The 57671-nt window shown below is 22.1% G+C and carries 56 protein-coding genes, 3 tRNA genes, 1 other RNA gene and 2 pseudogenes (2 of these 62 cut by a window edge); 24 read left to right on the forward strand and 38 right to left on the reverse strand.

Annotated elements, in window-relative coordinates:
- The 3 genes in view from rpsD to rplQ are tightly spaced (at most 26 nt apart) and all read left to right on the forward strand, a layout consistent with a single transcriptional unit that may run on beyond the window.
- A protein-coding gene (gene rpsD / locus RA161_02030) for a 30S ribosomal protein S4 (GenBank protein WMY97299.1) crosses the window boundary here: on the forward strand, positions 1–199 show its end. The gene continues 422 nt to the left of window position 1, outside the view; 199 of the gene's 621 nt are visible here — the last part of the coding sequence; its start codon lies off the left edge, out of view; the stop codon is at positions 197–199.
- A gap of 26 nt (positions 200–225) precedes the next feature.
- Positions 226–1218: a DNA-directed RNA polymerase subunit alpha gene (rpoA, locus tag RA161_02035; protein ID WMY97300.1), complete on the forward strand. Its 993-nt coding sequence runs from the start codon at positions 226–228 to the stop codon at positions 1216–1218.
- Between the two features lie 18 nt (positions 1219–1236).
- Entirely contained in the window at positions 1237–1617 is a 381-nt protein-coding gene (gene rplQ / locus RA161_02040) for a 50S ribosomal protein L17 (GenBank protein ID WMY97301.1), read from the forward strand.
- Positions 1618–1620: 3 nt separating this feature from the next.
- On the opposite strand, the gene trkA is transcribed toward rplQ, so the two are convergent.
- From trkA to leuS, 7 genes are all read right to left on the reverse strand, one after another.
- On the reverse strand, positions 1621–2997 hold the full coding sequence (trkA, locus tag RA161_02045; protein ID WMY97302.1) for a Trk system potassium transporter TrkA: 1377 nt from the start codon (positions 2995–2997) through the stop codon (positions 1621–1623).
- A gap of 120 nt (positions 2998–3117) precedes the next feature.
- Complete coding sequence (gene fmt / locus RA161_02050; protein ID WMY97303.1) at positions 3118–4059, reverse strand: methionyl-tRNA formyltransferase; 942 nt, start codon at positions 4057–4059, stop codon at positions 3118–3120.
- A gap of 19 nt (positions 4060–4078) precedes the next feature.
- Positions 4079–4594 (reverse strand): peptide deformylase, encoded by a 516-nt coding sequence (def, locus tag RA161_02055; GenBank protein WMY97304.1) that lies wholly within the window; start codon positions 4592–4594, stop codon positions 4079–4081.
- A gap of 70 nt (positions 4595–4664) precedes the next feature.
- Positions 4665–5339, reverse strand: a complete 675-nt coding sequence (nadD, locus tag RA161_02060; GenBank protein ID WMY97305.1) for a nicotinate (nicotinamide) nucleotide adenylyltransferase — start codon at positions 5337–5339, stop codon at positions 4665–4667.
- On the reverse strand, positions 5332–6360 hold the full coding sequence (gene holA, locus RA161_02065) for a DNA polymerase III subunit delta (GenBank protein ID WMY97306.1): 1029 nt from the start codon (positions 6358–6360) through the stop codon (positions 5332–5334). The genes nadD and holA overlap by 8 nt, the downstream gene beginning before the upstream one ends.
- A gap of 38 nt (positions 6361–6398) precedes the next feature.
- The gene (locus tag RA161_02070; GenBank protein WMY97307.1) at positions 6399–6845 is read right to left on the reverse strand and encodes a hypothetical protein; all 447 of its coding nucleotides are present in this window, start codon (positions 6843–6845) and stop codon (positions 6399–6401) included.
- Between the two features lie 74 nt (positions 6846–6919).
- Complete coding sequence (leuS, locus tag RA161_02075; protein ID WMY97308.1) at positions 6920–9511, reverse strand: leucine--tRNA ligase; 2592 nt, start codon at positions 9509–9511, stop codon at positions 6920–6922.
- A gap of 119 nt (positions 9512–9630) precedes the next feature.
- Here leuS and dnaX point away from each other — a divergent pair, with 119 nt between their 5' ends.
- The 4 genes from dnaX (at position 9631) to RA161_02095 (ending at position 14278) form a co-directional block, all read left to right on the forward strand.
- On the forward strand, positions 9631–11193 hold the full coding sequence (gene dnaX, locus RA161_02080; GenBank protein WMY97309.1) for a DNA polymerase III subunit gamma/tau: 1563 nt from the start codon (positions 9631–9633) through the stop codon (positions 11191–11193).
- A gap of 71 nt (positions 11194–11264) precedes the next feature.
- Positions 11265–11594 (forward strand): YbaB/EbfC family nucleoid-associated protein, encoded by a 330-nt coding sequence (locus RA161_02085; GenBank protein WMY97723.1) that lies wholly within the window; start codon positions 11265–11267, stop codon positions 11592–11594.
- A 123-nt stretch (positions 11595–11717) separates the two neighbouring features.
- Entirely contained in the window at positions 11718–13598 is a 1881-nt protein-coding gene (gene htpG, locus RA161_02090; GenBank protein WMY97310.1) for a molecular chaperone HtpG, read from the forward strand.
- A gap of 38 nt (positions 13599–13636) precedes the next feature.
- A complete protein-coding gene (locus tag RA161_02095; GenBank protein ID WMY97311.1) occupies positions 13637–14278 on the forward strand; it encodes a nucleoside monophosphate kinase in 642 nt (213 codons plus the stop codon).
- Here the strand turns inward: RA161_02095 and hemH are convergent, their stop codons facing one another.
- Positions 14279–15247, reverse strand: coding sequence for a ferrochelatase (hemH, locus tag RA161_02100; GenBank protein ID WMY97312.1), 969 nt, complete (start codon positions 15245–15247; stop codon positions 14279–14281). It abuts the gene before it with no gap.
- Between the two features lie 92 nt (positions 15248–15339).
- Here hemH and RA161_02105 point away from each other — a divergent pair.
- Positions 15340–15423, forward strand: a tRNA-Leu gene (locus RA161_02105).
- 13 nt (positions 15424–15436) lie between these two features.
- Here RA161_02105 and RA161_02110 read toward each other — a convergent pair.
- The gene (locus RA161_02110) at positions 15437–15979 is read right to left on the reverse strand and encodes an ABC transporter permease subunit (protein ID WMY97724.1); all 543 of its coding nucleotides are present in this window, start codon (positions 15977–15979) and stop codon (positions 15437–15439) included.
- Positions 15980–15992: 13 nt separating this feature from the next.
- A complete protein-coding gene (locus tag RA161_02115) occupies positions 15993–16133 on the reverse strand; it encodes a hypothetical protein (GenBank protein WMY97313.1) in 141 nt (46 codons plus the stop codon).
- Between the two features lie 174 nt (positions 16134–16307).
- Here RA161_02115 and ybeY point away from each other — a divergent pair, with 174 nt between their 5' ends.
- From ybeY to RA161_02135, 4 genes are all read left to right on the forward strand, one after another.
- Positions 16308–16772 carry an rRNA maturation RNase YbeY gene (gene ybeY, locus RA161_02120; protein ID WMY97314.1) on the forward strand — a complete coding sequence of 155 codons (465 nt, stop codon included), beginning with the start codon at positions 16308–16310 and terminating at the stop codon, positions 16770–16772.
- A gap of 61 nt (positions 16773–16833) precedes the next feature.
- Complete coding sequence (locus RA161_02125; GenBank protein WMY97315.1) at positions 16834–17322, forward strand: CBS domain-containing protein; 489 nt, start codon at positions 16834–16836, stop codon at positions 17320–17322.
- A 21-nt stretch (positions 17323–17343) separates the two neighbouring features.
- Complete coding sequence (lnt, locus tag RA161_02130; GenBank protein WMY97316.1) at positions 17344–18840, forward strand: apolipoprotein N-acyltransferase; 1497 nt, start codon at positions 17344–17346, stop codon at positions 18838–18840.
- Between the two features lie 59 nt (positions 18841–18899).
- Positions 18900–19625, forward strand: a complete 726-nt coding sequence (locus RA161_02135; GenBank protein ID WMY97317.1) for an amino acid ABC transporter ATP-binding protein — start codon at positions 18900–18902, stop codon at positions 19623–19625.
- A 51-nt stretch (positions 19626–19676) separates the two neighbouring features.
- Here the strand turns inward: RA161_02135 and ffs are convergent.
- An RNA gene (gene ffs / locus RA161_02140) (signal recognition particle sRNA small type) lies at positions 19677–19763 on the reverse strand.
- A 129-nt stretch (positions 19764–19892) separates the two neighbouring features.
- Here ffs and rfaD point away from each other — a divergent pair.
- The 4 genes from rfaD to waaA are packed head-to-tail and all read left to right on the forward strand — an operon-like array spanning position 19893 to position 24159.
- Positions 19893–20849 (forward strand): ADP-glyceromanno-heptose 6-epimerase, encoded by a 957-nt coding sequence (rfaD, locus tag RA161_02145; GenBank protein WMY97318.1) that lies wholly within the window; start codon positions 19893–19895, stop codon positions 20847–20849.
- Positions 20830–21855 carry a lipopolysaccharide heptosyltransferase II gene (gene waaF, locus RA161_02150; protein WMY97319.1) on the forward strand — a complete coding sequence of 342 codons (1026 nt, stop codon included), beginning with the start codon at positions 20830–20832 and terminating at the stop codon, positions 21853–21855. The genes rfaD and waaF overlap by 20 nt, the downstream gene beginning before the upstream one ends.
- A gap of 3 nt (positions 21856–21858) precedes the next feature.
- Positions 21859–22842: a lipopolysaccharide heptosyltransferase RfaC gene (gene rfaC / locus RA161_02155; protein WMY97320.1), complete on the forward strand. Its 984-nt coding sequence runs from the start codon at positions 21859–21861 to the stop codon at positions 22840–22842.
- Positions 22843–22887: 45 nt separating this feature from the next.
- Positions 22888–24159 (forward strand): lipid IV(A) 3-deoxy-D-manno-octulosonic acid transferase, encoded by a 1272-nt coding sequence (waaA, locus tag RA161_02160; protein WMY97321.1) that lies wholly within the window; start codon positions 22888–22890, stop codon positions 24157–24159.
- Positions 24160–24183: 24 nt separating this feature from the next.
- On the opposite strand, the gene RA161_02165 is transcribed toward waaA, so the two are convergent.
- From RA161_02165 to cmoA, 12 genes and pseudogenes are all read right to left on the reverse strand, one after another.
- On the reverse strand, positions 24184–25368 hold the full coding sequence (locus RA161_02165; protein ID WMY97322.1) for a hypothetical protein: 1185 nt from the start codon (positions 25366–25368) through the stop codon (positions 24184–24186).
- Positions 25369–25395: 27 nt separating this feature from the next.
- Complete coding sequence (locus RA161_02170; protein ID WMY97323.1) at positions 25396–26565, reverse strand: FAD-dependent monooxygenase; 1170 nt, start codon at positions 26563–26565, stop codon at positions 25396–25398.
- 81 nt (positions 26566–26646) lie between these two features.
- Positions 26647–27867: a beta-ketoacyl-ACP synthase I gene (fabB, locus tag RA161_02175; protein ID WMY97324.1), complete on the reverse strand. Its 1221-nt coding sequence runs from the start codon at positions 27865–27867 to the stop codon at positions 26647–26649.
- Positions 27868–28252: 385 nt separating this feature from the next.
- Positions 28253–29380 carry a 2-iminoacetate synthase ThiH gene (gene thiH / locus RA161_02180; protein WMY97325.1) on the reverse strand — a complete coding sequence of 376 codons (1128 nt, stop codon included), beginning with the start codon at positions 29378–29380 and terminating at the stop codon, positions 28253–28255.
- 12 nt (positions 29381–29392) lie between these two features.
- Positions 29393–30154: a thiazole synthase gene (locus tag RA161_02185; protein WMY97326.1), complete on the reverse strand. Its 762-nt coding sequence runs from the start codon at positions 30152–30154 to the stop codon at positions 29393–29395.
- 9 nt (positions 30155–30163) lie between these two features.
- Positions 30164–30367 (reverse strand): sulfur carrier protein ThiS, encoded by a 204-nt coding sequence (gene thiS / locus RA161_02190; protein ID WMY97327.1) that lies wholly within the window; start codon positions 30365–30367, stop codon positions 30164–30166.
- Positions 30364–31119 carry a HesA/MoeB/ThiF family protein gene (locus RA161_02195; GenBank protein WMY97328.1) on the reverse strand — a complete coding sequence of 252 codons (756 nt, stop codon included), beginning with the start codon at positions 31117–31119 and terminating at the stop codon, positions 30364–30366. Before RA161_02195 ends, thiS begins: the two co-directional genes overlap by 4 nt.
- Before the next feature lie 3 nt (positions 31120–31122).
- A pseudogene (gene thiE, locus RA161_02200) lies at positions 31123–31766 on the reverse strand (thiamine phosphate synthase).
- A 36-nt stretch (positions 31767–31802) separates the two neighbouring features.
- Positions 31803–33653, reverse strand: a pseudogene (thiC, locus tag RA161_02205) (phosphomethylpyrimidine synthase ThiC).
- 260 nt (positions 33654–33913) lie between these two features.
- Positions 33914–35182, reverse strand: a complete 1269-nt coding sequence (purD, locus tag RA161_02210) for a phosphoribosylamine--glycine ligase (GenBank protein WMY97329.1) — start codon at positions 35180–35182, stop codon at positions 33914–33916.
- 47 nt (positions 35183–35229) lie between these two features.
- The gene (gene cmoB, locus RA161_02215; GenBank protein ID WMY97330.1) at positions 35230–36204 is read right to left on the reverse strand and encodes a tRNA 5-methoxyuridine(34)/uridine 5-oxyacetic acid(34) synthase CmoB; all 975 of its coding nucleotides are present in this window, start codon (positions 36202–36204) and stop codon (positions 35230–35232) included.
- Positions 36205–36214: 10 nt separating this feature from the next.
- Positions 36215–36961, reverse strand: a complete 747-nt coding sequence (gene cmoA, locus RA161_02220) for a carboxy-S-adenosyl-L-methionine synthase CmoA (GenBank protein ID WMY97331.1) — start codon at positions 36959–36961, stop codon at positions 36215–36217.
- A 113-nt stretch (positions 36962–37074) separates the two neighbouring features.
- Between cmoA and bioH the strand changes: the two genes are divergently transcribed.
- Entirely contained in the window at positions 37075–37848 is a 774-nt protein-coding gene (gene bioH / locus RA161_02225) for a pimeloyl-ACP methyl ester esterase BioH (protein WMY97332.1), read from the forward strand.
- On the opposite strand, the gene gltX is transcribed toward bioH, so the two are convergent.
- Positions 37830–39233, reverse strand: coding sequence for a glutamate--tRNA ligase (gene gltX, locus RA161_02230; protein ID WMY97333.1), 1404 nt, complete (start codon positions 39231–39233; stop codon positions 37830–37832). The genes bioH and gltX overlap by 19 nt on opposite strands.
- A 165-nt stretch (positions 39234–39398) precedes the next feature.
- On the opposite strand from gltX, the gene RA161_02235 reads away from it, so the two are divergent.
- A tRNA-Val gene (locus tag RA161_02235) sits at positions 39399–39472 on the forward strand.
- A gap of 59 nt (positions 39473–39531) precedes the next feature.
- On the opposite strand, the gene minE is transcribed toward RA161_02235, so the two are convergent.
- From minE to minC, 3 genes are read right to left on the reverse strand one after another with little or no spacing between them, the layout of a single operon-like run.
- A complete protein-coding gene (minE, locus tag RA161_02240) occupies positions 39532–39819 on the reverse strand; it encodes a cell division topological specificity factor MinE (GenBank protein ID WMY97334.1) in 288 nt (95 codons plus the stop codon).
- Between the two features lies 1 nt (position 39820).
- Positions 39821–40633 (reverse strand): septum site-determining protein MinD, encoded by an 813-nt coding sequence (gene minD / locus RA161_02245; GenBank protein ID WMY97335.1) that lies wholly within the window; start codon positions 40631–40633, stop codon positions 39821–39823.
- Positions 40634–40650: 17 nt separating this feature from the next.
- Positions 40651–41343: a septum site-determining protein MinC gene (gene minC / locus RA161_02250; protein ID WMY97336.1), complete on the reverse strand. Its 693-nt coding sequence runs from the start codon at positions 41341–41343 to the stop codon at positions 40651–40653.
- A gap of 150 nt (positions 41344–41493) precedes the next feature.
- Here minC and argS point away from each other — a divergent pair, with 150 nt between their 5' ends.
- Positions 41494–43233: an arginine--tRNA ligase gene (argS, locus tag RA161_02255; protein ID WMY97337.1), complete on the forward strand. Its 1740-nt coding sequence runs from the start codon at positions 41494–41496 to the stop codon at positions 43231–43233.
- 54 nt (positions 43234–43287) lie between these two features.
- Here the strand turns inward: argS and lolE are convergent, their stop codons facing one another.
- From lolE to RA161_02270, 3 genes are read right to left on the reverse strand one after another with little or no spacing between them, the layout of a single operon-like run.
- Entirely contained in the window at positions 43288–44523 is a 1236-nt protein-coding gene (gene lolE / locus RA161_02260) for a lipoprotein-releasing ABC transporter permease subunit LolE (protein ID WMY97338.1), read from the reverse strand.
- 13 nt (positions 44524–44536) lie between these two features.
- Positions 44537–45226, reverse strand: coding sequence for a lipoprotein-releasing ABC transporter ATP-binding protein LolD (gene lolD, locus RA161_02265; protein WMY97339.1), 690 nt, complete (start codon positions 45224–45226; stop codon positions 44537–44539).
- Positions 45219–46421, reverse strand: coding sequence for an ABC transporter permease (locus RA161_02270; GenBank protein ID WMY97340.1), 1203 nt, complete (start codon positions 46419–46421; stop codon positions 45219–45221). The genes lolD and RA161_02270 overlap by 8 nt, the downstream gene beginning before the upstream one ends.
- Before the next feature lie 241 nt (positions 46422–46662).
- On the opposite strand from RA161_02270, the gene mfd reads away from it, so the two are divergent.
- Positions 46663–48729 carry a transcription-repair coupling factor gene (mfd, locus tag RA161_02275; protein ID WMY97341.1) on the forward strand — a complete coding sequence of 689 codons (2067 nt, stop codon included), beginning with the start codon at positions 46663–46665 and terminating at the stop codon, positions 48727–48729.
- Between the two features lie 21 nt (positions 48730–48750).
- Here the strand turns inward: mfd and RA161_02280 are convergent, their stop codons facing one another.
- Positions 48751–50070: an NAD(P)/FAD-dependent oxidoreductase gene (locus RA161_02280; GenBank protein WMY97342.1), complete on the reverse strand. Its 1320-nt coding sequence runs from the start codon at positions 50068–50070 to the stop codon at positions 48751–48753.
- A gap of 209 nt (positions 50071–50279) precedes the next feature.
- Here RA161_02280 and RA161_02285 point away from each other — a divergent pair.
- A tRNA-Asn gene (locus tag RA161_02285) sits at positions 50280–50355 on the forward strand.
- Positions 50356–50394: 39 nt separating this feature from the next.
- On the opposite strand, the gene hspQ is transcribed toward RA161_02285, so the two are convergent.
- Positions 50395–50718, reverse strand: a complete 324-nt coding sequence (gene hspQ, locus RA161_02290; protein WMY97343.1) for a heat shock protein HspQ — start codon at positions 50716–50718, stop codon at positions 50395–50397.
- A 168-nt stretch (positions 50719–50886) separates the two neighbouring features.
- Between hspQ and rpiA the strand changes: the two genes are divergently transcribed.
- Positions 50887–51555, forward strand: coding sequence for a ribose-5-phosphate isomerase RpiA (gene rpiA / locus RA161_02295; protein ID WMY97344.1), 669 nt, complete (start codon positions 50887–50889; stop codon positions 51553–51555).
- 31 nt (positions 51556–51586) lie between these two features.
- Here the strand turns inward: rpiA and rplS are convergent, their stop codons facing one another.
- The 5 genes from rplS to RA161_02320 are packed head-to-tail and all read right to left on the reverse strand — an operon-like array spanning position 51587 to position 54905.
- Entirely contained in the window at positions 51587–51958 is a 372-nt protein-coding gene (rplS, locus tag RA161_02300) for a 50S ribosomal protein L19 (protein WMY97345.1), read from the reverse strand.
- A gap of 27 nt (positions 51959–51985) precedes the next feature.
- Positions 51986–52729 (reverse strand): tRNA (guanosine(37)-N1)-methyltransferase TrmD, encoded by a 744-nt coding sequence (gene trmD / locus RA161_02305; GenBank protein WMY97346.1) that lies wholly within the window; start codon positions 52727–52729, stop codon positions 51986–51988.
- 21 nt (positions 52730–52750) lie between these two features.
- Entirely contained in the window at positions 52751–53275 is a 525-nt protein-coding gene (gene rimM, locus RA161_02310) for a ribosome maturation factor RimM (GenBank protein ID WMY97347.1), read from the reverse strand.
- Between the two features lie 7 nt (positions 53276–53282).
- The gene (gene rpsP / locus RA161_02315; protein ID WMY97348.1) at positions 53283–53522 is read right to left on the reverse strand and encodes a 30S ribosomal protein S16; all 240 of its coding nucleotides are present in this window, start codon (positions 53520–53522) and stop codon (positions 53283–53285) included.
- A 27-nt stretch (positions 53523–53549) separates the two neighbouring features.
- Positions 53550–54905: a signal recognition particle receptor subunit alpha gene (locus tag RA161_02320; GenBank protein WMY97349.1), complete on the reverse strand. Its 1356-nt coding sequence runs from the start codon at positions 54903–54905 to the stop codon at positions 53550–53552.
- 155 nt (positions 54906–55060) lie between these two features.
- Here RA161_02320 and dnaB point away from each other — a divergent pair, with 155 nt between their 5' ends.
- Complete coding sequence (dnaB, locus tag RA161_02325) at positions 55061–56464, forward strand: replicative DNA helicase (GenBank protein ID WMY97350.1); 1404 nt, start codon at positions 55061–55063, stop codon at positions 56462–56464.
- 35 nt (positions 56465–56499) lie between these two features.
- Positions 56500–57585, forward strand: coding sequence for an alanine racemase (alr, locus tag RA161_02330; protein ID WMY97351.1), 1086 nt, complete (start codon positions 56500–56502; stop codon positions 57583–57585).
- 84 nt (positions 57586–57669) lie between these two features.
- Here the strand turns inward: alr and rpoC are convergent, their stop codons facing one another.
- Positions 57670–57671, reverse strand: a 2-nt sliver of a protein-coding gene (rpoC, locus tag RA161_02335; protein WMY97352.1) for a DNA-directed RNA polymerase subunit beta'. Its footprint extends 4243 nt past the window's final position; a 2-nt sliver of its 4245-nt coding sequence is all that appears in the window; the start codon falls outside the window, past its right edge — the gene reads right to left on this strand; its stop codon straddles the right edge of the window (only 2 of its three bases are visible, at positions 57670–57671).

Here is a 57671-nt window from a genome sequence, read left to right on the forward strand (position 1 = left end):
TACAATTTGTATTAGAGAAAAAGCGAAAAAACAATTAAGAATTAAAGCTTCTTTAGAACTCAGTGAACAAATTGAAAAACCAAAATGGATTGAAATAGACATGAAAAAAATGAAAGGTATTTTTAAAAATATTCCAGATCGTAGTGATTTTTCTGCTGATATCAATGAAAATTTAATAATTGAACTTTATTCTAAATAAAAATAATCAGACTAAAGTGGGGAAATATGCAGAATAACATAAAGGAATTTCTTAGACCAAGATTAGTAAACATAGAAAAAATCAATATTAAATATGCTAAAGTTACACTTGAACCATTAGAAAGAGGTTTTGGACATACATTAGGAAATGCATTACGTCGTATTTTACTCTCATCCATGCCAGGATGTGCAGTAACAGAAGTAGAAATTGATGGAATACTTCATGAATATAGTACTAAAGAAGGAATACAAGAAGACATTTTAGAAATTTTGCTTAATCTAAAAAAATTAGCAGTTACAATACACGAAAAAAATGAAGCACTTTTAACTTTAAAAAAAAATGGAATTGGTCCAGTTACTGGATTAGATATCACATTAAATAATGATGTAAAAATTTTTAATCCAAAACATATAATATGTAATTTAACTAATGAAAATGCAGTCATCGATATGAAAATAAAAGTTAAACGTGGTAGAGGATACGTTCCAGCTTCATCACAAATACATTCAGAATTAGATTCTAGGCCAATTGGTAGACTATTATTGGATGCATGTTATAGCCCTGTAAAAAGAATATCTTACAGTGTTGAAGCTACAAGAGTAGAACAAAGAACAGACTTAGATAAATTAATCATAGAAATTGAAACTAATGGAACTATTCTTCCAGAAGAAGCAATTAGAAAAGCAGCAACTATTTTATCAGAACAATTAGAATCTTTTGTTGATCTACGCGATATCAAAAAAGTAGAAATTAAAGAAGAAAAACCTGATTTTTCACCAATTTTATTAAATTCTGTTGATGATTTAGAATTAACAGTCAGATCAGCAAACTGTTTAAAAACAGAATCAATTCATTACATTGGAGACTTAGTACAAAGAAGTGAAATAGAATTACTTAAAACTCCAAATTTAGGAAAAAAATCTTTAACTGAAATTAAAGATGTTTTAGCAACAAAAGGATTATCACTAGGAATGAAAATAAAAAATTGGCCACCAAAAAAACAAATTTTAAATAAATAAAAAATAAGGAAAAATTACATGCGACATCGAAAAAAAGGACGAAGACTAAACAAAAATAATAGTCATAGAAAATCCATGTTTAGAAATATGATTTCTTCATTAATTCAACATGAAATTATAAAAACAACAGTTCCAAAAGCAAAAGAATTAAAACGTATCATAGAACCATTAATTACAAAATCTAAAATAGATAATGTTTCAAATCGTAGATTGATTTTCTCAAAATTAGTAAATAAGATATCTGTATCTAAATTATTTAACTACATATCTCCGAGATTTAAATTACAATCTGGTGGATACACTAGAATTATAAAATGCGGATTTAGAAAAGGAGACAATGCACATATGGCATATATTGAATTGATAAATCGGAAAAAATTAAAATATGACAAAAAATAAAAACTATAAAAAAAATGGACTAGGCTGAAAAATTTTTTCTACTTCATGAACATTTTTTTTATCAGTTAAAAACATAATTACATGATCTCCTTCAGATATAATACAATTTTTATTTGCAATAATAACTTTTTCGTTTCTAACTATTGCACCAATAATGACACCAAACGGTAATTTAATATCTTGAATATTTTTACCAACAACTTTTGAAGTATTAATATCACCATGAGCAATCGCTTCCATTGCTTCAGCAACACCTTTTCTTAATGAAGAAACACTTATTATGTCAGCTTTACGAATATGTCTTAATAATGCCGAAATAGTCTCTTGTTGTGGAGAAATTGCTATATCTATAGCATCACCTTGAACCAAATCTACATAAGCAGAACGTTGAATAAGCACCATCACTTTTTTTGCACCCATTTTTTTTGCAAGCATACCAGACATAATATTTGCTTCATCATCATTTGTTAATGCTATAAATGCATCAATTTGATCAACATGTTCTTCAGATAATAACTCTTGGTCAGATGCATCTCCATAAAACACTATAGTATTATTTAAAAATTTTGCTAATTCTTGAGCTCTTTTTTGATCATGCTCAATTAACTTAACAACATAATTTTTTTCTAATTTTTTAGCTAATCCTGCACCTATGTTCCCACCACCCACAATCATGATTTTTTTATATGGTTTTTCTAGTTGTTGCAATTCACTCATAACAGTACGAATATGTTCTGTTTCGACAATAAAAAAAATTTCATCTCCTACTTCAATAATAGTAGATCCTTCAGGAATAATTGCTCTATCATGACGGAAAATAGCAGCAATTCTTGCGTCTATATGTGGTAAATGTTCTCGTAAATTAGAAATTGAATTACCAACAAGAGAACCACCATAATAAGCATTAGTTGCCACAACACTAACCTTACCATTTGCAAAATTTGCAACTTGAAATGCACCAGGATACTGAATTAATTTATAAATATAGTCAATAACCAATTGTTCCGGAGAAATAAGATAATCAATAGATATATGTGATGGACTAAAAAGTTTTCTATTTTTTTTAATGTATTCCGAAGCGCGTATTCTAGCAATCTTATTAGGAACATTAAATAAAAAAGAAGATATTTGACAAGCAATCATATTTACTTCATCCGAATTAGTAACAGCAATTAACATATCTGCATCGTGTGCTCCGGCTTCTTTTAAAATATTAGGATATGAACCATATCCATTAATAATTTTTAAATCTAATTTATCTTGTAAATAATTTAATCGATTACTATCAATATCAACAACAGTAATATCATTATTTTCATTAATTAAATTTTCAGCAAGACTTTCACCAATTTGTCCAGCACCTAATATAATTATTTTCACTATTTTCAAAATTTAAAATTAACTATTATCAATATAATAAGATAAGTAACATATTTATTATTTAAAACAAAATTTTTTTAAAAAAATAAAATCATTTATTTTTAATAAATGATTTTATATTTATAAAATCATTCCAGGATAAAAAATATCGTAACGAGAATTTAAAAAACTTTTTACAGACATTATTCTTTTTCCGGAAGGTTGTAATTTGATAATTTCTAATATTCCATTTCCAGTTATTATTTGTATTCCATTTTTATCTACTTTTATAACTGTACCAGGAGATAAATCAAAATTACAATTTATAACATTTGCTTGTAAAACTTTAATATTTTCATTATTATAAATGAAATAACTTTTAGGCCATAATATAAACGCTCTAATAGCCCTTTCTATTTGCTTTGCTGAAAAATTCCAATTAATTAATGCTTCTTTTTTTTTAATTTTTTTAGCATATTTAACGAAATTATTATTTTGTTTTTTTTCTATTAAAAAACCTGAATGTAATAAATGAATCGTCTTTAATAATGCATCTTTTCCAATTTTAATAAGTTTTTGAGATAGACTTAAAGTAGTATCATTTGTTTTTATAAAACATTTTTTTTGATATACAATATTTCCGCTATCAACATTACTATTCATTTTAATAATAGTAATTCCTGTTTCTTTATCTCCAGATAAAATAGCACGTTGAATTGGTGCTGCTCCTCTCCAACGAGGTAATAATGACGCATGTAGATTTAAACAACCTATTTTAGGAATATTTAAAATATTTTTTGGAAAAATTAATCCATATGCTACTACAATAATTAAATCTATATCAAAAGAATGTATCCAAGAAACAAAATAATGATCATTTAATGAAATTGGTTGTATTAACTGAATATTTGCTTTTTTAGCTATTATTTTTACAGGATTAAATATTTTTCTTTTTTTACGACTTAAAAAATTATCTGGCTGTGTTATAATTCCAATAATTTTATATTTTTTTAATAAAAATTCTAAACAACTAGCAGAAAAAAAAGTAGTTCCAGCAAAAACTATGTTTAAATATTTTTTCATAAAAATAAAATATTTTTAACTAAAATATATTTTTTTCTTTTAATTTTTTTAATCGAAGCATTTTTTTATAAATTTGATTTTTATAAAACTTTGAAAGATAATCAATAAATAAAATACCATTTAAGTGATCAACTTCATGCTGAAAACAAATTGATAATAATCCATCAGTTGAAATTTCCACTTTTTCTCCTTTAATGTTTAATCCAACAATTTTAATATTTTTTGAACGAGGTACAAAAATCTGTTCTCCAGGAATAGATAAACAACCTTCTTGAATACCAGTTTTTCCATTTTTTTTTAATATCATTGGATTAATAATAACTATACCTTCTGTACGAGTAGCAGATATATCTACAACAATTATTCTTAAATTAATATTAACTTGAGTAGCTGCTAATCCGATACCTTCTTTTTCATACATAGTATCTAACATATCATGTACATTTTTTTTTATTGTAGAATCTATTCTTTTTACAATTTTAGCTTTCAAACGAAGATTATTATCCGGATACATTAATATATTGAGTATAGACATAAATTATTATCTGTTAATAATATTTTTTTTTACATATAAATTTATCACAAAAAAATAAAGTATTCCTCAATTATTTTTTTATAAATAATTCATTTTTTCTAATATAACAAAAAATTGAATATGGGATTTTATAATAATAATTTTGATTTTGAATTTTTAAATTTCTAATTTCTGTACTGGAAATATTACATAACGTTTTTTTGTCATATAAATATATTTTTCCAAAAGGAAGAAAATAAAATATATTAATGTCAAAAATTTGATTTTTTTTGATCCAACATTTAATTTCTTGATTAAAATCATATTTTTTTTTATATCTTGGAAATACGAATAAATGACAAAAATTTAAAATACATTCCCATTCTATCCATTTATTAATAGACTCAAGTGAATCAGATCCAAGTATAAAAATTAATGATTGATTAAAACCATATTTTTTACGATAAAAAAATAATGTTTCTATAATAGAATAATGTTTATGAAAAACAATTTTAAAAAAATTTTTATCAACATATGGATTAAAATTTTTAATTCCAAGTTGAATCATTTTTATTCTATGTTCTATATTTTCTATAATATTAATACAGCGATACCAAGGTTTATAATTAGGAAGAAATATAATTTGTTTAAATCTTATCATTTTTATTACTTTATTAATAATATTTAAATGCCCATAATGTATAGGGTTAAAAGTACCTCCAAAAATACCAAAAACATCAAAAACTTTAATTTTATTTTTAATCATAAATAAAAAATGCAGGTATTTTTTTTTTATTTGAAAACAGTAATGATAATATTTCTAATTTTCTCCAGACCATATTAGAATCAAAATATATGTTTAATTCAGATTGAATTAATATTTTTAATATTAAATTTAATTTCTCTAAAGACAATCTTTTTATTGAATGAATAATTAATGATTCAGATATTAAATAATAATCATATTCTGTTAATATTTTTTTTAATTTCAAAAAATTATTTGTATTTTTAAAATCAATAATTAATATTATTATATTTTGAATAATTCTTAATAAACTTTTTAAAGAAGTTTTATTTTTCTGAATTTTTTTTAAAATTAACCAACTACCTTTCATGTCACCTAACAATAATGCACGAATCCAATGAAAAGGAGTAAAACAAAAAAAATTAATTTCTAAATCTTTTTTTATTCGAGATAATTTTATTATTCCATCTGGATAAACTATTTTAAAATAGTATAAAAACTGTTGTAATTTAAATAAATTTCTTTGATATAAATAAAAAAATAATCTATCTACATTTTGTTCTAATTTCAATGACATATCTTCAACTTTTTTAACTAACCATTGTGAAAATCGAAAATAATTTTCAAAATAATTACACACTATATATATCATATTATTCGAATTATTTTTTAATAAATCACTATCTTTTTTTAATTTAAAACCATAAATTATTAAAAAAATATTTTTATTAATATGATTCATTAAAAATAACAATTCCTTTTCTACTAATTTGTTTAAATCACCATTGGTAATTTTTAAAATTATAATTTTATTAGAATAAAATAGATCTCGATTTGTCATTAAAGAAAAAATTTTAGGCCAATTAGTATCATCTTGTATATCGAATTTAAAAATTTGTTTAATTCCAAATAATTGAAGTTTTTTAACAATTTTTTTAATAGAATCATGTATTAAAAAAATATCATTACCAAATAAAAAATAAATTAAACAATTATCTCTATTTAATCGTATATCAAAAGTTTCTGGATAAAAATATATCATATATTAATCATATTTTTAAAAATATACTTGTGAAAAAATTATGAATTTTCATGTATTAACAATAACTTACGAAATAAATGATGACCAACATTTTTACATAATTCTTTTTTTAATAATTCTTCTTTAATATCCTTTTTAAAGCTGTCAAATTCATCATTAAAAAGGTTAGATGTTTCAAATATTTTTAATAAATAATTTATTTTATTTGGAAATATAAGATTAATAATAACAGTTAATGTTAATTCTTTTTCTATTCCATTTCCATAATAATCATTTGATATTATTTTATCATCATAAAAAATATTAATAATCTTAATTACAGGTATATTATCTTTATATTTTTGATAATCATGGAAATTAACTACATCTATATTATATAAATATAATATTTCTTTAATTGTCATTTCCAATAAACCATAAGGATCATCACTTATTAATTTAATTTTCTTTATATTTAAAGGAATATTTTTTTGAAAATCAATCACATTGATATGACAATTTGAGATAAAAAAGATGCCAAAAAAATAAAAAATTTTTAAAAAATATTGAATCACAATATTTAACCTTCATTACTTTTCACTAAAAAATTTAACAATTTATTTTTTATATAAATTAATCTATAAATCTTAAAATTTTTTAAATATTTTTTGATAATATATTCATTAATAGCTATAGAAACTAACTTATCTTTTTTTAAATCGATTGGCACTTCTATACATTTTCGAAACTTTCCATTAACTTGTAATATAATTTTCGTAGTCATTTTTTTAAACAATTTTTTTTTATCAAGAACTGGCCATTGAGTATAATCAATATCTTGCTTATTTCCTAACTTTTTCCAAATTATAAAACAAACATGTGGAATTATTGGAAATAACATTTTAATTATTATATTAAAACATTCTTCTATAATTGCTTTCTCTTCTTGAATTTCAAATGAAAATATTTTCATTTTATTCATTAATTTAAATACACTAGATACTGCACTATTAAATGCATATCTACGATTCATATTATCTGTAACTTTTGATATTGTTTCGTACAAAAAATGTCTAAATTCATTAATTTTATATTTATCAACATTTTTTTTAAAGGATACTATATTTTTTTTAAAATGAATTAATTTAAAAGCAAAATCCCATAATCGACAAATGAATTTATTAGCACCAATTAAACCAGATTGATTCCATTCAATATTAATATTAGGAGGAGCTGCAGAAACAATAAATAAACGTACAGTATCAGCACCATATTTTTCAATCATTTCTTCAGGATCAACACCATTTTTTTTTGATTTTGACATTTTAGTCATTTTTTTAATAAAAACTTTTCTTCCTAATTGATCTGTTACTGAAACAGTATTACCCTTTAAATCTTTATTAATAATAACCTCTTTATATGATATCCAAGTTTTTTGTTTTTTTTTGTTTAAATAATAAAAAGCATCAGATAACACCATTCCTTGACATAATAATTTCTTTACTGGTTCATCAGAATTAACTAATCCAAAATCACGCATTAATTTATGAAAAAAACGAAAATATAATAAATGCATGATAGCATGTTCAATACCACCAACATATTGATCCACAGGTAACCAATAATTAGCCAAATCAGGATCTACCATACCTTTATCATAATTTGGAGACGTATAACGAGCATAGTACCAAGAAGATTCAATAAAAGTGTCAAATGTATCCTTTTCTTGTATAAAAGAAAATTTATTATCTTTTTTTAAAATTTCTGAAAAATTCTTTTTTTCTTTTATATTTCTCAAATATTTTTTTGATAAAACTACTGGTAAATACGATTCCTCAACAGGATTATATTGGCCATTTCTATTTATTATCATTGGAATTGGTGCACCCCAATAACGTTGTCTGGAAATACACCAATCTTTTAATTTAAAATATATCTTTTTCTTTGCTAATCCTTTATTTATTAACTTTTGAATAATAGTATCAAATGCAATATCATGATTCATATTATTAAATATACCTGAATTAACTAATTTATTTTTTTTTAATATTGGTTTATTTAAAATATTAATAATTTCATTTTTAGTAGAATCAATAACAATCTTAATTGGTAAATTATATTTTTTTGCAAAATTCCAATCAGACAAATTATGTGCAGGAACACCCATAATAGCTCCAGATGCATATTCTGAAGATACATAATTTGCTATCCAAATAGGAACTTTCTCTTTAGTAAAAGGATGCAAAACATAACAATTAGTATTAAGACCAACATTTTTATTATGTTTTTCATTATCTAACAATGTGTTGGCTCTTTTAAATTGATTAATAAAAAACTTAACATTTTTATTTAATTTAGATAAATAAATAGAAAATTTATGAAAAGGCGAAATAGCAATATATGTTATACCCATAAAAAGATCTGGTCTTGTAGTATAAATTACTATTTTTTTATTAGAATTAATGATTTCAAATTGAATCTCAAAACCTTTTGATCGACCAATCCAATTACGTTGCATAGCCTTAACATCTTCTGGCCATTCATGAAGTTGATCTAACCCATCTAACAATTCATCAGCATACTTAGTAATTTTTATAAACCATTGAGGAATTTTCTTATAAACTACAGGAGTATTACAACGCCAACAATTACCATTTATAACTTGTTCGTTCGCTAAAACAGTAGCATCATTTGAACACCAATTAACTAAAGATTTTTTTCTATATACTAATCCTTTTTTATACAATTGAATAAAAAACCATTGTTCCCAACGATAATAATTTGGGTTACACGTAATAATTTCTCTTTTCCAATCATAACTTAAACCCAAATTTTCTAATTGTTTTTTCATATATTGAATATTTAAATAAGTCCAGGAATCTGGCGAAATATTAGATTCAATTGCAGCATTTTCTGCTGGTAAACCAAAAGCATCCCATCCCATAGGATGTAAAACATTTTTTCCTAACATACGTTGATAACGAGCAATCACGTCAGTAATAACATAATTACGTACATGTCCCATGTGTAAATGTCCAGAAGGATAGGGTAACATTGATAAACAATAATATTTTTTTTTGTGACTATTTTCTGATACTTCAAAAGTTTTTTTATTTTTCCAATATAATTGAACATATTTTTCTATTTTTTTTGCTTGATATTTTTTATCCATAATATTAATTATTTCCAAAAAAAAATTTTAATTTTAATTAAATATTAATAACAATTTTTTATCATATTATTCAATATCAAATTAGATTTTTATAATAAAAATAATTTAAATAGATTAATATGTCTAAATTAGATAAAATATTATCTAAAAATAAAACATTATTTAAATTAAATTTTTTTAATAATATGACATATGAAATTTTAGCACGTAAATGGAGACCTAAAAAATTTGATGATATAATTGGACAAAATCAAATTTTAAACGCATTAAAGAATAGTTTAGATAGAAAAAGATTACATCATGCATACTTATTTTCTGGAACAAGAGGTGTAGGAAAAACTACAATCACAAGAATATTTGCAAAAGCATTAAATTGTACAACAGGAATTACTAAAAATCCTTGCAATCAATGTATTAATTGTATTGAAATTCAAGAATGTAAATCTATGGATGTGATTGAAATTGATGGTGCATCACGCAGTAAAGTTGAAGATATTAGAGAGTTGTTAGATAACGCCCAGTATAAAACAAACACAAGTAGATTTAAAATTTATTTAATTGATGAAGTACATATGCTTTCAAGATATAGTTTTAATGCACTACTAAAAATCTTAGAAGAACCTCCAAAACATATCAAATTTTTATTAGCAACTACAGAACCAGAAAAAATTCCTGAAACAATATTGTCTCGTTGTTTACAATTGCATTTAAATGTTATAAATACAAAACAAATAACAGAACAAATCAAATACATCACAAATAAAGAAAAAATTATTATAGATGAATTATCCTGTGAAACAATTTCATACCATGCAAAAGGTAGTTTAAGAGATGCACTAACACTACTAGAACAATGTATTATGGTATCTAAAGATAATACTATATCCTATGAAATTATAAGTAATATTTTAGGTATTTTAAAAGATGAAGAAGTACTTACAATAATTGAATCTATTGTAAAAAATAATGGAAATAAAATGATGGAATTAATTGAAAAATTATATTTAAAAAATTTTAATTTAGAAAATATATTAATTTCAATATCTTCAATACTACATCGTATAGCAATAATGCAAATAATTCCCATAATCATAAAGAAAAATACATCAAAAATAGAACAAAAATTACATCAATTAACAAAAATTATTGACCCTCACGATTTACAAAAATATTATCAAATAATGCTTATGGGAAGAAAAGAATTACCATTTGCTCCAGAAGAAAAAATAGGAATAGAAATGGTTTTACTACGTGCGTTGCAACATAGTACTAATATCAAAAAACAAACAATTACAAAAAAAGATGTTTATGAAACAACATTAAAAATTTCAAAACCAAAAACATACAATAAAAAAAAAATTAATGAAAAAATTGATGAACTAGAAAAACAAATTAAAATTAAAAATCAAATAAAACAAGACAAATATAATTTTAAAAAAAAAACATTTATAATAAAATCTGATTTAAAAAATACAAATAATTTTTTTAAAAAACATTTAATTAATTCTAATCAATCAAGTAATAAAAAAATTTTAAACGAAAAAAAACAAAATTTAATAACATCAGAATTTTCATTAAGATTACAAAATATTCAAAAAATACAAGAAATCATAAAAAAAAATTTAGAAATAAAAATGATTTGTGATTTTTTTGATATAAACATTGAAAATATTCGTATTTAAACCATTAAAAATATTTAATTTTAAATTTAAATATGATAAAAATTGATAATTTAATTAATAGAGAAAAAATCATGTTTAACAAAAATACTTTATCAAGTTTTATAGAACGTGCTCAAGAAATGCAAGAAAAAATAAAAAAAACACAAGAAGAAATGTCAAAAATAAAAGTTACAGGAGAATCTGGTGCAGGATTAGTTAAAATTACAATCAATGGAACTCATTATTGCCAAAAAATTAATATTGATCCTAGTTTACTTTTAGATGAAAAAGAAATATTAGAAGATTTAATTGTTGCGGCATTTAATGATGCTGTACGTCGTATAGATCAAATACAAAAAGAAAAAATGAAAAATATATCAACAAATATTCCATTTATTCCTGGATTAAAAATTCCTTTTTAATTTAATCAGTTATATATTAAATTATTTAAATAATTTATATTAAAATATAATTAATCTTGAAATCTCTTTAAAAAACCCAATATAAATTTCAGATATTTAATTTTAAAAGGCTAATTGACTAATATGAATAAAAAAGAAATTTATAATTTCCAATCTGAAGTAAAACAATTACTACATTTAATGATTCATTCTTTATATTCTAATAAAGAAATATTTTTAAGAGAATTAATTTCTAATGCATCTGATGCATTAGATAAATTAAGATTCAAAGCAATATCCAATCCTAAATTATATGAAAATAATTCTAAATTAGAAATTAATATTGAAGTTGATAAGAAAATGAAAACAATTTGTATTTCTGATAATGGAATTGGAATGACTAAAGATGAAATAATTAAAAATTTAGGAACAATTGCAAAATCAGGAACAAAAGAATTTTTAAAATCTCTAGATCAAAAACAATCCAAAAATCAACAATTAATTGGACAATTTGGTGTTGGATTTTATTCCTCTTTTATTGTATCTAAAAAGGTAATTGTAAAAACAAAAGCAGCTGGAAATCCTTCTAATCAAGGAGTATATTGGGAATCTGATGGACAAGGAGAGTATTTTATTTCAAATGAAGTTAAAGATAATCGAGGAACAGATGTAATTTTATATTTAAAAGATCAAGAAAAAGATTTCTTAGAAGATACAAAAATACGGTTAATTATACAAAAATATTCTGATCATATTGCTTTTCCAATTAAAATTAAAAATATAGATAAAAAGAATAAAAATAATATCAGTTGGGATCAAATAAATAAAGCACAAACATTGTGGGATCAAAATCCAAAAAAAATTAGTGAAAAAGAATACATAGAATTTTATAAAAATTTAACAAATGATTATAATGATCCTTTGCTATGGTTACATAATAAAGTTGAAAGTACGCAACATCAATATATTAGTTTAATTTACATACCAAAAAAATCACTTTTTGATTTATGGAACCGTGATCACAAATACGGTTTGAAATTATATATCAATCGAGTATTAATAATGGAAGAAGCAGAGCAATTTATTCCTGGATATTTAAGATTTATTCGAGGCTTAATTGATTCAAAAGATCTACCATTAAATATTTCAAGAGAAATTATACAAAATAATCCAATCGTAAATTCAATACGCAACTCTTTAACTAAAAAAATATTGAAAATATTAAAAAAATTATCCGAAAATCAACCTGACAAATATCAAAAATTTTGGAAAGAATTTGGATTAATACTCAAAGAAGGTCCAGCTGAAGATCTTGCAAATAAAGATGAAATATTAAAATTATTAAGATTTTCTTCTACTTACAATAATAATGAAATCCAAAATGTTTCTCTTGAGAATTATATTCAAAGAATGAATCATAATCAAAAAAAAATTTACTATATTACAGCAGATAATTATCTTTCAGCAAAAAATAGTCCACATTTAGAATTTTTTAAAAAAAACAATATTGAAGTACTTTTACTTTTTGATAGAATTGATGAATGGTTAATTAGTTATTTACCAAAATTTAAAGATAAAGAATTACAATCTGTTACAAAAAATAATATTTCTTTAGAATCAATCAATCAAAAAGAAATAGAAAAAAATAAAATTTCTAATAACGAAACAGAAAATTTCATAAAAAAAGTAAAAAAAATTTTAGAAAAAAAAGTAAAAGATGTAAAAATCACAAATCGATTAACTGAAACTCCAGTAATTTTAACTACAGATCATGATGATATGAGTACACAAATGGCTAAGTTGTTATCAACAGTCGGACAATCAACAAAAAAAATTTTATACAACTTCGAAATAAATTTTAATCATCCATTAATACAAAAAATAAATAATATTAAAAATGACTCATTATTTAATGAATATATTTCAATGTTATTTGAACAAGCATTGTTAATAGAACAAAATAGTTTAGATGATATTAACTCATTTATAAAAAAAGTTAATAAATTATTATTAAATAATAATTAATTTTTATTTAAATGACATAATTTTTTAAGAGAAAATATATGCATATTATTATTTTAGGACCACCTGGATCTGGAAAAGGAACTCATGCAAATTTTATATTTAAAAAATACCATTTTCCACATATTTCAACTGGGGATATGTTAAGAACAATATCAAATGAAAGAAACAAAAAAATAATTTCTAAAGGTCAATTAGTAGAAGATCAATTTATTTGTGACTTAATAAAAAAAAGATTAAAAAAACAAGATTGTAAAAATGGATTTATTTTAGATGGATTTCCAAGAACAATAATACAAGCTAAATATTTAGAAGATCTCAATATTAATCTTAATTATATTATTGAATTATATATTTCAGAAAAAAACATCTTTGACCGCATTAATGGTAGACTAATACATCAATCATCTGGAAGAACATATCATAAAACGTTAAATCCACCTATAAAAAAAAATAAAGATGATATTACTGGAGAAGATTTAATCTTACGTACAGATGACAAAATATCTTCTATAAAAGATAGAATAGAACAATATAAAAAATTTACAAAACCATTAATTAAAATTTATAGAAAAAAATACTTATTTTATAAGTATTTTTATCATATCATTAATGCTAATAATTCTATTATTAATATTCAAAAATCTTTAAAAAATGTTTTAAAAAAAATCGACAAAACATAATTATTTTTCTTGAATGTAAGGTTTAATGATTTCTTTTATTAAAGAAATACTATCCTTCGAAAAATTTAATGCAGGTATGTATCGATAATCTTTTCCTCCAAGAGATAAAAAGATTTTTTTATTTCTCATTGATATTTCTTCTAATGTTTCTAAACAATCTACAGAAAAACCTGGGCATATTACCTGTACCTTTTTAACACCCTTTTTTGCTAATTTTTTTAAAATATTTTCTGTATAAGGTTTTAACCAAGAATAAAATTTAAAATTTGATTGATAACTAATGATAATATCTTCTTTCGATAAAGAAATAGATTGAATTAATAAATTAGAAGTTAATTGACATTCTTTTAAATAAATATCTCCTTTTTTTACATATGAAATTGGAATACTATGATATGATATAATTAGTTTTTCAGGTATTCCATATTTTAAAAAGCTTTTTTCTATTGTTTTTTTTAATGCATAAATATAATGTGGATTAGAAGCATAACTACGAATAAAATGAATTTCTGGAATTGTATAATATTTATTCATAATTTCAGATATTTTTTTAAATACTGAACCTGTAGTTGTAGAAGAATATTGAGGATACAAAGGTAAGATGATTAATTTTTCTATTGTATTATCTTTTAAAATTTTCTTTAAAATTTCAGATAAAAACGGCTTTCCATAACTCATCCCTATTCTTACAGATGTATTTTTAAAATAATTTAATAAAAATTCTTTTTGCTTCAAACTATTCATCATTAAAGGTGATCCAAATTTTGTCCAAATAGATTTATAAAATTTACAAATTTTAAATACACGAAAAGGCAGTATAAAAAAATACAATAATGGAATCCATACAAATTTAGATATTTTAATCACTTTAGGATCAATTAAAAAATTTCTTAAATAATTGAAAACATCTCTTTTTTTAAAAGAAGAAGGAGAACCATGATTGACTAATACAACAACATTTTTTTTCATTTTTTTAGGAAAGTTTTAAAAAAAAATTTAAAAATATTATTTTTTTATATATAATATTAAAAAGTAAAATAGTGATTTAATTTTTATTTTATGCCGAAGTGGCGAAATTGGTAAACGCAGTTGATTCAAAATCAACCACCTTTTAAGGTATATCGGTTCGATTCCGATCTTCGGCATAAAATAAAAATATCATTTTTTAAAATTTATTATTTTAAATTTTGGAAAAATAATAAATTTTAAAATTTTTTCTGTAAAAAAACAAAAAATAAAATATATAAAAGAAACAAATAAAAAAATTTCTACAGGATAAACCATTTCTCTATTATTTACTTGATTTGCTACAAAAGATAACTCTTCTACTCCAATAATATATGATAAAGAAGTATCCTTAATTAAAGCAATCCATTGATTAATAAAAGAAGGAAACATCATTTTAAAGACTTGAGGGAAAATAATATATAATAAAATATCAGTATATTTTAAACCTAAAGCTAAACTTTCATTCCATTGTGATCTTCCAATCGATGAAATACCTGTTTGGATAATTTTACCAAAATACGCACCAAACACCAAAGATAATACAAAAATAATGCTAAATATTCCTGAAATGTTAATTTTAAATATTAATGGAAATAAAAAATAAATCCAAAATATTAACATAATTATTGGAACAGAACGAAAAAAAAATAAAATAATATTTAAAAAACTTCTTAAAAATCCTTTTAAAAATATTAAACCGATTCCATTAATAATACCTAAAAAAAAAAGAAAACAATCCAGACAAAATACTAATAATTAATGTTAATGATGCACCTTTTAAAACACCATGAGGAAAATTACCGAAAAATAAATAATAATAATTGTCAAAAATAATTTGCATATTCATAAAATATTTCCTATCACATAATAACAAATTTTTTAAAAAAAATAATTCAGAAAAAAAATTTTATTTTTTTTATTTTTAATATATGATTATATAGGAAGAAAATATTGAAATAAATATATATAAAAAAATAAATACTATTGATTATTAAATAAATTCTGATATTAAATTTATCAATTGAAAAAAAAACTAAACATACAATATATATGTAAAAAATATCAAAACTTACCTAAAAAAAAACAAATAAATAATTGGGTAAAAACAATTTTTAATTTTTTTAAAAAAAGCATTGAATTAACAATTCGTATCGTTGAAATTAAAGAAATAAAAGATTTAAATATTAAATATAAAAAAAAAAATAAACCAACTAACATATTATCTTTTTATTTAGGACCAATCAATGATAATTTTTTGATTAAAAATCATATTGGTGATCTAGTTTTATGTCATAAAATTATAGAAAAAGAAGCATTTATACAAAAAAAAAAAATTAATGCACATTATGCACATATGATTATACATGGATGTTTACATATTTTCGGTTATCATCATTTAACTCAATACGAATACAAAAAAATGAAAAATCTTGAAATAAAAATTATGAAAAAAATAAATTATCATAATCCATATCAATTAAAATAATACTTTAAAAAAAAATATAAAATATTTAAAATAAAAATAATATATTTTGTAAATTTCAAACATGAACACTATTGAAAAAATTAAACAAAAATATATAAATTATAAAAAATATATAGAATATCAAGATATTATTGACTTAGATACTAGAAAAATTATCAAGGGAATAATAAAAATATCTCATAAAAAATTAAAAAACATTATAAATACTAAAAAAAAAATCATTTTATTAAATACCAATCAAACTTTTGATGAATATTTAAATATTATTATTAAAAATAAATATTCATATTTTCCAGTAATTCATCAAAATTATATTAAAGGAATAATCAAAGCAAAAGATCTTTTAAAATATGTATATACAAAAAAAAAATTTTTTTTATATAAAATATTAAAACCAGTTATTATTATACCAGAAAATAAACGAGTTGATTTATTATTTCAAAAATTTGGAACTGAAAAACATAATAACATAGCTATTCTTATTAATAAAAATGCAAAAATATCAGGAATAATCACTATAAATGATATTTTAAAATCAATATTTGATTAAATTAATTAAATTTACTTTTATATGTATCATATATATAAAAAAAATTTTTTCAAATTCTTTTATGCAATATTATTTGGCATAATCGGTATCAAATCATTTGCACCTTACAATATCTGGTTTTGTAGTATTTTTTCTTTATGTGGATTACAATTAATACTTTTATATTCTAATTCTTTAAAAGAATCAACATTAATAGGTTTTTTTTGGGGAATAGGTTTTTTTGGATATGGTATTTCTTGGATTTATATCAGTATATCAAATTTTAGTGATAATTTATTTATTGTTAATATTATTTTAATCTCTATTTTAATTATTTATTTATCACTTTATCCTGCTATATTTTCGTTTTTAATAAATTTTTTTTTTAAAAATACTAAAATTACACGTTTTATATTTGCATCCCCTAGTATATGGCAAATTATTGAATATATTAGAAGTTCATTATTTACAGGATTTTCTTGGTTGCAATTTGGATATACACAAATTGATGGACCATTAAAATACATTGCACCAATATTTGGTGTAGAAATGATTACATTTTTACTAATGATAATTAGTGGATTAATAATATTTTCACTTATAAAAAAAAGATTTTTTGTATTTTTTATCAGTTTAATACTTCTATTTTCATCTAAATTTTTTAAAGAATATAAATGGTATATTGAAAATCCAAAAAAAAAAGCTACAATTGCATTAGTTCAAGGTAATATACCTCAAAAATTAAAATGGAACCATGATTTTATAAAAAAAATAAAAGAAAAATATTTAAATCTATCAAAATATTACTTATCTAAAGTAGATATTATTATCTGGCCAGAATCTGCAATTCCATCTAATGAATTAGAAAATAATGAATTTTTAACTAATTTAGATTTAATTTTAAGAAATAAAAAAACCAGCTTAATTACTGGAATTATAGAATCAAATAAAAATCAATATTTTAATAGTATTATTGTACTAGGAGATGAAACACCATATCATTATCCTACTAAAAATCGTTATAAAAAATACCATCTTGTACCTTTTGGAGAATTTATTCCAATTAAAAATAAAATTTCATTTGTTAAAATACCACAATCAAATTTTATTCCAGGTAAATATAAACAAAATCAACTAATTGTAAAAAATATTTATTTTTCTTCTAGTATATGTTACGAAATAATTTTTTCTAAACAAATAAGAGACAACTTTAAAAAAAATACAGATATATTATTAACTTTATCAAACGATAGTTGGTTTGGAAATTCTATTGGACCACATCAACATTTTCAAATGGCAAGAATGCGTGCATTAGAATTAGGAAGACCTCTTATTAGAGTTTCAAATAATGGTATTACAGGAATTATTAATGCAAATGGACAAATAAAAAATATTTTACCTCAATTCATTTCTGGAATATTATATTCTGATATTGTAGGAACCATTGGAGAAACACCATATTTTTATTTCGGATCACTACCAATATGGTTAATTACTTTGTTTTTTTTAATTATTTCTATTTTAATAAATAAAAAATGACTAAAATAATATAAAAAAAAGTTATTATACAATAACTTATTTATAAAAAAAAATTAAAGATGATTCATATAAAAAATATTTCTAAATGGTATAATAAATTTCAAGTATTAAATGATTGCTCGATACATTTAAAAAAAGGAGAAATAATTGTTATTTGTGGACCTTCTGGTTCAGGAAAATCTACATTAATTAAAACTGTAAATGGATTAGAAAATATTCAAAAAGGGGAAATATATATTAATGATATATCCATTCATGATAAAAAAACAAACTTAACAAAAATACGTTCCATGGTTGGGATGGTACTACAAAATTCAGAATTATTTCCTCATCTATCTATTATAGATAATCTTATATTAGGACCAATGAAAGTTTTAAAAAAAAATAAAATTTCTGCAAAAAAAATGGCAACAGAACTTTTAAATCGTGTTGGTTTAATAAACCAAATATATAAATTTCCTTCACAATTATCTGGAGGACAAAAACAAAGAATTGCAATTGTAAGAGCATTATGTATGCAACCTCATGTTATGTTATTTGATGAACCAACATCAGCATTAGACCCTGAAATGATTAAAAAAATATTAGATATGATAGAAGAATTAGCTAAACAAGGCATGACTATGATCATAGTCACACATGAAATGAATTTCGCGAAAAAAATAGCCGATCGAATAATTTTTATGGATAAAGGAAAAATTTTAGAAGATACTAATAAAAAAGACTTTTTTATTTCTCCAAAAACAAAAAAAGCAAAAAAATTTCTATTAAAAATTATTTATTAATTTTTAATAAAAAAAAATTTTATGGAAAATAAAAAATAAGGGAGATATATAAATATTTTTATATACCTGTACTAATCATACTATGGCTGCTTCTTTCCAGACCTGACCGTTTTAATATATTATACAGCATATAGTGCTATTTATAAATATCTCCCAACTAATAAAAAAATTGCTTGATATTTATACCATAAATATATTAAATACACAAATAAAAATACTTATTTATAAGAATATAGAAACTACATTAATTTATATAAGAGGAATATAATGATTTTAGTTACTGGTGGAGCAGGATTTATAGGTAATAATTTAATAAAAAAATTAAATCAAAAAGGATATGATAATATCCTTGTTATTGATAACTTAAAAAAAAGCTATAAATTTCATAATTTAATTAACTGTAAAATTATGGATTTCTTAGATAAAAAAAAATTTTTATTTAATATTTTAGAAAAAAAATATTTACCTAATATAAAAGTAATTTTTCATCAAGGAGCATGTACAATAACAACAAAATCTAATGGAACATATATGATGAATAATAATTATGAATATTCAAAAATATTATTAACATATGCAGTTGAAAATAATATTCCTTTTTTATATGCATCTTCAGCAGCTGTTTATGGTAATTCTAAAAAAAAATTGATTGAAGATAATCAAAACGAAAAACCATTAAATATTTATGGATATTCAAAATTATTATTTGATCAATATGTCATAAAAACTATTCCAAAAAGTAAATCACAAATTTGTGGATTGAGATATTTTAATGTTTATGGTCCTTATGAAAACCATAAAAAAAATATGGCAAGTATTATATTTCAAATTAACCAATCTATTAATTATGAAAATAAAATAAAATTGTTTAAAAATAGTCATATTTTTAAACGTGATTTCATATATATAGATGACGTAATATCAGTAAATTTATGGTGTTGGAAAAAAAAAATTTCTGGAATATTTAATTGTGGAACAGGTAAGGCACAATCTATAGAAAACATTGCAAAAATAATAAAAAAAATATACAATAAAAAAAATATATCAATAGAATATTTTCCAATTCCTAAAAATTTAAAAAAAACATATCAAATTTTTACGAAAGCAAATTTAAATAAATTAAGACATATAGGCTACTCAAAACCTTTTAAAAAAATTGAACAAGGTATAATTGAATATATTCAATGGCTAAATAAAAAAAAACATGAAAATATTAGTTATTAGTCCATCATGGATAGGTGATACAATGATGTCACAAAGCTTCTATAGAACTTTTAAAAAAAATAATCCTAATTCAGAAATTCATGTAATTACCATTCCATACTGTGCAGAACTGTTAAACTATTTTCCTGAAATAAATAAAATTATTATAGTTAACTTGAAACATGGAAAATTAGAAATAACTAAAAGATACAAAATAGGAAAATTATTAAGAAATAATATTTATAATCAAGCATTTATATTACCAAATTCTTTTAAATCTGCCATAATACCCATGTTTGCTAAAATATCGATTAGAACTGGATGGATAGGAGAAATGAGATACGGTATATTAAACGATATTAGAACTTACAAAAAAAAATTTACATTTAAAACAGCAGAAAAATATGGAACACTAGCGTACAAAAAAAAAACAATTAATTGTGCTGAAGATATTCCAAAACCAATATTATGGCCATCAATTAAAATTAAAAAAAGTAATAAAAAAATAAAAGAAAAATTTAAAATTTTTACAAAAAAAAATATTATTGGTTTTTGTCCACATTCTGCATCAGGAATAAATAGATGTTGGCCATTTTATCATTTTGCTACATTAGCAAAACTTTTGTTAGACACTAATTTATATCAAATTATTTTATTTGGATGTAAAAAAGATATACTTTTATCCAAAAAAATTTGTTCTTTGATTCCATATCATAATCAAAAAAATTGTATAGATTTAACTGGAAAAACTTCATTAAAAGAAGTCATAATTTTATTAAATATTTGTAATATAGTTGTTACAAATGATTCTGGATTAATGCATATCTCAGCTGCATTAAACAAATCTATAGTCGCAATATATGGTACAACTAATCCTGAAAAAAATCCACCATTATCAAAAAAAATTAGAATTATTACATCGAAAAATAAATTTGACAATATAGTACAAAACAAAAAAAAATATCACAAAAATTTTATTAATATCAAACCTGAAGAAGTATTTAAAAATATTCAACTCTTTGGTTAAAAAATGAAAATTTTAATAGTTAAAATTTCTTCTATGGGAGATATACTACATACTTTACCATCCTTAACAGATGCATCTTCAATAATTTCAAATATTTCGTTTGATTGGGTTATTGAAGAAGATTTTGTCTTAATACCAAAATGGCATTCTTCTGTAAATAAAGTAATACCTGTTTCTATTCGTCGTTGGAAAAAAAAATGGTTTTCAAAAAAAGTCATTAAAGAACGTCATATATTTTATTCCCAATTAAAACAAATACAATATGATAGCATCATTGATGCACAAGGATTATTAAAAAGTACTTTATTAATTACTCGTCATGCGAATGGAATCAAGCATGGATACGATTGGAAAAGTTCAAAAGAATTATTTGTAAGCTTATTTTATAACTTTTCTTATTTTATTGATAAAAATCAACATGCTATTGAACGTACAAGATTATTATTTGCTAAAAGTTTAAAATATAAAAAACCAAATTCAAATCCAAAATTTAACATTATGAAACATTTTTTAAATTTATTTAAATTCAATTACCATGCATGTTCAAAAAAATCCTATATCATAATATTTCATGCTACAACAAGTATTGACAAACATTGGCCTGTAAAACATTGGAATAAATTAATCTATTTATTATCTAATTATAATTTAGATGTTAAAATTCCTTGGTATTCTCAAGAAGAATATCAACAAGCGAAAAAAATATCTTTTGGTTTAAATAATACAGAAATACTTTCTAAATTATCATTAAATGATATTGCCAAATATATTATTGAATCAAAAGCTGTTGTTTCTGTAGATACAGGACTCAGTCATTTAACATCTGCCTTAAAAAAATTAAATATTATTTTATATGGTCCAACTGATCCAAAATTAATAGGTTGTTTTGGAAAAAATCAAATTAGAATTGTCTCAAAAAACAATCAAATGAGTTCTATAAAACCAGAAAAAGTATTTAATAAATTATTGAAAAATTTAATAATATAATATAAAACAATCCATTTATTTAATTCTTAAAAATATAAAAATATTATGATATTTTTTGTATATCAATTTCTAATATATTTAATACAGCCTTTTTTTTTATTACATTTATTTTTTAATGGAATAAAATTTCCTATTTATTTTAAAAGAATTAATGAAAGATATGGATTTTATTTCAAAAAAAAATTTTATCAAAATGGTATAGTCATACATTGTGTATCTTTAGGTGAAACATTATCAGTAATACCATTGATTAAAAAAATTAATTATCTTTATCCATCAATTTCAATAATTATTACTACTACTACACCAAGTAGTTCAAATTATATAACAGCTATTTTTAAAAAAAAAAATAATATTGATCATATTTATTTACCTTATGATCTAAAAGGTGCTGTATATCGCTTTTTGAATAAAACAAATCCAAAATTAATCATTATTATGGAAAGAGAGTTATGGCCTAATTTAATTTATCAAATTAATAAAAAAAATATTCCTTTAATCTTAGCAAATGCACGTCTATCTAATAAAACAACAAAAAAATATAAAAAATTAGCTAATTTTTTTAAAAAAATTATTAAAAAAATTACTTTTATTAGTGCACAAAGCATGGAAGATAAAAAAAATTTTATTGAACTTGGATATCCAAAAAAAAAAATATGTATCCATGGGAATATAAAATTTGACATTTCTATAAATAAAGATTTATTAAAAAAAGCAAAAAAAATAAAAAAAATATGGGGTATAAATAGATTTATATGGATAGCAGGAAGTACACATGAAAACGAAGAAAAAATTATTCTTAAAATACATCAAAATTTATTAAAATATTATCCTAAATTATTATTAATTTTAGTACCACGTCATCCTCAAAGATTTAAAAAAGTTAAAGAATTAATTCAAAAAAAATTTAAATTAATTTGTAGAAGTGAACAAAAACATCCAAGTTCTAACACTCAAGTAGTTTTAGGAGATTCAATTGGAGAATTAACTTTATTGTATGGTATTGCTGATTTAGCATTTATAGGAGGAAGTCTAGTAAATATTGGAGGACATAATCCTTTAGAAGCTGCAGTACATAAATTACCCATACTAATAGGACCGTACAATTATAATTTTAAAGAAATTTGTAAAAAATTAAAAAAAAACAATGGATTATTTATTACTTATGACAAATATAAATTAATGGAAAAAATTAAATTTTTCATATCCAATAAAAAAGCAAGAATTTATTATGGAAAACAAGCTTTTAATACATTGCATAATAATAAAGGAACGTTAAAAAAATTACTTTTTCTTATTAAGAATTATATTAAATAACATAATTTTTAATAAATTAAGAACTTAAATTTTAATTAAAAAATTTAGAAATTTTATTTTATTTTTTATCTTTAAATTGAAAAAAAAATTAATTATTTCTAAATTTTTTTGATTAAAAATTAAATTAGATAAAAGAATTTTATTGAATATTTTATGCTTAATAACATTCATTATTGATTGATATCTTATTTCTTTAGAATATTCTCTGTAATAAAAAAAATGTCCTATATCTTTATTTTCTGTTTTTAATTGAATTAATTTATTTCTTAACATTTTTATTTCATTTAGTCTAAAATTTATATCAAACATTTCTGTATAGCCAATTTGATAAGATGAATTACCTAATAATATCAAACGATTTGAAATAAACTTTTTTGAATATTGCAATACATAAGGAATATTAGATATACCATTAATTAACTTGCAATATCCCAATTGCATATCATTTAAAATACTAATTTTTTTTTCAAAAAATGATTGTTTTATATTTTTATATTTCAATGCTTTTAATTTAGGCAAAACCCATATTAATAAAGATTTATTTTGATGACTTAATGGAAAAAAATAAAGTATTCTATTTTTATTCTCAATAATTTTATATAAAGTATCTTTATGTTTAATTTCATGATTAATTATTGTAGTTAATATACTAGAATCCTTTCTATAGAAAAAAGAAGGTATATTTTCAAAATTTTTTATTTTTGATTCATAACCATCCGCAGCAATGATTAATTTTGTCTTTATTACATTACCTTTATTTAAATAAATAGATACCATTTCTTTTTTCCATACTATTGTATTTATAAAATCATAAAAAATAGAAATTTTAGAATCTTTTTTAATTAAACTAAATAAAGAATTTGTCAATTTTTCTTTATTAAAAACGAAACCAAAATGTGATATATTATACAAACTGCAATCGAAAATAACATTATTAAAATTTTTTGTTTTTAAAATTTTTATAAGTCTATATTTACCTTCAAATTGATTGTTAATAAAATTCCATATTCCTAATTTATTTAGGATAGATTTATCTAAAATATTAATATTAATTAAGTTAAAAAACTCATTATTTTCGATCAATTTAGAAGATAATAAACACGATTCACATATTAAACCTATTTTAAAAATGTTAGATTTTATTAATGAATAAGTTAAAATTAATCCACTGATATCATTACCTACAATAACTAAATCAAATAAACACATAAATTTACTATTAATTTTTTATAAATACTATATTTTCCATCCTAACCCAAAATAAACAAAAAAATCTTGAACAATTGATGAATTTTGAATAGAAAAAAATAATAATTTCTTATATATAGAAGAAAAAAAATTTTTATTTATTAATAAAGAAACTAATTGATCTATTAAGAATAAGACTTTCATTCTATCACAATGTCTTTGTTCTTGATATTGATTTAAAAATATATATTCTCCAATATCTTTTCCGTTTTTACTTGCATTCGATATTATATTCGAAAGTAATACAATATCCTGCATACTAAGATTAAATCCTTGTGCTCCAATTGGATGTAAAGTTTGTGCAGCATTACCAATTAAAACTAAACGATGACTAATAATTTTTTTTGCATACATGTAAAATAATGGAACAAAATGAATATTTTCTATTAATTTAATTTTACCTAATTTTTTTTCTAAATATTTTTCTAAATTAGTTAAAAAAAAATTATTTTTTTTAACTAAAAAATCATTTTTGTTCATTGAATGTGACCAAATTAAAGAATAAAATTGATTTTTCATAGGAAATAAAGAAATAAGATCATTTTTTATAAAGATTTCGAATGCTTTTTTTGAAAAATATTTCTGAGTTAAAATATTTGCAATAATAGCATATTGCCTATATTTTTTTTTTATATAGATAATATCTCTATTTATATTCTGAATTAAATCACTTCCATGAGCTGATATTAATAAATTTCCAGATAAAGAAATACCAGAATCTAATTTTATATAAACATAGTTAAGATCATATTTTATGTCTACTACTTTAGATGAATAATATAAACTAACATTTTTTTTATTTTTTAAAATATTAAAGATACAAAAATTCATATCTCTCAATTTTATTGTATAACCAAAAGCTGGAATTAAATAATCATCAGATTTAATATTTAAATCAAAAAAACTTTCATATTCAGAAAAATTAAAATCAATAATTGGATGAACATATTTTTTTAATTGAAACCATAATCCTATTTCATTTAGTTTCTTATATGTAGTATAAGAAAAAATAATTGTTCGAGATTCAATAATATTAAATAATTGATCTTTTGTTTTTTGCTCAATTAATTCAATTTCTATTAAATTTTTACTAAAATTTGAAATAGCAATTGCTAATGAAGCACCAACTATTCCTCCACCAATGATAACTATTTTCATTATATTATTATACCATCTAATAATTTTATTATAAATTTTTATTCTTAAAACTAAAACACATTTATATTACAGTCACTCAACTCATGAATATTTTTTGATTACTAATGAAACATTTGTTCCTCCAAAACCAAAACTATTAGACATGATAGTATTTAACGAATAATTAATTGGTTTTTTTATTATATTAATACCTCTAGCTTTTTTATCTAAAATTTCAATATTAATGCTAGGAGCAATAAATCCATATTCTAACATTAATAGGCTATATATTATTTCATGAACCCCTGCAGCTCCTAAAGCATGGCCTGTCATTGATTTTGTTGAAGAAATAACCGGAATATTATTTATTCCAAAAACTTTAATAATAGCTTCTAACTCTTTCGTATCTCCAATTGGAGTAGAAGTACCATGAGTATTGATATAATCAATTTTTTCTGCATTAATTAATGCAATTTTCATACATCTTACTGCTCCATCTCCTGATGGAGTAACCATATCATATCCATCGGATGTTGCTCCATAACCAATAATTTCTGCATAAATATGAGCGTTTCTATTTAAAGCATGTTCTAATTCTTCAACTACTATTATTCCTGCACCCCCAGCTATAACAAAACCATCTCTATTTTGATCATAAGTACGAGAAGATTTCTCTGGAAAATCATTATATTTTGTAGATAACGCACCCATTGCATCAAACTCACAAGTCAATTCCCATGTTACTTCTTCTCCACCTCCAGCAAAGATAATATCTTGCTTTTTTAATTGAATTAATTCTAATGCATGACCTATACAATGAGCTGAAGTAGAACAAGCTGAACTAATTGAATAGTTTACTCCTTTAATTTTAAAAGGAGTAGCTAAACATGCAGAAATACCTGAAGCCATTGCTTTAGTAACCATATAAGGACCTACTCCACGTAATCCTTTTTTTCTCATTCCATCAGAACCAGCTACTTGATTTCTCGGTGATCCCCCACCTGATCCTACAATAATTCCAGTACGAATATTAGATATGTCTTTTTTATTTAATTTTGAATCTTTGATTGCTTCTTTCATTGCTAAATATGCATAAATAGAACAATCACTCATAAAACGCAATATTTTTCTATCTATTTGAGACTTAATTTCATTCTTCTCTAATTGAATATTACCCCAAACATGACTTCTTAATCCCATTTCTTTAAATTCTTTAGAAAATCTAATTCCAGAACATCCTTTTTTTAAGGAATTTAAAACTTCCTTTTTATTATTTCCAATACTAGATATTATACCTAAACCTGTTATAACAGCACGCTTCATTTTATATTATCACCTTATATTTTATAGTATTTACCAATTTTTTAATTTTTAGCGTACATCTTTAATATAAATAATATTTTTTTAAAGAAATATTATGATTTTTACTTATATAATTTACAATATTTTTTATATTTAATAAAAGTATTTTACTTTTGAAAGGAATCGTTTAAGAATTTTTTAGAAAAAAATCAACAAAAAAATTAATAAAATATATTAAAATTGTATTTGAATTAAATACATAATAACATATACAAGTGTTAACAAAATTATTTTATAAAAAAATTTTCTATATTTTATAGAAATATATATTTATATTAATAAAATATATTATTATTAATTTAATAATAATAAATAAAAAAATTGTAAATTATATTCAATAAACATACTAATCATTACCTAAATAATTATCCCAATCTTTCCAAACTGGTTGTAATCCAGAATTTTGAATTACTTCAATCATTTCATTTGGACTTCGATGATCATTAAGTTCAAATTGTTGTAATTCATTTTTTTCTTTGGAATATCCTCCAGGTTGTGTAGAAGATCCAGCACTAATATTATTAACCATAATAGGTAAAATATTATCTCTAAAATAAGGTGATTCTCTTGTAGATAAATTAATTTCTACCTCAGGAAAAAATAATCTAAAGGCACACATTAATTGTACTAATTCATGATTTGTAATATTATTAATTTTATCTTGACTGATTCCTCCAAGACAAGTTTGAATTCTAGGAAAACTAACAGAATAATTAGATTTCCAATATTTTTTTTGTAAATATAATAAATGATTAGCTAAAATATAATAATCTACTCTCCAATCACTTGACAATCCTATAAGTATTCCTAAACCTATTTTTGATATTCCAGATTCCCCTACTCTTTCTGGAGTATCTAACCTCCAATAAAAATCTTTTTTTCTACCTCTAAGGTGATATTTTTTATAAGACTCTTTTTGATAAGTTTCTTGATATACAATAACTCCATTTAATCCTATTTTTTTTAACTTTTTATATTCTTTTATAGTTAATGGTTGAATTTCTACAGAAATTTGACTAAAATACTGTTTAATTAAGTAAATACATTTATAAAAATAATCTACTCCTACTTTTTTATCATGTTCTCCAGAAACTAATAAAACATTTCTATATCCCATAGAATATATTTTATTACATTCAGATATAATTTCATCTTCATTTAATACTTTTCTTTTAACAGAATTTTTAATAGAAAACCCACAATAAGTACATTCATTACTACATAAATTAGAAAGATATAAAGGAATAAAAAGATTAATAATATTTCCAAATCTCTTTCTCGTCATTTTTTTTGCTTTTTGTATAATACTTTTTAAATAAAAAGTAGCCGATGGAGATATCAATGCCATAAAATCTTCTAATGAAATCTTATCTTTATTAATAGCTTGATTTACATTATCAACAGTTTTATTTTTAATTTTTAAACTAATATCTTTCCAATTAAATTGATCAAAAATTTTGCTAAAAGAACACATAATTTAAATTTCCTAAAAAAAATTAGTTAAAGGACTAGTAGAATAAGCTTGATAAGTACTTAAATCATTATCTAATATAGGTTGCACGATATTTCCTGAATCTAAAGCTATTTTAAATGATTTTGCCATATTTATTGGATCTTTAGAAGTAGCAATTGCTGTATTAACTAAAATACCGTCTGCACCTAACTCCATCGCAGTTAATGCATGGCTAGGTAATCCTAAACCTGCATCTATAATTACTGGTATATTTGATTGTTCGATAATAATTTTTAAAAAATGATAAGATAATAACCCTTTACAACTCCCAATAGGCGCACCTAATGGCATAACAGCTGCACATCCTATGTCTTCTAAATTTTTACATAATACTGGATCTGGATTACAATAGGGTAAAACAATAAATTTCTCTTTTACAAGAATTTTAGCAGCTTTTAATGTTTCATAAGAATCTGAAAATAAGTATTTTGTATCAGGATGTATTTCAAGTTTAATCCAATTTGTTTCTAATGCATTGGAAGCTAAATGCGCAGCAAAAACAGCTTCTTCTGCATTTTTTGCACCTGAAGTATTTGGTAATAAATGAATACCCATTTTTTTTAAAGGTGTTATAATACTATCCTGTTTTTCATTTAAATCAATTCTTTTTATTGAAACTGTTACCATTTCTGTTTTTGTAATTTGAATCACTTTAGACATAATTAGAGAATTAGAAAATTTTCCAGTACCTAAAAGTAAATTTGAATTAAATGTTTTATTAGCAATAGTTAGCATTATGATTATTTACCCTCCAACAATAATTTTAAATAATAAAATATTATCATTATTATGAATTAAATGTTTATCCCAAGATTCTCTTGGAATGATAGATTTATTTATAGCTAAAGCTATACCTAAAGTATTGATTTCATATTTTTTTAGTAACTGTTCAATAGTAATTACAGATTCTTGGATTACTTTTGTTTTATTATTAATAATAATATTCATTTAATTAATTTATCTCCGCAAATAACACATTTTTTATTCTTTTTTCTTTTTAATATTTTACAAGAATATTTTTTAGCATCAAATATTAATAATTCTTTATCTAAAAAAGATGGAATATTTAATAATACCTTTAATGATTCTAGTGCTTGTATCATTCCAATAATTCCAGCTACAGGTCCTAAAATACCAGAATTTTGACAATTTAAATTGATATCCGCATAGTTTGGATACAAACAAAAATAACAACCTTGTTTATAAGGAGGTTTGAATAATGTTACTTGTCCATTGAATCCGATAGAACTTGCAGTAACAAAAATTTTATTTTTAGCAATACAAACTTGGTTAATTATATAACGAGAAGAAATATTATCTGTACAATCTAGTATAAGATCAACAGGCTCAACTATTTCTTCTAAGGATTTTATATTTTCTTCTCGAAAAAATGTTAATATTTTAATATTATGATTTAATTTTTTAAGATATTTAGATGCAGAAAATACTTTTGGATGATTAATATCTTTTTCTGAATATAATATTTGTCTTTGTAAATTAGAAAGATCTACTCTATCTTTATCACTTAACCATAATTCTCCAATTCCTGATCCAGCTAAATACATAGAAACAGGAGATCCTAATCCACCTAATCCAATTATTAAAATTTTTTTTCTTAGCAGTTCTTTTTGTCCATCAATGCCAATCTCTTTTAATAAAATTTGCTGATTGTAACGTATAAATAATGAATCACGTAACATGTTTTATAACCTTTGATAATTATTATCTTTAATAATAGACAAAAATTTATATATTGCCTCTTTCCAATTTTTTTCTTTTGTAATAGCACTAATAACAGAAATTCCCCCTACTCCTGTTAATAAAACATCATGAAGATTATTTAATGTTATTCCTCCTATTGCAACTGTAGGAATATCTTTAATACTTCTCACTTGTTTTTTTAAATTTAATAAACCTTGAGGTATAGAAAACATACGTTTTGTTTTTGTTGGAAAAATATGACCTAATGCAATATAGGAAGGTTTTATTTTTTTTACATATTCTACTTCTTTCTTATTATGTGTAGATATTCCTAAGCGTAATCCTGATGATTTTATACGATCTAAATCAGCATTTAACAAATCTTCTTGTCCTAAATGTACACCATAAGCACGATACTTAATAGCTATTTTCCAATAATCATTAATAAATAAACGAGCACCATAATAATTAGATATTAATATTGCATTCTTTATATTTTTCTCTTCAGAAAAATTGATTTTTTTTTTATTCTTAATTGAATAGTTTTAATTCCAATTCTTAATAAAGATCTAACCCAATTAATATTGTCAACTATAGGGTATAGTCCTAATCTGTATGGAACACTAGGAAAATTATCATTATTTATTTTCATAATATAAACTCTTTATTCTTTATTTTTTTTTGAATATTTCAATATATTTTTTGATATGTTCATAGAACAAAATTTAGGACCACACATTGAACAAAAATGAAATTTACTATCTGATTTTTGTTTTTCATTTTTTAAATTCATAGAAGCATAATAATAACTTTTTGCTAATTCTGGATCAAGAGAAAGATTAAATTGATCATTCCAACGAAAATCAAATCTAGCTTTTGATAAAGCATTATCACGTATTTGAGAAACAGGATGACCTTTTGCTAAATCTGCAGCATGAGCTGCAATTTTATAAGCAATTAATCCCTGTTTAACATCTTCTTTATTAGGTAATCCTAAATGTTCTTTAGGTGTAACATAACAAAGCATCGCGCAACCAAACCAACCAATCAATGCTGCACCAATAGATGAAGTAATGTGATCATATCCTGGTGCTATATCAGTAGTTAAAGGACCTAAAGTATAAAAAGGAGCCTCATTACAACATAATAATTGCTTATCCATATTTTCTTTAATTAAATGCATGGGAACATGTCCAGGACCTTCAATCATAACTTGAACATTATATTTTTTAGTAATTTTAATTAATTTACCTAACGTATATAACTCAGAAAACTGTGCCTCATCATTAGCATCTTGTATAGAACCAGGACGGAATCCATCACCTAATGATAAAGATATATCATATAATGCACAAATTTCACAAATTTCTTCAAAATGTGTATACAAAAAATTTTCTTTTTTATTTAGTAAACACCATTGTGCAATAATAGAACCTCCTCTCGAAACAATTCCAGTTAATCTATTTCTTGTTAAAGAAATATTTTTAAACAAAATGCCAGAATGTATCGTAAAATAATCTACTCCTTGTTCGGCTTGTTCTATTAATGTATCTTTAAAAACATCCCAATTTAATTTATTAATATTTCCATGAACTTTTTCCAAAGATTGGTATATTGGGACAGTTCCAATAGGAACAGGACTATTACGTATTATCCATTCTCTTGTTTGACTAATATATTTTCCGGTTGATAAATCCATTACTGTATCTGCACCCCATTTAATAGCCCATATCATTTTTTCTATTTCTTCTTCTATAGAAGAAGAAATAGCAGAATTCCCTATATTGGCATTTATTTTTACTAAAAAATTACGACCTATAATCATAGGTTCTAATTCTGGATGATTTATATTAGATGGAATAATCGCTCTTCCTAAAGCTACTTCATTTCTAACAAATTCAGCAGTAATATTCAAAGGTAAATTAGCACCAAAATTTTTTCCGCTATGTTGTTTTTTAATAACTTCATCATTAATTAATTGACGTCCCATATTTTCACGAATCGCAATAAATTCCATTTCTGTTGTAATAATTCCCTTTTTTGCATAATATAATTGCGTAAGTTTTTTACCTTTTTTCGCTATTAAAGGTTTCAATGAATTTTGAAATTGAATATAATTGTTGTTATTATTTTCTATATATATTCTTTTTTTAAAATTTTTTTTTAAAGTAGAATCATCTCTTTTTTTAATCCATTCTTTTCTAACTTTTTTTAACCCTAATTTAATATCAATATTTTTATTTGGATCTCCATAATCACCAGATGTATCGTAAACAAATATAGATTCATTGTGTTGATATTCATCATTCCTATTTTTTTGTTTTCTTATTAAGGTTGGAGATAATTCAATTTTACGCATTGGAACTACTATTTTATCATCAAATCCTTTTAAATAAACTCTATAAGAACCGGGAAAATCTACATTTTTTATATTTTTAATAAATTCTTTTGCAGTATCTTTATTTTGCTTTCTATATGAAATATTATTTTCATTTTTTACATTATTATTATTTAAAAATTTTTTTTTAAACATAAGTCTCCTAAAAAAAAATTAATTTATTTGTTAAAAATAACAGTTTTTGATTTTAAAACTAATTGATATAAAAAAAAATAATTTAACTTAATTCTAATCAAGCAATATTCATTTTCAATATCTTTGTGTTTTAAAAATGGCTAATAAATTTTATATTCAAAAAATATGTTAAAAAACATAAAAAAAATTAAAATGATTAAAAAAAACATTTTTAAATAATATGCATAATACATGCAACAATTTTTATAGAAATTAATATTTTATATTCCAATGTCTGTTCTATAGTAACAATTATTCCAAAAAATACTTTTTACTTTTTTATATGCATTTTTTTTTGCTATTAATTTCGTTTTTCCTATTGCAGTAACAGATAAAACCCTTCCTCCATTAGTAAAAAAACAATTTTCTTTAAATTTTGTTCCAGCATGAAATATTTTACACATATTAAATTGTAAATTGTTTTTTAATCCAAAAATTTTTTCTTCCTTATATGAATTTAAAATAGGATAATCTTTAGAACACATAACTACAGTTAAAGCATAATATCTATTCCAAAATATTTTTTTTAAATCTAATTTTCCACATAATCCATAAAAACATAAATCAATAAAATCAGATTTTAAACGTACAATAACTGATTGAATCTCTGGATCTCCTAGTCGACAATTACATTCAATTACTTTTGGACAACTGTTTTTATCTATCATTATTCCAATATATAAAAAACCTTCATATCTAAACCCTTCAATATATAGTGCATCAACAATAGGATAAATAATATTATTCATAATTTTGTTATAAACAGCATCATTGATAAAATATGGTGAATAAGACCCCATACCTCCTGTATTCGGACCATAATTATTATTTAATAATTTTTTATAATCACAACTAATTTCTAATGGAATTATATTTTTATTTTTATCTACTATAATCATAAAACTAATTTCTTTGCCATAAATATATTCTTCAATTATAATTTTTCGACCTGATTCTTTAAATAATTTACCATTTAACATATTTCTAACAATTTTTTTAGATTCTTGCATATTACTTGTAATAATTACACCTTTACCTTTTGCTAAACCATTTGCTTTAATAACAAATGGAGGTCTTAAACTAAAAAGATATTTTAAAGCTTCTTGCTCTTTATTAAAAACTTGATATTTTGCTGTAGGAATTGAATATAATGACATTAAATCTTTTGCAAAAGACTTAGAAGATTCTATTAAAGAAGCATTTTTATTAGGACCAAAAATATTTAATTTAGCTTTTTTAAAATAATCCACTATTCCTAAACTTAATAAAAATTCCGAAACAACAATTGTTAAAACTACATTTTTTTTTTTAGCAAAATATAATATTTGTTCAATATCATAACATGATATTTTTACATTCTTTATTTTTTTTTCTAAACTTGTTCCTGCATTACCAGGAATAATATATATTTTTTTTACATTTTGTGATTGAGATATTTTCCATGCTATTGCATGTTCTCTTGCACCTGATCCTATAATTAAAATATTCATATTTTTTTTAAGACATACACATTTTTATATTTTTTTTTAAAAAAAAATTATGGTTTTTTAGCTATTAAAATAACCCTTAATGGCGCAGGATATCCTTCAATAGTATATTCATTATTATTTGGATTAAGAAAATCATTTAAAGATTCATTAATCATCCAATTTGTTCTTCTTTGCTCTTGATCAGTAGTAAAAGTTTTATTTATTATTTTAATATCAATGAACCCACATCTTATTAACCAAATTTTTAACATTTTTAATGAAGGAATAAAAAATACGTTATTCATTTTTGCATATGTTTTCATAGGAATTAAACAATTATTTTCATTACCTTCAATTATTAAACTTTCCAAAATTAAACTACCACCAGAAACTAATTGATTTTTTAATAAAAAAATATGGTTTAAAGGAGAAAGACAATGATAAATAACTCCCATAGAAAATACAACATCAAAAGATTCTAATTTAGGTAACTGTTCTAAATTTATAGGTAAAAGAAAAATTTTTTTATTTCCTATTAATTTTTTTACTGCATAAAATTGATATAAAGCAATACAATTTATATCAATACCTACAACGAATCTTGCTTGTTCTCCTAACATTCTCCACATATAATAACCGTTACCACATCCAACATCTAAAATTATTTTATTTTTTAATAAAAGAGGAATATAAGATATTAATCTTTCCCATTTTAAATTAGACTTCCATTCACTATCAATAAAAATTCCATAAAAATAAAAAGGACCTTTTTTCCATGGCATTAATTTTTTTAATAAACAAAATATTTTTTTCTTTATTTTTAAAGATATTGGATGATAATTATTTATAAAAACTTTTTTTTTAAGATCTAAAAAATCTGGATTAATATCAGGAATATTATTTACAATATTCTGAAAAAATAAATGATTTTTATTTTTTTTATGTCTTTTTTTCCAATTATTTATTTGATTCGGTAAAACATTTAACCAAGAACTAAGAACGCTTACAGAAATTTCTTTATAAAAAAAATTAAAATCTAACATAAATATTTACCTATTTTATTGCTAAAATAGAACAAAAGTTTAAAAATTGAAACCAAACACTATAATTACGAAAACCAGAAATAAATAGTTTTTTTTTATAATCTGAAATAGAATCAGAAAATAAAATATTTTTTAACATTTTTTCTTTTTGTAAAATTTCTAATGTACTATAATTATTTAATTTTTTAAATTGGCGATACATTTTTTTAAATAAATCAGAAAATAATATATCATTATTATCAATTTTTTCAGATAAAATTAATATACCTCCTGGATTTAAATTAGTATAAATTTTGTTTAACAACATTTGACGATATAAAGGATTAACAAATTGTAAAGTAAAATTCAAAATCACCATTGAAGCATTTTTAATATCAATGTCACAAATATCACTTTCTATAACTTTAATTGGAATATTAGTATTTACTCTATTTAAGAAACTTTTTAAAAAAAAAATCATTGATTTAGAATTATCAACGGCAATAATTTGACATCCTTTTTTCTTTATATTTTTTTGTATTAATAAAGATACTGTTCCTAGTGAACAACCTAAATCATATATTCTAGTATATGGCAAAACATAATAATTAGATAATATACCTATCATTTTAATAATTTCTTTATAAGCTGGTACTGAACGTTCTAACATGTTTTGAAAAACAGAAACAACTTTTTTATTAAACTTCCAATGATCCAAATATTGAATCGGCATAGATAATATATTATCTATTTTTTTTTTAAAAAAATTATTTGACATATTTACATTTTTTATGATAAAGAATATTCTTTTTATTTAAGATAAATTATACAATTTTATATAAAAAAGATAAAATTTTATTTATATAAAATTTACTTATTTACAAATCAATTATGATATTACAAAATAAAAAGAACATTATTTTTTTACATGGATGGGGATTAAATAAAACTATATGGAATATTTCTTTAATCAATACTATTTCCAAGTATTTTAATGTTTATTTAATAGATATTCCGGGATATGGAAAAAATTATAATTTCTGTTTTGATTCTTTAGAAAAAACAGCAGAATATATTTGGAATAATGTACCAAAAAAAAAATCTATTTGGTTAGGATGGTCATTAGGTGGATTAATAGCTAGCTTCATTGCAATAAAATATGAAAATGAAATTGAAGGATTAATTACCGTATGTTCTTCACCCTGCTTTATAGAAAAAAAAGATTGGCCAGGAATTAAACCAATAATTTTAAATAATTTTAAACAAGCTTTAGAAAAAAATTTTATTAAAACAATAGAAAATTTTTTAACTTTGCAAAGTTATAAAAGCAATACTTATAAAAAAGACTTTAATCAATTAAAATCAGTTGTATTTAATCATCCTATACCACCTTTAATAACATTAAATTATGGATTAGAAATTTTAAAAAATTCTGATATCAGAAATCAACTTTTTTCAATACGTAAACCATTTTTAAGAATATATGGATATTTAGATTCATTAGTTCCAAGAACTATAGCAAAAATTCTTGATGATAAAATACCAAACTCTTATTCTATAGTTATAAAAAAATCTGCACACGTACCATTTATATCCAACCAAAAAGAATTTATAAAAATATTAATAAATTTTTCTAAAAAATTAGACTATATTGATAGATTTTGAATATAAATTAACGCATTATTAATACGTTCTAATACTTTATTTTTTCCCATTATATAAATAATGGTACTAATTTTTGGAGATGTTGATTTTCCTGTAATAGCTACACGCAAAGGCATAGCAAAATTTTTAATTTTAATTATTTTTTTTACTTTCTCTAAAATATTTTCTATATTTTTTTCTTTCCAATCTTGGATATAATTTAATTGAATTTTAAATAAATTTAAAATTTCATATGTATTAAAATTTAAATATTGAATAGCTGATTTTTTCTCATAAGATTTAAAATCTTCATAAAAAAATCTAGAAAAATTAACCATTTCTTTTAAAGTTTTTGAACGACTTGCAAATAATTTCACCACATCTTCTAAATTTATATTTGATTGCATATTAATATTTTCTTTTTTAATTTGTAATTTTAATTTTTTTGAAATATATCTTGAAGAAAGATGGTTAATATAATAATGATTTAACCATAATAATTTTTTTATATCAAATGTACTTGATGATTTATTTATTGATTTAAATGAAAAAAATTGAATCATCTCATCAACTGAAAAAATTTCTTTATTTCCATAAGACCATCCAAGACGTAGTAAATAATTTAATAATGCCTGATATAAAAAACCTTCATTATAATATTTTAAAATACTCATATCATTATTTCTTTTAGATATTTTTTGACCATCATGACCTAAAATAACGCCAAGATGTGCATATTCAGGTATAGGTGCTTTTAAAGATTTTAATAAATTAATCTGTCTTGGTGTATTATTGATATGTTCTTCGCCTCTAATAATATGAGTTATCTTCATATCTCGATCATCAATAACTACACAAAAATTATAAGTTGGAACACCATTAGTCCGACGAATAACTAAATCATCTAATTCAGAATTTTTAAATTTTATCAATCCACGAATTTTATCTCTAAAACTCACAATTCCATTTTTTGGATTAGCAAATCTAACTACATGGGGATCATTATTATTATGATAATTAATATTCCTACAATATCCATCATAACGTGGTTTTTTTCCATTTGAGATTTGTTTTTTACGTAAAGATTCTAATCTTTCAAAAGAACAATAACAATTGTATGCTTGATTATTATGAATCATCTCATTAATAATTGAATTATAATATTTTAAATTATTGCTTTGATAATATGGTCCTTCATCCCAATTTAATTTTAACCAATGCATACCATCAATAATAGAATCAATACTTTTTTCATCGAATCTTTTTAAATCACTATCTTCAATACGTAAAACAAATTTTCCATTATAATGTTTACTATATAACCAAGAATATAATGCCGTCCTAGCATTTCCAATATGCAATAAACCTGTTGGACTTGGAGCAAATCTAGTTTTTACATTACTCATCAGTATTACCTAAAAAAATCAATAACTTTTTTAACTACTATTTTTATTTACTATAAATTTAAACAATTAATATTTTAAATTTTTTAATATTTAATATGAATATATTGACTTATTATTATGTAGTCATATAATTTATAAAAATAGTTTTTTTATTATTTTAATAATAGGCGATTAGCTCAGTTGGTTAGAGCACCTCCCTTACAAGGAGGAGGTCATCAGTTCAAATCTGATATCGCCTATACTATATATAAAAAACGAAGTTATACAGTATTATCATATTAAATACACTATATTTATCTTAATTTTTATTATATTTTTTTGAAATTTTATTATTTTCTGGTAATGTTATATTAAGTTCTAAAACAGAGATATCATTTTTTTTATATTCGTATTGTAGAGTTAACATTTTAGGATCAATATTAACATATTTAGAAATTACTTTAAAAATATCTCTTTTCATATCAACTAAATATGACGGTACTTCATTTTTTTTTCTACGTTCTGCAATAATAATTTGTAATCTTTCTTTTGCAATATATGCTGTTGTTTCTTTTTTTTTCGACAAAAAAAAATCTAATAAAGCCACTTTATCTCCCTAATAAACGTTTAAAAAAGCTTTTTTTTTCTTTTTGAATAAAACGAATAGGGCATTTTTTCCCTAAAATACGATCAACACAATCACTATAAGCCATACCAGCAAGAGATTTTGAATCTAAAATAATAGGTTCCCCTTGATTCGAAGAACGTAATACAGATTTATCTTCTGGTATAACACCAATTAATGGAATACATAAAATATCAATAACATCTTGTACACTCAACATTTCTCCATTATTTACTCGATCAATATTATACCGAGTAAGTAGCAATTTTTCTACAATCGGTGTATCACCAAACTTTGCCCTTCTAGATTTAGATGATAATATACCTAATATACGATCAGAATCGCGTACAGAAGATACTTCTGGATTGGTAATTATTATAGCTTCATCAGCAAAATAAAGAGCCATCAATGCTCCACTTTCTATTCCTGCTGGAGAATCGCATATAATATATTCAAAATTTATTTTTTTTAAATCATTTAATATCTTTTCCACACCTGTAAGTGTTAAAGCATCTTTATCTCTGGTTTGCGATGCTGGAAGAATATAAAGATTTGAAATTCTCTTATCTTTAATAAGACATTGATTTAAATTTGCCTCTCCTTGTATAACATTAACAAAATCATATACTACTCGACGTTCACAACCCATAATTAAATCGAGATTACGTAATCCAATATCAAAATCAATAACAACTGTTTTTTTCCCTTGTTTTGCAAGACCTGTAGCAATTGCAGCACTAGATGTAGTTTTTCCTACTCCACCCTTACCTGAAGTGATAACTATAATACGAGACATAAAAAAATTTCCTAAAATCAAATAATATTTTTGACCTTTAACTTTTTATTTGACAAATAAAATCTTGCTGTTTTTCCAAAAAAAGATATAGGTATATTTTCGCTTAACCAAAATTTTCCAGCTATAGAAACTAATTCTGCTTTAAAATGAGTACAATAAATTTGACAATCTTGTGCTCCAGATGCCCCTGCTAATACTCTTCCACGCATTGTACCATATATATGTATATTTCCATCAGCTATTAATTCTGCTCCAGTACTGACATGAGAATTAACTATTAAATCAGAATTTTTCGCATATATTCGTTGACCAGAACGAACATGTTGATCAATTATTTTTGTTTTTTCATATATATCATTTATATTTTTTTCTTGAAATAAATTTTCACTTTCATTTTTTTTTTTATGTCCTTCTTTCAAAACAGGTAGTCCTGCATTAATAATTTGATTTTTTAATTGCAAATTATTACATCCAGTAATAGCTACAATTTTTAATCCTGTTTTTTTAATAAGATTATATATATTTAAAATAAAATTTATTTTCGTAAAACCTGAAGCATTAAAAATAACTGGAGCATTCTTTAAAAATCCTGGTGCTTCTTTGATTTTTTTTTGAATAGCTTTTTTTATAAGATTAAGATCTTTAGTATAGATACGGAGTACAGTAAGTGTAAAATTACTACCTTCTAATTCTATTAATGATTCTAACATGGATTTAATTGAAAATTTTTTATTATTTAATCATGCATTAAAAATATTGAATTTATTATTCAAACTTGTTATAAATTTTAAATCTTTACATAGTAAATTAAAAAAGTCAATAATATCAAATTAATATTTAATTTTATTTAAAAGGTTTAAATGAATATTACAAACTTGATTAAAAAAGAAATTAAAAAAGCTCTAAAAAAAATAGGAATATTAAATATAAATAATTTAGATATAAAAAATAATAGTAACAAAGAAAAATATGGTGATTATCAAATTAACGGTTTGATTTCTATAGCAAAAAAAAAAAATATTTCTTCATACGATTTAGCAAAAAAAATAGTACCATTACTAAATTTAGATGAAATAACTGAAAAAATAGAAATTATTAATCCTGGATTTATCAATATTTTTCTAAAAAAGCAATGGATAGAAAAACAAGTCAATCTCTTACTAAAAAATAGAAATTTCAGAATTCAAAAAAACAAAAATCCAAAAACTATTATTGTTGACTATTCATCTCCAAATGTAGCTAAAGAAATGCATGTCGGACATTTAAGATCAACAATTATTGGCGATTCCATAGTACGAATATTAAAATTTTTAGGACATAAAGTAATCAAAGTCAACCATATAGGAGACTGGGGAACTCAATTCGGTATGATACTTGCATATATTACAAACGAACAAAATAGAAAAATGTCAATAAAATCATTAAAAGATTTAAATAATTTATATTTAAAATCTCAAGAATTATATAAAAAAAATACATTTTTTGCAAAAAAAGCTAAAGAATGCATTGTAAAACTACAATCTGGATATGAAAAATATCAAAAAATTTGGAAAAAAATTGTTAATATAACTATAGAAGAAAATCAAAAAATATATAAAAGATTAAATATTAGTTTAAAAAAAAAAGACATAGTAGGAGAAAGTTTTTACAAAAAAATGCTTCCAAAAATTATTTTTGATTTAAAAGAAAAAAAAATAGCTATTGAAAATAATGGAGCTACAGTAGTGTATCTTGATAAATTTAAAAAACAAGATGGTAATCCATTAGGTATTGTAATTCAAAAAAAAGATGGAGGTTTTTTGTATACCACAATAGAAATTGCTTGTATTAAATATCGATATGAAAAATTCCACGCCAATAGAATATTGTATTATATAGATTCTAGACAACAACAACATTTAACACAAAGTTGGATTATCGCAAAAAAAGCAGGATATATACCAAAAAATATGAAATTAGAACATCATAATATTGGATTAATGCTAAATAAAAATGGTAAACCCTTTAAAACAAGATCAGGAGGAACAATTAATCTAAATCATTTACTTGATGAAGCCGAAAGACGTGCTTTGAATTTAATCAAAGAAAAAAAAGTTCATTTTTCTTGTAAAAATGAAAAAGATAAAATAATTAATGCAATTGGAATTGGATCTATTAAATATGCTGATCTTTCAAAAAATAGAACGACAAACTATATTTTTGATTGGAATAAAATAATATCTTTTAATGGAAATACTGCACCATATATGCAATATGCATATGCTAGAATAAACTCAATTTTTAAAAAACATAAAATAAAAAATGAAAAATTAATAAGTCCAATACTAATACAAAACAAATATGAAAAAAAATTAACTATACATTTATTAAAATTTGAAGAAATTATTATTAACGTATCAAAAAATGGTTTACCTAATATAATATGTTCATATCTTTATAATTTGACTAAATTATTTTCTATATTTTACGAGAGTTGTCCAATTTTATATATAAAAGACAAAAAAACAAAACAAAGTAGATTAAAACTTGCATTACTTACAAAAAAAACCTTAAAAATAGGATTAAACCTTTTAGGTATTCATACTATTGATAAAATGTAAAAAAATATAAAATTTTCTTATTTAAAAAAAGTAATTAGTAAATACTAATTATTTTTATCTATTTAATATTTTTGATGGATTAATTTTGTTAGCACGCTTTGATGGATATATACTAGATATTATACTAATAAATATTGTTGAAAAAAAAACAAATAAAATGTTTTTTATATTTAATTTAGAAGGTAAAAAATCAATAAAATATATATTTCCTGACAATATTGGATGACCTAATATATATTCTATTATCTTCACTATATATGTGAAATTTAACGATATTAAAATACCAATAATAATACCAATAATTGATGAAATAATTCCAATTAATAATCCATACCAAAAAAATATATTATAAATAAAATAGTTTGATGCTCCTATAGTTTTTAGTATTGCAATATCAATGCTCTTTTCTTTTATATATATCAAAATAGAATATATAATGTTAAAACAAGCAATAATAATAATTAAAAACATAGAAAGATACATAATAGCACGTACTATTTTGATATCTTTATACATATAACCATAATTATCAATCCAAGTTTTAATATAAATTTTTTTTTGCATACCTATAGCAGCATTATATATAATTTTATTAACTTCAAAAATATCTTTGACGCTAATTTGAAAACCATTAATACCACTTCCAAAATTTAAATATTTTTGTGCATCTTCTAGAGGAACAATACCAATTTGGTAATCTAACATACCATTTAATTTTAAAAGACCAACAATATTAACAAAAATTTTATACGGTTTATGAATTCCTAATTTAGAATTAGGAATTATAATTATAATTTTATCTCCAACAGAAACTTTTAATATTTTTGCTATTCCCTCTCCTAAAATAATATGAAAATTTTTTGATTTCATTTGGTTCCATGCATTATTTAATACATATTTTGGCAATGAACTAACTGAATGTTCAGATGATAAATCAACTCCTATAATTTTTATTGTTTTCAATTTTTTTTTATTTTGTATTAAGCCATTAAAATCAATATAAGGAGAAACTGCTAATATTCCAGGAGAATTAATAATTTTTTTAAAATCTTTTTTCCAATTTAAATAAGGTTCATGAAAAGAAATAATTTGTCCATGAGGTACTACAGACAATATTCGATTTTTTAGTTCAAATTCAAAACCATTAATAGCACTTAAACTAACAATTAATATAGAAACTCCAAAAATAATACCAAGAATAGAAATTATGAAAATTAAATAAACTAATTTAGATTTTCTTTTACTTTTAATATAGTGAATTGCAATATATAAAGAATATAAAAGTTGCATAATTTCAATTGTCCTAAAATACACAATCTAATAAAATACCATCCCGCATTTCAAATTTACGAGAAAAAGAATGAGCTAATTTTAAATCATGTGTAACAATTAAAAATGAAGTTCCTTTTTTTTTATTCATATCTACTAATATATTAAATATTTTTTTAGCATTATTAAAATCTAAATTTCCAGTTGGTTCATCTGCTAAAATTAAAGACGGATTATTAATTAAAGCTCTTGCTATAGAAACACGTTGCCGTTCACCACCAGATAATAAAAAAGTTTTATTATTCGCATGATGATTTAATCCTAATAAATCCAATAATTTAAATGCTTCATATTTTGCTTTAGATATAGAAATATTTGCTATTAATAAAGGCATCATTACATTTTCAAGAACTGTAAAATCAGGTAACAAATGATGAAATTGATAAATAAATCCTAATTCTTTATTTCTGAATTTTGATTTTTCATTAATAGAAAAGGAAGAAAAATCCTTACCATTAAAAAAAATACTTCCACTACTAAAATTATCTAATCCACCTAATACATGTAATAAAGTACTTTTGCCTGATCCTGAACTACCAATAATAACAACCATTTCTCTTTTTTTAATAGAAAAAGAAATATTGTTTAAAACAATTTTATTATTAATACCATCTTTATATTCTTTAAATAAATTTTTACAAACCAAAAAATCAGAATTAGACATAACGAAAAACTTTGGCAGGATATATACGAGAAGCATACCATGCCGGATATATTGCTGCAATAAATGAAAGCATTATAGATAATATAATTATCATTATAATATTTTGTATATCTATAACAATAGGTAAAACTATACTATCAGAAAAAAATCCAAATAATACTATTATTTTATTTAAATACAATGAAATTAATATACCTAAGATTGTTCCACTAATAATTCCAACAATACTTGTCCATATACCTTTTAATATAAAAATAAACATAATTTTAATACGATTTAATCCTAGAGTCCATAAAATTGCTATTTCAATTTTTTTTTGGATTACAATTAATACAACAGAAGATATTATATTAAAACAAGAAATTCCAATAATTAAACTTAATAATAAACCCAACATATTTTTTTCCATTCGAACAGCCTGAAAAAATTCTCCCTTTTTTTCTCTCCAATCCGTCCATATAAGATTTTCTGGTAATTTTTGATTACTTAAAATATGTACTTTAAGTGGAAAATTTAAAAAAAGTCTCCATCCTGTAATATATCCATCAGGATAACACATTAAACGAGCTGCATCGTTTTGATTGACTATTATTGTATTTGTATCTATTTCAGTATAAGTAGAAAAAAATCCTGCTATCTTAAATAATCTTTGACTTGGTATATGCCCTATTGGAGTTAATCGCATAACGTTTGGTATTATTATTCTAATATAGTCTCCTAATTTTACCTGTAATTTTTCTGCTAATTCATAACCTAAAAAAATGTAATAATCACCGTCATTTAAAGAAATATCTTTAAAAACATTTATATGTTTATATATCGGATCACTATGAATATCATTAATACCCATCATTATTCCAAAAGAAACATCATAATCACTTTGAATAATGACATCACTTTGAACAATAGAAGTAATATTTTTAATACCTTTTAAATGTTTAATTTTTTCTTTTGTTAAAATATTAGGATTTAAATTTCCATTTAATGTAGTTAAAATAACTTGCGACATATAAGAGAGAATATTATCTTGTAAAGATCTTTCAAAACCAGTCATAATTGAAGTAACAATAATCAAAATTAATACGCCTAATGCAAAACTAATTGTGGATAATATTGATAAAAATCGAGCAAATTTATCTTCTATTTGCTTAAAAATATAACGATATGAAATAAAAAATACAACGAAATAATGCATAAAATTTAAAATTCCTAAACACTTAAAAAATCTATTATAAAAACAATAGTATTTCTTAATATAAGAAATAACTTCATATTTAATTAATTATAAAAAATGATTTAATCAAATTAAATTTAATATACAATAAAAAAATATATAATAAATATATTAATTCAATAGAAATTAAAAGAAATACTAAAAAATAAGAAATTTTGTATAATCTCAATTTTATTTAAATAAATTAGAAAAAAATAAAATTATGTCATTTGATATTCAAAAAAATAATAAAAAAAATTTCATCACAAATAATATATTTAATATAAAAAAAGGACAACTTGTGGTTCATTTTGAACATGGTATAGGCATTTATCAAGGATTGATTACAATAAAAACAAGAGATATTATTTCTGAATATCTAGTAATAGATTATGCTGATCATGATAAATTATATGTTCCAATTTCTTCAATTCATTTAGTAACTCTATACGATTTCAATCATAAAAAATATGTATCTTTAAATAAATTGGGAAAAAATTCTTGGGATAAAACAAAAAAAAAAACAGTAAAAAAAATTCAAGATATTGCTGCTGAATTATTAGAAGCAACTGCACAAAGAAAAATTGAAAAAGGATATCCATTTCAATATAACAAAAAAAAATATAAATTATTTTGTAATTCTTTTCCATTTGAAATGACTTCAGATCAAAAAAAAGCCATTCATTCTGTGATTGATGATATGACTAAACCTATTGCAATGCATCACATAGTGTGTGGTGATGTAGGGTTTGGAAAAACTGAAATCGCTATTAGAGCAGCTTTTTTAGCTGTAGATAATAACAAACAAGTAGGAATACTAGTTCCAACAACTCTTTTAGCACAACAACATTTTAATAACTTTTGTGATCGTTTTAAAAACTGGCCTATAAAAATAGATATTTTATCAAGATTTCGAAATACAAAAGACCAAAAAAATATTATTCATTTAATAAGTCAAGGTAAAATTGACATTTTAATTGGCACACATAAATTATTACAAAAAAATATTAAATGGAAAAATCTTGGTTTATTAATTATTGATGAAGAACATAGATTTGGAGTAATCCATAAAGAACTATTAAATTCTAAACATAAAAATATAGATATATTAATATTAACTGCTACGCCAATACCAAGAACCTTATACATGGCTATGAATGGATTAAGAAACCTTTCAATTATTTCTAGTCCACCAGATAATCGACTATCCATTAAAACATTTGTTTACCAATTTAATACGGAAATAATTCGTAAAGCAATTTTAAAAGAGATATCACGTAATGGACAAGTATACTATATTTTTAATAATGTTAAAATAATTGAAAAAAGAAAAACCTTTCTTCAAAAACTTATTCCAGAAGTAAAATTTGAGATCGGTCATGGACAAATGCCCACTAAAAACCTTGAAAAGATCATGATAAAATTTTATCAAAAAAAATTTGATGTATTGATTTGTAGTACTATTATAGAAACAGGAATAGATATTTCTAATGTAAATACAATTATTATTGAACGTGCCGATAAATTCGGATTAGCACAATTATATCAATTAAAAGGTCGAGTAGGAAGGTCTAAAAATCAAGCTTACGCATATTTATTAACACCTAATCCTAAATTAATGACAACTAATTCAAAAAAAAGATTAGATGCATTTAAATCTTTTAAAGATCTTGGCATTGGTTTTACATTAGCTACACAAGATTTAGAAATTAGAGGATCTGGAAAATTACTAGGAAAAGAACAAAGTGGACAAATCACAAATATAGGAATTGAACTATATTCTATTTTTTTAAAAAATGCTATTAAACTACTAAAAAAAGGGAAAGAACCTACTTTGGAAAAGTTAAGTTATAAATCTGTTGAATTAGAATTATCTATTCCTTTATTTTTTCCAGAAACTTATATTAATAATGTTAATCAACGTTTATTATATTACAAAAAAATAGCTACTATAAATAGTAAAGAAAAACTAAATTTAATAAAAATAGAACTTATTAAAAAATTTGGAATGATTCCAAGATCAGGAATATTTATTTTAGAATTAGCATTAATTAGAATAAAAGCACTGGAAATAGGAATTAAAAAAATAAAAATGAATCAGAAAAAAGGATATATAGAATTTTTTAATGAAAATTCTATAGATACAAATAAAATTATTTATTTAATAAATAAATATCCTAATGTTTATAAATTAAATCAATCTAATCAAATAGAATTTAATATTAAATTAAATTCAGAAGAAGATAGGCTAATATTTATTAAAAAATTAATAAAAAAATTAAAAAAATAAAAAAAATAATTTTTAACTAATTTAATCATATAACTTATATTTTGGTTTAATTAGTTTATAAAAAAAACTCACTAACATAATTAATATAGTTTTCAAATAACCATGTAAGTTTATTTGATGTATTCGATATAACATTAAATATATTGTTTTTGCTAATCTTCCTTCAATAATTAAATTTTTATTAAAAGAAAGAAATTTTAAAATATTTCCTACTGTACTAAATTCAGATAATGATATAAATATACCACGATCTTTATAAGAATATTCTTTTAATGATTTTTTATTTAAAAAATAAATAATATTTCTATAACATAAATCAGCCATTTGATATGCTGCTTGTGCTCTAGGCGGAACAAATTCATTATTATTATGATTCATCGGACAAGATGCACAATCACCAATAGCAAAAATTGAATCATCTAACGTTGTTTGTAAAGTTTTTTTAACAATCAATTGATTAATATGATTAGTTTCTAATCCTGATATATTTTTTAAAAAATCTGCACATTTAATACCCGCAACCCATATTGTCAACGAAGATTTTATCTTACTTCCATCTTGAATATTTAATCCATCAATATCTACACTAGTTACTAATGTATTAGTTAAAACTTTAATTCCTAAATAATTTAATTTTTTATGTATATTTTCAGATATATTAATCGATAGTGATGGAAGTATTCTGTTACTTGCTTCTATTAAATAAATATTAATTTTTTTTGTTTTTAAAGATTTTAATTTATAATCATTAAATGCAGATATGGCATAATAAATTTCAGAACAAAGCTCAACTCCAGTTGCTCCAGCTCCTACAACAACAATATTAAATTTATCTTTTTCTTTTTTATTACAAATAACATTTGAATTTGAAAAAAATAAATTTAATAATTCTTTATGTATAGAATTAGCTTCTCTGAAAGAATTTAAAAACATACAATATTTTTTTACATTTGGAATATTAAAATCATTGGAAATGCTTCCTATTGATAAAACTAATATATCATAGTTTAATTCTACTTGCGATAATATCATTCTACCTTTAGAATCATAACATTCAGATAAAACGATTTTTTTTTCTAATTTATTAATATTTATTAATTTACCCAAATGAAAATTAAAATAATGTTGAGATGCATGTAATAAATAACTCAATTTTTTTACTCTATCATTGATTAACCCAGATGCTACTTCATGCAATAAAGGTTTCCATACATGACTAGCATTACAATCTACTAATGTAATTTTAGCAATTTTATTTTTTCCCAAATTATTCCCTAATTTAGTTGCAAGTTCCAATCCACCTGCACCACCACCTACAATAATTATTTTAATTCTTGACATAATAGAGAACATCCAATTTATAATAAATATTATTTTTAAACAATATTATTTATATATAAAATATAAATGTCTATAGCATAACATTATATCTTTTTATTTTCAAGAAAATTATTAATATATTCATATTGTTTCTAAACTTTCATTTTTTTTAAAAAAAAAATTGAAAAAAAAATAATATGCTATATAATGATTATTAATTTAATAAAAAATCCTCCATAGTTCAGTTGGTAGAACGGCGGACTGTTAATCCGTATGTCACTGGTTCGAGTCCAGTTGGGGGAGCCAGATTAATAGAACATATTTTATATAAAATAAAATATATTATTAATTTCTTAATTGAGGAGCTTTAAGTTGGTTTTTGATTGATTCTGATAATTCATCTAAAGAAGACTGTTCAGGATGTTCTTTTAATAATTCATATGTTATTTGAGCTTCTGCTAAATATGTATGAATAGGATCGCCGTTATCATCTTCCATTACAACATAATACCAAGGCGATGCACGCAGGTCTGCATTAGATGATATTTCATCATTTTGATGTCTATCGATCAAAGAGTATTCTGGATCAACATCTACTATTACACCAAGATATCCTAATAATTTATGTCTTATTTGTTGACCAATATTAAATTTACTATTAGTCACCATCATATAGCCTCCCAATATAATACATTTATTATAAATAAATAAATAAAAAATATATGTCCTATATATAAGATTTCAAGTATATTATAAAATATATTATTTTCATAAATTATATTATATATTCTATAGAAAAAAAACTAAACATATTTTTATATATAACTCATAAATTACATGAAAAACCAAGAAATTTTAAAAAAAATAGCTGCTCGTTATGCTTTAAAATACATTACTGCTAATTTGACTATTGGCGTAGGTAGTGGTTCTACTGTTAATTACTTTATTAACGAATTACAAAAAAAATCAAAAATAATTAAAGGAGTTGTACCAGCATCTATATCTTCTAGTGAAAAACTAAAATCTTTAAATATTCCTTTATTAAAAATAAAGGATATAAAATCTATCGATCTTTATATAGATAGTGCTGATGAAGTTGATGATAATTTAATGATGATTAAAGGAGGAGGAGGCGCATTAACTTGTGAAAAAATATTAGTAGGAATGTCTAAAAAATTTATAGGAATTGCAGATGAATATAAAAAAGTTAATGTTTTAGGAAAATTCCCATTACCTATAGAAATATTACCCATTGCATATAATCATGTAATGGAGAAATTATTATTTTTAGGAGGATTACCCAAACTAAGAAAAAATTTTTTTACAGATCACGGAAATATTATTATTGACATATATCAATTGAAAATATCAAATCCTAAAAAAATAGAAACACAAATAAATATGATTCCAGGAGTTATTACAGTAGGACTATTTACACACCATAAAGCAAATTTTTTTATATTAGCTAAAAAAAATAATACTATAAAAATTATACATGCAAAATAATAACTTTTAAAAAAATTGAATTAAATTGATTTTAAACATCATTTTTTTTATCCTTATTTATTAAACGTGTTTTTATACGAGCAGATTTTCCAAAAAGAAAACGCAAGTAATATAATTTTGCACGTCTTACTTTTCCAAATTTATTAATCTTAATAGAATATATCATATTAGAATACATTGGAAATACCCTTTCAACTCCTTCAGAATGAGAAATTTTTCTTACAGTAAAAGATGAATTTAATCCTTTATGTCTCATAGCAATAACTATACCTTCAAAAGCTTGTAAACGCTTTTTATTGCCTTCTAACACCCATGTTTGTACTTCTATAGTATCTCCAGAACGAAATATTGGAACATTATTTCTAATTTGCTCATCTTCAATTTTTTTTATTAAATTATTCATTTTTTTCCCGTAAAAAGAAAACTATATTTATTTATTATATTCCTTTTGAAACTCCAATAATAACATTTTTTCTTCACTATTAAATATCTTTTTTTTTAAAAGACTAGGTTTTTTTAACCACGTCTTGCCTAATGACTGTTTTAACCTCCAACGTTTAATCAACTTATGATTGCCAGATAATAAAACATTTGGAACCATTAATCCAGAAAACAAAAAAGGTTTAGTATAATTAGGATAATCAAATAAAAAATCTGTAAATGAATCTTCATTTACAGATTTTTTATTATTTAATACACCAGGAATAAATCTGGAAATAGCATCAATTAAAACCATTGCAGGTAATTCACCACCAGTAAGTATATAGTCCCCAATAGACCATTCTTCATCTACTAATGTTTGAATAACTCTTTCATCAACACCTCTATATCTACCACAAATGCAAATAAATTTATTTTCTTTAATAAAAGAAGCAACACTTTTATAAGTAAAAGTTTTACCCTGAGGAGTTAAATATAATACTTTTGTTTCATTTCCTAACTTTTTTTTTGCTGCCTTTACAGCAGATCGAATAGGTTGAATTGACATAACCATACCAGACCCACCACCATAAGGTGGAAAATCAATTCGACGATATTTATCATTATATGTATAATTTCTTGGATTCCAAAAAAAAACATTCAAAAAATTGTTCTTTATAGCTTTCCCTACAATGCCATACTTAATAAAAGAAGAAAATAATTTTGGAAAAATGCTAATAATACCAATATTCATAAAAAATACCTTTAAAAAAAATTATTGATTCCAAGTAACATAAATTACTTTATTAAAAGTATCTATTCTTCTAATAACCTTTTTCAATATAAAAGGTATTAAAAATTCATTTAATTTATGATTAGAATTACGTACAATTAATACATCATTTGAACCTGTTTCTATTATATCTTTAACATAACCCAATAATTTACCATCAATATTGATTACTTGGCAATCAAGTATATTAAACCAATAAAATTCATCTAAAGGTAAAATTGGAAGTTGTTTTTTTTTTACAAAAATATAACTATTACATATTCTTTTAGCCATATCTCTATCATTAATATAATCTATTTTAAATATGAAATTTTTTTTATAACATTGCCAATTTTTTACAAATATTTTTTTCCATTTATTTAATTCTTTAATATACCAAGGAGAATAATTAAAAATATTACTTTTTATTTGAGAATATGAAAAAATTTTTATCCATCCTTTAACACCATATGGACTACATATTTTTCCTAAAACAATTAAATTTTCATGATTAACATTATTAAACATAATTAATTTATTTCATTTTTTTTAAAATACTAGATATAATATCTGATTTTTTAGCTCCTAATCCAATCCAATAATTTAATCTATTAATATCAATTTTAATTTTTTTTTCTTTATTAAAAGAAATAGGATTGAAATATCCAATTTTTTCAATAAATCTTCCATCACGAGCTCTTCTTGAATCTGCTACAACAATTTGGTAAAAAGGACGTTTTTTTGATCCACCTCTAGATAAACGAATGATAACCATAAAATATTATTTATTCTCCTTTAAAATTTAATTAAAATTATTGGATTTTATAATATTTTTTATACTGTATAAAATATTATAAAAAGAACTATGAGATGTTTTTTTTACTAATTTTTTAATAGATTTAAAAAAAATGATTAATTGATTAATATCAGCAACACTAGTTCCTGATCCATATGCAATACATTTTTTACGAAAATTTTTAATTTTAGGATTTTTTCTTTCTTGAATTGTCATGGATAAAATAATCGCCTTCATATCCTTGATTTTTTTATCATTTAACTTATTTAATATTACATTAGAAATTTCTAAAATACCAAAATATTTATTTATTAACTTTTTAATACCACCCATTTTTTGAAATATATTTAATTGATTTAAAAAATCATCTAAAGTATAATCTTTAGTTATTTTTTTGTAATTTTCTAATTTAGTTGATAATCGTATAATATCTCTTGTCTCTTGATTAGGAAAAACAGAATAATCTGTTCCAAAAATACGTGAAACTATTTTTTTAGAATTAAAAAATTCTAATCCTTTATTAACTTTTTCACTAGTACCTAAAAATTTAATAGGTATTTTAGTATAATAAAAAATAGAAAATGCAGCACCAACTCTCGAATTTCCATCGATCTTAGTTAAAATAACACTACTACACGGCAATACATTATTAATACTTTTAGCAATATTACCTGATGCTTGACCCATCATAGAATCTACTACTAAAATAATTTCAATAGGTTTAATTGATTTAGTTAAAAAATAAATTTTTTTTAAAATTTCTGCTTGACGACAATCTATGAATCCAGGAGTATCTATAATAAGTAAATTATATAAATTTTGATTTGCATAATTTATCGATTCTTGAACTATTTCTTCGATTTTTTTAATTTTTTTTGGATAAAAAAAATCGATTTTAACTAAATGAGATAAATCATTTAATTGTTTAATACTAGATGAACGATATAAATCTAATGAAGTAATTAATACTTTTTTATTATTTCTATTTCGAAAAAAATTACCTAATTTAACTGATGTAATTGTTTTTCCTGAACCATTTAATCCTATAATTATAAAAATACTTAATGATTTTTTTTTAAAAAAAATCTTGTTATTCCTATAACTCATGATATTTAATAATTCACAATACATAATTTTTATAAATACTTGACCAGGATTTAAAGAATTATTAATATCTTGACCAAGTGATTTTTTTTTCACAATTTCAACAAAAGAATTTATTACTGGTAATGGAAGATCAGCTTCTAATAAAGAAACACGTACTTGTCTTAAGGATTCTTGAATATTTTTTTCAGTTAATCTACCATATCCTCGTAAATTACTAAATAAATTTGCTAGTCTATTAGTTATTTTTTTAAACATTATTAATAATGATTCTATAAAATAATAATTATTATAATACTTTTTTTATAAAAAGACATTGAATTTATAAAAATTAAATAATTATATTATTTTTTTTAATTTTAGTAAAAGAATGTACAATACAAATATTTATATTAAAATAATTAATTAAAATTATGGAAAAAAATCAGAAATATTTAACTGAAAATAATAAAAAAATAAAGAATTTTAATATTCCATCATATTCTCTTGAATCTGAACAATCAATTTTAGGCATTTTAATGTTAGATAATCAATATATTGAAAATGTATTAGATACATTAATCTATACTGATTTTTATATTCAAACACATCGTTTAATATTTTTAGAAATCACTTATCTTTTTGAACAAAATAAACCTATCGATTTAATTACTTTATCAGAATCATTAGAAAGACAAGGCAAATTAGAAAGCGTTGGAGGATTTTCTTATTTAGCAGAATTAGCAAAAAATATTCCAACTACTTCAAATATAGAAGCTTATATCGAAATCGTAAGAGAACGATCTATTATTCGAGAAATTGCTAAAGCAGCAAGTAATATATCAGAAGCTGCCTATAATTTAAATGGAAAAAAAAGTGATGAATTACTAGATTTTGCTGAATCACAAATATTTAAAATCACAGAATCTAAAATTAATAGAAATCAAGGACCAAAAAAAATAGAAGAACTACTAAATAAAACAATAAAAAATATTGAAAATTTATATAAAAATCCCTACAAAAATATAACAGGATTATCTACTGGATATCCAGATCTTGATAAAAAAACTGCTGGATTACAAAATTCTGATTTAATCATTATTGCTGCAAGACCATCAATGGGCAAAACTACTTTTGCTATGAATTTATGTGAAAATGCAGCACTAATTAGTAATAAACCTGTTTTAATATTTAGTTTAGAAATGCCTGCTAATCAAATTATAATTCGTATGTTGTCTTCATTATCTAGAGTTGAACAAAGCAAAATTAGAACAGGACAATTACATGAGTCAGACTGGAATAAAATATCTAATACTGTTTCTTTATTAATGAAAAAACGTAATATTTATATTGATGATTCTTCTAAACTTACACCAATAGAACTTAGATCTCGTTCAAGAAAATTATATCGCGAACATGGTGGATTAAGTTTAATTATGTTAGATTATCTTCAATTAATGCATGCTCCATATATTTCAGATAACAGAACTTTAGAAATTGCTGAAATTTCAAGATCTCTTAAATCATTAGCAAAAGAACTAAAAATTCCAATCATAGCTTTATCTCAATTAAATCGTAGTTTAGAACAAAGATCTGACAAAAAACCAATGAATTCTGATTTACGTGAATCAGGATCAATTGAACAAGATGCAGATCTAATTTTATTTATATATAGAGATGAAATTTATAATATTAACTCTGATTTAAAAGGAATTGCAGAAATAATTATTGGAAAACAAAGAAACGGACCAATAGGAAATTTTCGTTTAACATTTAATGGACAATATTCAAGATTTGATAATTATGCACCACCAATTTATAACAAAAACAATCTTTAATTATTCAATATTTTTAAATAAAAAAGGTACTTTTCATGGAAAACATCATAGCCATAATAAATAAAAGTGCTATAAGACATAATTTAAAATTCATAAAAAAAAAAACAAAAAAAAAAATAATGACAATTGTTAAATCAAATGCTTATGGACATGGTTTATTAAAAACATCAAAAATAATTCAAGATTTAACTGACTATTTTGGAGTTGCAAAAATAAAAGAAGCAATATTACTAAAAAAAAGTGGAATATATAAACCTATATTAATTTTATCAGGTTTTATAAAAGAAAAAGAATTAAAAATTATAACAAAATATAATTTTCATACTGTAATTCATCATATAGAACAATTAAATATACTAAAAAAAACCGATATAAAAAAAAAAATTAATATTTGGATGAAAATAGATACAGGCATGCATAGATTAGGAATTAGAATGGAAGAATCAGAAATTTTTTATAAAAAATTAATACAATGTACCAATGTACAAAACCCAATAAATATTATTAGCCATTTTAGTCAAGCAGATAATTTTTTAAAATCTAGTACACAAACTAAAAAAGAATTAAATAACTTTTTTTATTTTATAAAAAAAAAATCAGGATTAAAATCCATTGCTTCATCTTCATCAATATTATTATATCCAAAATCATATCTAAATTTAATTCGTCCAGGAATTATTACATATGGAATTTCACCAATTAAAAATAAAATAGGAAAAAATTTTGGATTAAAATCGGTGATGAAATTAAAATCTTTTTTAATATCCATAAAAAAACATAAATATGGAGAATCAGTTGGTTATCATGGATTATGGATCAGTAAAAAAAATACATATATCGGAATTATTTCTATTGGTTATGGAGACGGATATCCACAAAGTGTTCCATTTGGAACACCTGTATTAATTGGAGGTAAAAGAGTTCCAATTATTGGTAAAATATCTATGAATATGATTACAGTAGATTTAGGAATTAATCATAATTTTTATATAGGACAAGAAGTAATTATATGGGGTTCTTCATCACTTCCTATAGAAAAAATTGAAAAATATACTGGAATTAGTAGTTATTCATTATTAACGCAATTAAATAATCGAATAGCCTTTAAATATGTAAAATAAAAAAATTTATATATTAACTATTTTAATAGACATCTTATTGATGAAAATTAAGATGTCTATTAAATAAATTTTTTTAATAACAAATT

It is taken from the genome of Arsenophonus sp., assembly GCA_031446085.1.
Classification (GTDB): domain Bacteria; phylum Pseudomonadota; class Gammaproteobacteria; order Enterobacterales; family Enterobacteriaceae.

Bases quoted from the DNA above. Each gene is read 5' to 3' on its own strand.
- hemH (WMY97312.1), bottom strand. From the start codon at position 15,247: ATGAAAAAAAATGTTGTTGTATTAGTCAATCATGGTTCTCCTTCTTCT.
- lolD (WMY97339.1), bottom strand. From the start codon at position 45,226: ATGTCTAATTCTGATTTTTTGGTTTGTAAAAATTTATTTAAAGAATAT.
- RA161_02165 (WMY97322.1), bottom strand. From the start codon at position 25,368: ATGTGTTTATTTGATTTAGTTATTGTAGGTAATGATATCAGTGGATTA.
- minC (WMY97336.1), bottom strand. From the start codon at position 41,343: ATGTTAGAATCATTAATAGAATTAGAAGGTAGTAATTTTACACTTACT.
- RA161_02195 (WMY97328.1), bottom strand. From the start codon at position 31,119: ATGTTACGTGATTCATTATTTATACGTTACAATCAGCAAATTTTATTA.
- RA161_02085 (WMY97723.1), top strand. From the start codon at position 11,265: ATGTTTAACAAAAATACTTTATCAAGTTTTATAGAACGTGCTCAAGAA.
- lnt (WMY97316.1), top strand. From the start codon at position 17,344: ATGTATCATATATATAAAAAAAATTTTTTCAAATTCTTTTATGCAATA.
- RA161_02135 (WMY97317.1), top strand. From the start codon at position 18,900: ATGATTCATATAAAAAATATTTCTAAATGGTATAATAAATTTCAAGTA.
- waaF (WMY97319.1), top strand. From the start codon at position 20,830: ATGAAAATATTAGTTATTAGTCCATCATGGATAGGTGATACAATGATG.
- dnaX (WMY97309.1), top strand. From the start codon at position 9,631: ATGTCTAAATTAGATAAAATATTATCTAAAAATAAAACATTATTTAAA.
- alr (WMY97351.1), top strand. From the start codon at position 56,500: ATGGAAAACATCATAGCCATAATAAATAAAAGTGCTATAAGACATAAT.
- rpoA (WMY97300.1), top strand. From the start codon at position 226: ATGCAGAATAACATAAAGGAATTTCTTAGACCAAGATTAGTAAACATA.
- rplS (WMY97345.1), bottom strand. From the start codon at position 51,958: ATGAATAATTTAATAAAAAAAATTGAAGATGAGCAAATTAGAAATAAT.
- leuS (WMY97308.1), bottom strand. From the start codon at position 9,511: ATGGATAAAAAATATCAAGCAAAAAAAATAGAAAAATATGTTCAATTA.
- nadD (WMY97305.1), bottom strand. From the start codon at position 5,339: ATGATTAAAAATAAAATTAAAGTTTTTGATGTTTTTGGTATTTTTGGA.
- RA161_02270 (WMY97340.1), bottom strand. From the start codon at position 46,421: ATGCATTATTTCGTTGTATTTTTTATTTCATATCGTTATATTTTTAAG.
- rfaD (WMY97318.1), top strand. From the start codon at position 19,893: ATGATTTTAGTTACTGGTGGAGCAGGATTTATAGGTAATAATTTAATA.
- rplQ (WMY97301.1), top strand. From the start codon at position 1,237: ATGCGACATCGAAAAAAAGGACGAAGACTAAACAAAAATAATAGTCAT.
- lolE (WMY97338.1), bottom strand. From the start codon at position 44,523: ATGCAACTTTTATATTCTTTATATATTGCAATTCACTATATTAAAAGT.
- argS (WMY97337.1), top strand. From the start codon at position 41,494: ATGAATATTACAAACTTGATTAAAAAAGAAATTAAAAAAGCTCTAAAA.
- dnaB (WMY97350.1), top strand. From the start codon at position 55,061: ATGGAAAAAAATCAGAAATATTTAACTGAAAATAATAAAAAAATAAAG.
- fmt (WMY97303.1), bottom strand. From the start codon at position 4,059: ATGAAAAAATATTTAAACATAGTTTTTGCTGGAACTACTTTTTTTTCT.
- thiS (WMY97327.1), bottom strand. From the start codon at position 30,367: ATGAATATTATTATTAATAATAAAACAAAAGTAATCCAAGAATCTGTA.
- gltX (WMY97333.1), bottom strand. From the start codon at position 39,233: ATGAGTAATGTAAAAACTAGATTTGCTCCAAGTCCAACAGGTTTATTG.
- waaA (WMY97321.1), top strand. From the start codon at position 22,888: ATGATATTTTTTGTATATCAATTTCTAATATATTTAATACAGCCTTTT.
- rfaC (WMY97320.1), top strand. From the start codon at position 21,859: ATGAAAATTTTAATAGTTAAAATTTCTTCTATGGGAGATATACTACAT.
- rpiA (WMY97344.1), top strand. From the start codon at position 50,887: ATGAAAAACCAAGAAATTTTAAAAAAAATAGCTGCTCGTTATGCTTTA.
- cmoA (WMY97331.1), bottom strand. From the start codon at position 36,961: ATGTCAAATAATTTTTTTAAAAAAAAAATAGATAATATATTATCTATG.
- cmoB (WMY97330.1), bottom strand. From the start codon at position 36,204: ATGTTAGATTTTAATTTTTTTTATAAAGAAATTTCTGTAAGCGTTCTT.
- bioH (WMY97332.1), top strand. From the start codon at position 37,075: ATGATATTACAAAATAAAAAGAACATTATTTTTTTACATGGATGGGGA.
- RA161_02320 (WMY97349.1), bottom strand. From the start codon at position 54,905: ATGTTTAAAAAAATAACTAATAGACTAGCAAATTTATTTAGTAATTTA.
- htpG (WMY97310.1), top strand. From the start codon at position 11,718: ATGAATAAAAAAGAAATTTATAATTTCCAATCTGAAGTAAAACAATTA.
- holA (WMY97306.1), bottom strand. From the start codon at position 6,360: ATGATATATTTTTATCCAGAAACTTTTGATATACGATTAAATAGAGAT.
- RA161_02280 (WMY97342.1), bottom strand. From the start codon at position 50,070: ATGTCAAGAATTAAAATAATTATTGTAGGTGGTGGTGCAGGTGGATTG.
- rimM (WMY97347.1), bottom strand. From the start codon at position 53,275: ATGTTTAATAATGTTAATCATGAAAATTTAATTGTTTTAGGAAAAATA.
- def (WMY97304.1), bottom strand. From the start codon at position 4,594: ATGTCTATACTCAATATATTAATGTATCCGGATAATAATCTTCGTTTG.
- RA161_02095 (WMY97311.1), top strand. From the start codon at position 13,637: ATGCATATTATTATTTTAGGACCACCTGGATCTGGAAAAGGAACTCAT.
- mfd (WMY97341.1), top strand. From the start codon at position 46,663: ATGTCATTTGATATTCAAAAAAATAATAAAAAAAATTTCATCACAAAT.
- RA161_02125 (WMY97315.1), top strand. From the start codon at position 16,834: ATGAACACTATTGAAAAAATTAAACAAAAATATATAAATTATAAAAAA.
- RA161_02185 (WMY97326.1), bottom strand. From the start codon at position 30,154: ATGCTAACTATTGCTAATAAAACATTTAATTCAAATTTACTTTTAGGT.
- trmD (WMY97346.1), bottom strand. From the start codon at position 52,729: ATGAATATTGGTATTATTAGCATTTTTCCAAAATTATTTTCTTCTTTT.
- thiH (WMY97325.1), bottom strand. From the start codon at position 29,380: ATGTGTTCTTTTAGCAAAATTTTTGATCAATTTAATTGGAAAGATATT.
- RA161_02115 (WMY97313.1), bottom strand. From the start codon at position 16,133: ATGAATATGCAAATTATTTTTGACAATTATTATTATTTATTTTTCGGT.
- rpsP (WMY97348.1), bottom strand. From the start codon at position 53,522: ATGGTTATCATTCGTTTATCTAGAGGTGGATCAAAAAAACGTCCTTTT.
- purD (WMY97329.1), bottom strand. From the start codon at position 35,182: ATGAATATTTTAATTATAGGATCAGGTGCAAGAGAACATGCAATAGCA.
- fabB (WMY97324.1), bottom strand. From the start codon at position 27,867: ATGAAGCGTGCTGTTATAACAGGTTTAGGTATAATATCTAGTATTGGA.
- minD (WMY97335.1), bottom strand. From the start codon at position 40,633: ATGTCTCGTATTATAGTTATCACTTCAGGTAAGGGTGGAGTAGGAAAA.
- RA161_02170 (WMY97323.1), bottom strand. From the start codon at position 26,565: ATGAAAATAGTTATCATTGGTGGAGGAATAGTTGGTGCTTCATTAGCA.
- hspQ (WMY97343.1), bottom strand. From the start codon at position 50,718: ATGGTGACTAATAGTAAATTTAATATTGGTCAACAAATAAGACATAAA.